58 protein-coding genes and 1 tRNA gene (2 of these 59 running past the window's edge) are annotated in these 52,585 nt (G+C 66.4%); 28 read left to right on the top strand and 31 right to left on the bottom strand.

Translation table 11 applies throughout. From position 1 onward, the window contains the following. On the bottom strand, positions 1 to 1,671 hold the 5' portion of the coding sequence (locus Q8M85_RS05995; protein ID WP_305541593.1) for an AMP-binding protein. It extends 765 nt beyond the left edge of the window; the window shows 1,671 of its 2,436 coding nt (coding positions 1–1,671); its start codon is at positions 1,669 to 1,671; its stop codon lies beyond the left edge, outside the window. Between the two features lie 133 nt (positions 1,672 to 1,804). Next, the gene (locus tag Q8M85_RS05990; protein WP_305541591.1) at positions 1,805 to 2,473 is read right to left on the bottom strand and encodes a glutathione S-transferase family protein; all 669 of its coding nucleotides are present in this window, start codon (positions 2,471 to 2,473) and stop codon (positions 1,805 to 1,807) included. 150 nt (positions 2,474 to 2,623) lie between these two features. On the opposite strand from Q8M85_RS05990, the gene ppk2 reads away from it, so the two are divergent. From ppk2 to Q8M85_RS05970, 4 genes are all read left to right on the top strand, one after another. Continuing rightward, a complete protein-coding gene (ppk2, locus tag Q8M85_RS05985; protein ID WP_305541588.1) occupies positions 2,624 to 3,544 on the top strand; it encodes a polyphosphate kinase 2 in 921 nt (306 codons plus the stop codon). A gap of 95 nt (positions 3,545 to 3,639) precedes the next feature. After that, positions 3,640 to 4,263, top strand: coding sequence for a DUF1007 family protein (locus tag Q8M85_RS05980; protein ID WP_305541585.1), 624 nt, complete (start codon positions 3,640 to 3,642; stop codon positions 4,261 to 4,263). Continuing rightward, the gene (locus Q8M85_RS05975; protein WP_305541584.1) at positions 4,248 to 5,189 is read left to right on the top strand and encodes a nickel/cobalt transporter; all 942 of its coding nucleotides are present in this window, start codon (positions 4,248 to 4,250) and stop codon (positions 5,187 to 5,189) included. The genes Q8M85_RS05980 and Q8M85_RS05975 overlap by 16 nt, the downstream gene beginning before the upstream one ends. A gap of 73 nt (positions 5,190 to 5,262) precedes the next feature. Continuing rightward, complete coding sequence (locus tag Q8M85_RS05970; RefSeq protein WP_305541581.1) at positions 5,263 to 6,597, top strand: MATE family efflux transporter; 1,335 nt, start codon at positions 5,263 to 5,265, stop codon at positions 6,595 to 6,597. Between the two features lie 73 nt (positions 6,598 to 6,670). Here the strand turns inward: Q8M85_RS05970 and Q8M85_RS05965 are convergent, their stop codons facing one another. From Q8M85_RS05965 to Q8M85_RS05955, 3 genes are all read right to left on the bottom strand, one after another. Continuing rightward, a complete protein-coding gene (locus Q8M85_RS05965; RefSeq protein ID WP_305541579.1) occupies positions 6,671 to 8,695 on the bottom strand; it encodes a capsular polysaccharide biosynthesis protein in 2,025 nt (674 codons plus the stop codon). Between the two features lie 7 nt (positions 8,696 to 8,702). Continuing rightward, positions 8,703 to 9,833: a polysaccharide biosynthesis/export family protein gene (locus tag Q8M85_RS05960; RefSeq protein ID WP_305541576.1), complete on the bottom strand. Its 1,131-nt coding sequence runs from the start codon at positions 9,831 to 9,833 to the stop codon at positions 8,703 to 8,705. A 98-nt stretch (positions 9,834 to 9,931) separates the two neighbouring features. Continuing rightward, positions 9,932 to 11,212 carry a capsule biosynthesis protein gene (locus Q8M85_RS05955; RefSeq protein WP_305541573.1) on the bottom strand — a complete coding sequence of 427 codons (1,281 nt, stop codon included), beginning with the start codon at positions 11,210 to 11,212 and terminating at the stop codon, positions 9,932 to 9,934. A gap of 117 nt (positions 11,213 to 11,329) precedes the next feature. On the opposite strand from Q8M85_RS05955, the gene Q8M85_RS05950 reads away from it, so the two are divergent. The 3 genes from Q8M85_RS05950 (at position 11,330) to Q8M85_RS05940 (ending at position 12,986) form a co-directional block, all read left to right on the top strand. After that, positions 11,330 to 11,926, top strand: a complete 597-nt coding sequence (locus tag Q8M85_RS05950; protein ID WP_305541571.1) for a riboflavin synthase — start codon at positions 11,330 to 11,332, stop codon at positions 11,924 to 11,926. Between the two features lie 105 nt (positions 11,927 to 12,031). Next, positions 12,032 to 12,580, top strand: a complete 549-nt coding sequence (locus Q8M85_RS05945) for a hypothetical protein (protein ID WP_305541568.1) — start codon at positions 12,032 to 12,034, stop codon at positions 12,578 to 12,580. A 25-nt stretch (positions 12,581 to 12,605) separates the two neighbouring features. Further along, entirely contained in the window at positions 12,606 to 12,986 is a 381-nt protein-coding gene (locus Q8M85_RS05940) for an ankyrin repeat domain-containing protein (protein ID WP_305541565.1), read from the top strand. A 48-nt stretch (positions 12,987 to 13,034) separates the two neighbouring features. Here the strand turns inward: Q8M85_RS05940 and Q8M85_RS05935 are convergent, their stop codons facing one another. From Q8M85_RS05935 to Q8M85_RS05915, 5 genes are all read right to left on the bottom strand, one after another. Continuing rightward, the gene (locus Q8M85_RS05935; RefSeq protein WP_305541562.1) at positions 13,035 to 13,547 is read right to left on the bottom strand and encodes a CarD family transcriptional regulator; all 513 of its coding nucleotides are present in this window, start codon (positions 13,545 to 13,547) and stop codon (positions 13,035 to 13,037) included. A gap of 285 nt (positions 13,548 to 13,832) precedes the next feature. Beyond that, a complete protein-coding gene (gene fdxA / locus Q8M85_RS05930) occupies positions 13,833 to 14,171 on the bottom strand; it encodes a ferredoxin FdxA (RefSeq protein WP_305541560.1) in 339 nt (112 codons plus the stop codon). A gap of 52 nt (positions 14,172 to 14,223) precedes the next feature. Next, entirely contained in the window at positions 14,224 to 14,547 is a 324-nt protein-coding gene (locus Q8M85_RS05925; protein ID WP_305541557.1) for an RNA-binding S4 domain-containing protein, read from the bottom strand. Next, on the bottom strand, positions 14,548 to 17,430 hold the full coding sequence (locus Q8M85_RS05920; RefSeq protein ID WP_305541555.1) for a helicase-related protein: 2,883 nt from the start codon (positions 17,428 to 17,430) through the stop codon (positions 14,548 to 14,550). 3 nt (positions 17,431 to 17,433) lie between these two features. Further along, positions 17,434 to 17,997 carry a tetratricopeptide repeat protein gene (locus Q8M85_RS05915; RefSeq protein ID WP_305541551.1) on the bottom strand — a complete coding sequence of 188 codons (564 nt, stop codon included), beginning with the start codon at positions 17,995 to 17,997 and terminating at the stop codon, positions 17,434 to 17,436. A 66-nt stretch (positions 17,998 to 18,063) separates the two neighbouring features. On the opposite strand from Q8M85_RS05915, the gene Q8M85_RS05910 reads away from it, so the two are divergent. Together Q8M85_RS05910 and Q8M85_RS05905 are read left to right on the top strand one after the other, a co-directional pair. Next, positions 18,064 to 18,351: an SCP2 sterol-binding domain-containing protein gene (locus Q8M85_RS05910; protein ID WP_305541548.1), complete on the top strand. Its 288-nt coding sequence runs from the start codon at positions 18,064 to 18,066 to the stop codon at positions 18,349 to 18,351. Next, positions 18,348 to 19,295, top strand: a complete 948-nt coding sequence (locus Q8M85_RS05905) for an alpha/beta fold hydrolase (RefSeq protein ID WP_305541545.1) — start codon at positions 18,348 to 18,350, stop codon at positions 19,293 to 19,295. The genes Q8M85_RS05910 and Q8M85_RS05905 overlap by 4 nt, the downstream gene beginning before the upstream one ends. A gap of 87 nt (positions 19,296 to 19,382) precedes the next feature. On the opposite strand, the gene Q8M85_RS05900 is transcribed toward Q8M85_RS05905, so the two are convergent. Then, positions 19,383 to 20,153 carry an ion transporter gene (locus Q8M85_RS05900; RefSeq protein ID WP_305541541.1) on the bottom strand — a complete coding sequence of 257 codons (771 nt, stop codon included), beginning with the start codon at positions 20,151 to 20,153 and terminating at the stop codon, positions 19,383 to 19,385. A 306-nt stretch (positions 20,154 to 20,459) separates the two neighbouring features. On the opposite strand from Q8M85_RS05900, the gene Q8M85_RS05895 reads away from it, so the two are divergent. After that, complete coding sequence (locus Q8M85_RS05895) at positions 20,460 to 20,969, top strand: imm11 family protein (protein ID WP_371135207.1); 510 nt, start codon at positions 20,460 to 20,462, stop codon at positions 20,967 to 20,969. Here Q8M85_RS05895 and Q8M85_RS05890 read toward each other — a convergent pair. From Q8M85_RS05890 to Q8M85_RS05870, 5 genes are all read right to left on the bottom strand, one after another. Beyond that, a complete protein-coding gene (locus Q8M85_RS05890; protein ID WP_305541536.1) occupies positions 20,966 to 21,388 on the bottom strand; it encodes an META domain-containing protein in 423 nt (140 codons plus the stop codon). The genes Q8M85_RS05895 and Q8M85_RS05890 overlap by 4 nt on opposite strands. A 41-nt stretch (positions 21,389 to 21,429) precedes the next feature. After that, positions 21,430 to 21,900, bottom strand: coding sequence for a transcription antitermination factor NusB (nusB, locus tag Q8M85_RS05885; RefSeq protein ID WP_305541533.1), 471 nt, complete (start codon positions 21,898 to 21,900; stop codon positions 21,430 to 21,432). Continuing rightward, the gene (locus Q8M85_RS05880) at positions 21,897 to 22,397 is read right to left on the bottom strand and encodes a 6,7-dimethyl-8-ribityllumazine synthase (protein WP_305541530.1); all 501 of its coding nucleotides are present in this window, start codon (positions 22,395 to 22,397) and stop codon (positions 21,897 to 21,899) included. The genes nusB and Q8M85_RS05880 overlap by 4 nt, the downstream gene beginning before the upstream one ends. Positions 22,398 to 22,400: 3 nt before the next feature. Beyond that, positions 22,401 to 23,483: a 3,4-dihydroxy-2-butanone-4-phosphate synthase gene (gene ribB, locus Q8M85_RS05875; RefSeq protein WP_305541527.1), complete on the bottom strand. Its 1,083-nt coding sequence runs from the start codon at positions 23,481 to 23,483 to the stop codon at positions 22,401 to 22,403. Between the two features lie 82 nt (positions 23,484 to 23,565). Continuing rightward, complete coding sequence (locus Q8M85_RS05870; protein ID WP_371135216.1) at positions 23,566 to 24,330, bottom strand: adenosylcobinamide-GDP ribazoletransferase; 765 nt, start codon at positions 24,328 to 24,330, stop codon at positions 23,566 to 23,568. 86 nt (positions 24,331 to 24,416) lie between these two features. Here Q8M85_RS05870 and cobT point away from each other — a divergent pair, with 86 nt between their 5' ends. Then, entirely contained in the window at positions 24,417 to 25,421 is a 1,005-nt protein-coding gene (gene cobT / locus Q8M85_RS05865; RefSeq protein ID WP_305541521.1) for a nicotinate-nucleotide--dimethylbenzimidazole phosphoribosyltransferase, read from the top strand. Positions 25,422 to 25,568: 147 nt separating this feature from the next. Here the strand turns inward: cobT and Q8M85_RS05860 are convergent, their stop codons facing one another. After that, positions 25,569 to 28,493: a hypothetical protein gene (locus Q8M85_RS05860; protein WP_305541518.1), complete on the bottom strand. Its 2,925-nt coding sequence runs from the start codon at positions 28,491 to 28,493 to the stop codon at positions 25,569 to 25,571. A gap of 160 nt (positions 28,494 to 28,653) precedes the next feature. On the opposite strand from Q8M85_RS05860, the gene Q8M85_RS05855 reads away from it, so the two are divergent. From Q8M85_RS05855 to Q8M85_RS05845, 3 genes are all read left to right on the top strand, one after another. After that, entirely contained in the window at positions 28,654 to 29,346 is a 693-nt protein-coding gene (locus Q8M85_RS05855) for an SIMPL domain-containing protein (protein WP_305541515.1), read from the top strand. 110 nt (positions 29,347 to 29,456) lie between these two features. Then, positions 29,457 to 30,602 (top strand): hypothetical protein, encoded by a 1,146-nt coding sequence (locus Q8M85_RS05850; protein WP_305541512.1) that lies wholly within the window; start codon positions 29,457 to 29,459, stop codon positions 30,600 to 30,602. Continuing rightward, positions 30,602 to 31,378, top strand: coding sequence for a hypothetical protein (locus Q8M85_RS05845; RefSeq protein ID WP_305541509.1), 777 nt, complete (start codon positions 30,602 to 30,604; stop codon positions 31,376 to 31,378). The genes Q8M85_RS05850 and Q8M85_RS05845 overlap by 1 nt, the downstream gene beginning before the upstream one ends. Before the next feature lie 23 nt (positions 31,379 to 31,401). Here the strand turns inward: Q8M85_RS05845 and Q8M85_RS05840 are convergent, their stop codons facing one another. Then, positions 31,402 to 32,691 carry an O-acetylhomoserine aminocarboxypropyltransferase/cysteine synthase family protein gene (locus tag Q8M85_RS05840; protein ID WP_305541505.1) on the bottom strand — a complete coding sequence of 430 codons (1,290 nt, stop codon included), beginning with the start codon at positions 32,689 to 32,691 and terminating at the stop codon, positions 31,402 to 31,404. A 226-nt stretch (positions 32,692 to 32,917) separates the two neighbouring features. Between Q8M85_RS05840 and Q8M85_RS05835 the strand changes: the two genes are divergently transcribed. Together Q8M85_RS05835 and Q8M85_RS05830 are read left to right on the top strand one after the other, a co-directional pair. Further along, positions 32,918 to 33,331, top strand: a complete 414-nt coding sequence (locus Q8M85_RS05835; protein WP_305541503.1) for a VOC family protein — start codon at positions 32,918 to 32,920, stop codon at positions 33,329 to 33,331. 109 nt (positions 33,332 to 33,440) lie between these two features. After that, positions 33,441 to 35,201 carry a monovalent cation:proton antiporter-2 (CPA2) family protein gene (locus Q8M85_RS05830; RefSeq protein WP_305541501.1) on the top strand — a complete coding sequence of 587 codons (1,761 nt, stop codon included), beginning with the start codon at positions 33,441 to 33,443 and terminating at the stop codon, positions 35,199 to 35,201. Here Q8M85_RS05830 and Q8M85_RS05825 read toward each other — a convergent pair. Together Q8M85_RS05825 and Q8M85_RS05820 are read right to left on the bottom strand one after the other, a co-directional pair. After that, positions 35,198 to 35,674: a thioesterase family protein gene (locus Q8M85_RS05825; protein WP_305541498.1), complete on the bottom strand. Its 477-nt coding sequence runs from the start codon at positions 35,672 to 35,674 to the stop codon at positions 35,198 to 35,200. The genes Q8M85_RS05830 and Q8M85_RS05825 overlap by 4 nt on opposite strands. A gap of 45 nt (positions 35,675 to 35,719) precedes the next feature. Beyond that, positions 35,720 to 36,193, bottom strand: a complete 474-nt coding sequence (locus Q8M85_RS05820; protein WP_305541495.1) for an Lrp/AsnC family transcriptional regulator — start codon at positions 36,191 to 36,193, stop codon at positions 35,720 to 35,722. 24 nt (positions 36,194 to 36,217) lie between these two features. Here Q8M85_RS05820 and phhA point away from each other — a divergent pair, with 24 nt between their 5' ends. Both phhA and Q8M85_RS05810 read left to right on the top strand, forming a co-directional pair. Next, complete coding sequence (gene phhA, locus Q8M85_RS05815) at positions 36,218 to 37,102, top strand: phenylalanine 4-monooxygenase (RefSeq protein WP_305541492.1); 885 nt, start codon at positions 36,218 to 36,220, stop codon at positions 37,100 to 37,102. After that, positions 37,102 to 37,392 carry a 4a-hydroxytetrahydrobiopterin dehydratase gene (locus tag Q8M85_RS05810; protein ID WP_305541489.1) on the top strand — a complete coding sequence of 97 codons (291 nt, stop codon included), beginning with the start codon at positions 37,102 to 37,104 and terminating at the stop codon, positions 37,390 to 37,392. The genes phhA and Q8M85_RS05810 overlap by 1 nt, the downstream gene beginning before the upstream one ends. Here the strand turns inward: Q8M85_RS05810 and Q8M85_RS05805 are convergent. Next, positions 37,389 to 37,841 carry an Lrp/AsnC family transcriptional regulator gene (locus Q8M85_RS05805; protein ID WP_305541486.1) on the bottom strand — a complete coding sequence of 151 codons (453 nt, stop codon included), beginning with the start codon at positions 37,839 to 37,841 and terminating at the stop codon, positions 37,389 to 37,391. The genes Q8M85_RS05810 and Q8M85_RS05805 overlap by 4 nt on opposite strands. 72 nt (positions 37,842 to 37,913) lie before the next feature. On the opposite strand from Q8M85_RS05805, the gene Q8M85_RS05800 reads away from it, so the two are divergent. Beyond that, on the top strand, positions 37,914 to 38,513 hold the full coding sequence (locus Q8M85_RS05800) for a LysE family translocator (protein WP_305541483.1): 600 nt from the start codon (positions 37,914 to 37,916) through the stop codon (positions 38,511 to 38,513). 36 nt (positions 38,514 to 38,549) lie between these two features. Here Q8M85_RS05800 and Q8M85_RS05795 read toward each other — a convergent pair whose 3' ends face one another. Continuing rightward, positions 38,550 to 39,524, bottom strand: coding sequence for a hypothetical protein (locus Q8M85_RS05795; protein ID WP_305541480.1), 975 nt, complete (start codon positions 39,522 to 39,524; stop codon positions 38,550 to 38,552). After that, positions 39,521 to 40,312 carry a dimethylarginine dimethylaminohydrolase family protein gene (locus Q8M85_RS05790; protein WP_305541477.1) on the bottom strand — a complete coding sequence of 264 codons (792 nt, stop codon included), beginning with the start codon at positions 40,310 to 40,312 and terminating at the stop codon, positions 39,521 to 39,523. Before Q8M85_RS05790 ends, Q8M85_RS05795 begins: the two co-directional genes overlap by 4 nt. A 114-nt stretch (positions 40,313 to 40,426) precedes the next feature. Here Q8M85_RS05790 and map point away from each other — a divergent pair, with 114 nt between their 5' ends. Further along, the gene (gene map, locus Q8M85_RS05785) at positions 40,427 to 41,173 is read left to right on the top strand and encodes a type I methionyl aminopeptidase (RefSeq protein WP_305541474.1); all 747 of its coding nucleotides are present in this window, start codon (positions 40,427 to 40,429) and stop codon (positions 41,171 to 41,173) included. 96 nt (positions 41,174 to 41,269) lie between these two features. Here map and Q8M85_RS05780 read toward each other — a convergent pair whose 3' ends face one another. The 3 genes from Q8M85_RS05780 to Q8M85_RS05770 all read right to left on the bottom strand — a co-directional run bounded on the left by Q8M85_RS05780 (position 41,270) and on the right by Q8M85_RS05770 (position 43,848). Further along, positions 41,270 to 42,274, bottom strand: coding sequence for a hypothetical protein (locus Q8M85_RS05780; protein WP_305541471.1), 1,005 nt, complete (start codon positions 42,272 to 42,274; stop codon positions 41,270 to 41,272). A gap of 5 nt (positions 42,275 to 42,279) precedes the next feature. Next, complete coding sequence (locus Q8M85_RS05775) at positions 42,280 to 43,425, bottom strand: hypothetical protein (protein ID WP_305541468.1); 1,146 nt, start codon at positions 43,423 to 43,425, stop codon at positions 42,280 to 42,282. Positions 43,426 to 43,764: 339 nt separating this feature from the next. Continuing rightward, positions 43,765 to 43,848: transfer RNA gene (locus Q8M85_RS05770), tRNA-Tyr, on the bottom strand. A gap of 131 nt (positions 43,849 to 43,979) precedes the next feature. Here Q8M85_RS05770 and rlmB point away from each other — a divergent pair. The 3 genes from rlmB to Q8M85_RS05755 all read left to right on the top strand — a co-directional run bounded on the left by rlmB (position 43,980) and on the right by Q8M85_RS05755 (position 45,940). Beyond that, positions 43,980 to 44,774: a 23S rRNA (guanosine(2251)-2'-O)-methyltransferase RlmB gene (rlmB, locus tag Q8M85_RS05765; protein WP_305541465.1), complete on the top strand. Its 795-nt coding sequence runs from the start codon at positions 43,980 to 43,982 to the stop codon at positions 44,772 to 44,774. A gap of 156 nt (positions 44,775 to 44,930) precedes the next feature. Continuing rightward, positions 44,931 to 45,338, top strand: coding sequence for a CoA-binding protein (locus Q8M85_RS05760; protein ID WP_305541463.1), 408 nt, complete (start codon positions 44,931 to 44,933; stop codon positions 45,336 to 45,338). A gap of 128 nt (positions 45,339 to 45,466) precedes the next feature. After that, positions 45,467 to 45,940, top strand: coding sequence for a peptidoglycan recognition family protein (locus tag Q8M85_RS05755; RefSeq protein ID WP_305541460.1), 474 nt, complete (start codon positions 45,467 to 45,469; stop codon positions 45,938 to 45,940). Positions 45,941 to 46,044: 104 nt separating this feature from the next. On the opposite strand, the gene Q8M85_RS05750 is transcribed toward Q8M85_RS05755, so the two are convergent. The 3 genes from Q8M85_RS05750 to Q8M85_RS05740 all read right to left on the bottom strand — a co-directional run bounded on the left by Q8M85_RS05750 (position 46,045) and on the right by Q8M85_RS05740 (position 48,120). Next, on the bottom strand, positions 46,045 to 46,350 hold the full coding sequence (locus Q8M85_RS05750) for a phosphoribosyl-ATP diphosphatase (RefSeq protein WP_305541457.1): 306 nt from the start codon (positions 46,348 to 46,350) through the stop codon (positions 46,045 to 46,047). Continuing rightward, positions 46,347 to 47,108 carry an imidazole glycerol phosphate synthase subunit HisF gene (gene hisF / locus Q8M85_RS05745; protein ID WP_305541454.1) on the bottom strand — a complete coding sequence of 254 codons (762 nt, stop codon included), beginning with the start codon at positions 47,106 to 47,108 and terminating at the stop codon, positions 46,347 to 46,349. Before hisF ends, Q8M85_RS05750 begins: the two co-directional genes overlap by 4 nt. Positions 47,109 to 47,463: 355 nt before the next feature. Then, positions 47,464 to 48,120, bottom strand: coding sequence for a TetR/AcrR family transcriptional regulator (locus tag Q8M85_RS05740; protein WP_305541451.1), 657 nt, complete (start codon positions 48,118 to 48,120; stop codon positions 47,464 to 47,466). A gap of 91 nt (positions 48,121 to 48,211) precedes the next feature. Between Q8M85_RS05740 and Q8M85_RS05735 the strand changes: the two genes are divergently transcribed. Both Q8M85_RS05735 and Q8M85_RS05730 read left to right on the top strand, forming a co-directional pair. Beyond that, positions 48,212 to 48,979 carry a MipA/OmpV family protein gene (locus Q8M85_RS05735; RefSeq protein WP_305541447.1) on the top strand — a complete coding sequence of 256 codons (768 nt, stop codon included), beginning with the start codon at positions 48,212 to 48,214 and terminating at the stop codon, positions 48,977 to 48,979. 99 nt (positions 48,980 to 49,078) lie between these two features. Beyond that, positions 49,079 to 49,693: a DUF2306 domain-containing protein gene (locus Q8M85_RS05730; RefSeq protein ID WP_305541444.1), complete on the top strand. Its 615-nt coding sequence runs from the start codon at positions 49,079 to 49,081 to the stop codon at positions 49,691 to 49,693. Positions 49,694 to 49,710: 17 nt separating this feature from the next. Here Q8M85_RS05730 and hisA read toward each other — a convergent pair whose 3' ends face one another. Then, complete coding sequence (hisA, locus tag Q8M85_RS05725; protein WP_305541441.1) at positions 49,711 to 50,436, bottom strand: 1-(5-phosphoribosyl)-5-[(5-phosphoribosylamino)methylideneamino]imidazole-4-carboxamide isomerase; 726 nt, start codon at positions 50,434 to 50,436, stop codon at positions 49,711 to 49,713. 144 nt (positions 50,437 to 50,580) lie between these two features. Here hisA and Q8M85_RS05720 point away from each other — a divergent pair, with 144 nt between their 5' ends. The 3 genes from Q8M85_RS05720 to Q8M85_RS05710 are packed head-to-tail and all read left to right on the top strand — an operon-like array spanning position 50,581 to position 52,335. Beyond that, entirely contained in the window at positions 50,581 to 50,970 is a 390-nt protein-coding gene (locus tag Q8M85_RS05720) for a DUF2147 domain-containing protein (protein ID WP_305541439.1), read from the top strand. 49 nt (positions 50,971 to 51,019) lie between these two features. Beyond that, positions 51,020 to 51,895 carry a DMT family transporter gene (locus Q8M85_RS05715; protein WP_305541436.1) on the top strand — a complete coding sequence of 292 codons (876 nt, stop codon included), beginning with the start codon at positions 51,020 to 51,022 and terminating at the stop codon, positions 51,893 to 51,895. Between the two features lie 32 nt (positions 51,896 to 51,927). After that, positions 51,928 to 52,335 carry a VOC family protein gene (locus Q8M85_RS05710; RefSeq protein WP_305541433.1) on the top strand — a complete coding sequence of 136 codons (408 nt, stop codon included), beginning with the start codon at positions 51,928 to 51,930 and terminating at the stop codon, positions 52,333 to 52,335. On the opposite strand, the gene Q8M85_RS05705 is transcribed toward Q8M85_RS05710, so the two are convergent. Further along, a protein-coding gene (locus Q8M85_RS05705; RefSeq protein ID WP_305541431.1) for a glutaminase crosses the window boundary here: on the bottom strand, positions 52,332 to 52,585 show its 3' end. The gene runs 583 nt beyond the window's last position; 254 of the gene's 837 nt are visible here — the last part of the coding sequence; its start codon lies off the right edge, out of view; its stop codon occupies positions 52,332 to 52,334. The two genes, Q8M85_RS05710 and Q8M85_RS05705, sit on opposite strands and share 4 nt — an antisense overlap.

Below are 52,585 nucleotides of genomic sequence, written 5' to 3'. Positions count from 1 at the left end.
TACGCTGCCCGAGCGGATGATCTCGGGCATCTGGAAGCGGGCGACCGAGTATCCCGCAAGGATCAGCAGGAAATAGGCCGCGCCCCAGTTCTGGCTGTAGACGAATGCATCGGCATGAAGGCCGATGATGCAGATCATGAAGAAGGCCCGCGTCAGGGTGACTGTCTCCAGCTGGCGCCAGGTCGACTTGTCGCTGTTCTGAACGTGGCGCTGCAAGTCGGTTGTGCTCAGCCTCTCCCATTCGTCGGGCAGCGCACCGAAGTGCCTCTCGAAGGACAGTGAGAACTGGATGTAGTGAAGGGAATCGCCACCCAGCGATTCGAACGAATCTTCGGGCCGCACGTCTTGCCCCGGAAACTCGAACCGAAAGAGCGAGATGACGTCGGTGATCTTGTCCGGGCCAATGGTCGCCTGAACGGGCGCCGTCGCCTGGCGTTCTTCAAACATCTGGGCAAGCTTGCGGCGTTGGACTTTGCCGGTGCCGGTGACCGGCAGGGCATCAACGGTCATGACATGAAGCGCGCTACCGGCGGCAATACCCATGTCCTGAAGGGCTGCCGCCGCAGCGGCCTTCACCTTTTCGGTCGTGATTGCCTGACCGACTGTCGCGACCAGAACCCCTTCACCGCGCTGGGCATCGGGGACCTTGGCGACAGCAATCTGTGCTGTTTCGGTGAGGCGGGCGCGAATTCGTTCTTCCAACTGGTCGGGAACGATCTTCTGGCCGCCGCAGTTGATCAGGTCGTCGGCGCGGCCGTCGAAGAAGAGATAGCCGTCCTGCAAATGACCAAGGTCATTGGCCTGCAGCCAGCCGTCGGCATCGGTCAGGTCATGCAGTCCGTCCGCGTCGATTCGAGACCTTGCGACATGAGCGCCGCGGATGCGGATGCGGCCGTCAGGCTCCAGGGCAATTTCGCCCGTGCCAACGGGATGGCCGACCGAGTCCAGCAGGTGATCGGGCACCTCCGAGATCTGCAGGAAGGTGCTGCGCGAAGCTTCGGTAAGGCCATAGTGCTGCACGATCAGGGCGTTCGGGAACATCTCGCGGATGCGGCGCTTTTCGTCAGCGGTCATGTGCTGCGAGCCGATTTCCATCCAGCGCAGGGCCTTGCCCGCCACGCCGACAAGCGCGGGGTCGGCCAGAAGCAGGCGCAGAAGGGTCGGAACGGCAGACAGCGCGTTGACCTCGCCCGCGGACAACATGCGGGCCAGTTCCAGCGGATCGAAGCCACGCGGCGGAAGATAGGCCTTGCCGCCCACCGCGCTGACGGCCCGGTAGCGGGCCATGCCGAAGCTGAAGGTCGCAGGCACGCCGACGTATTCGCGGATCTCGGAGGTCATCCGCATCACGTCGATGATGCGTTCGGTCGTGTCGCCAAGGTTGCGGTAGGTCAGAAGGATGCCCTTCGGTACGCCTTCGGTGCCCGAGGTGTAACTGATCTGGGCGGGCGTGTCGTCCCGGATTACCGCATGCTTTGCGGTGAACCAGCCGGTCTTCTCGACCGGGTCGATGCAGCGGTCGATCGTCAGGCCGTGTAGTTGGCCGACCTGGCTGGCGTCCGTGACCAGGACCAGCGGCCGATGCTGGTCGTAAAGCGCGAACATTTCTTCGACGAAGCCAAGGGAATTCTTGCGCACAATCGCAGTGGCCTGAAGCCCGTCAGTAGACATCTTGTTCGCCTTCCTGGACTGGGCATGATGAACGCCCGGCGCCGAGCAGTAATCCCGGTTCGTGACCAAAGATTGTCCTAATCTGGAATTGATTTCGCACATGGGCGCTCTGGCGCGCCCTGCGCTTCACGGGTCAGGTCGGGTTTACGGGCTCGGCCATCCTTGCGGCCCACATCCTCTGGAACGCCTCGCGCGACTGGCAGCGGTCAAGCCAGGCCTTCACGGCCGGGAATTCGGCCAAGAGGGTCGGGTGGCCCTGGGCGTAGCGCAGGCACTCGGCCAGGTTCAGGTCGGCGACGGTGAAGCGGTCGCCCAGGAGGTAGCCATGCGCGGACAGGTGTTCCTCCAGCCGGGCCAGGGGGCGGCGGAGTTTCGCGGCGCAGATCGAGATCGCGGCCTGGCCCTCGGCGGTCTTGTCGCCGCCCTGGCCGGTGATGGTCTGGATCTCAAGCGCCGGGCCTTCGATCGAAGTGACGGCGAGGAGCGTCCACTGGTCCAGATGTGCGGCCTCGGCCGGGGTCTGTGGGGCCAGCGCGCCGCCGCGGGTGCGGGCGATGTGGTTGGTGATGGCAAGGCTTTCGGTCAGCACCAGATCGCCGTCGACGTAAGCCGGTATCTGACCGATGGGGTTGACCTTCAGGAAGCCCGGCGAAGCGGTGTTGAATGGTGCGTCGGTGGCGCGTGCGTCCTTCAGCCGGTAGGCCTGGATTACCGGGACGTGCTCGAAGGCTGCGTCCAGTTCGTACAGAAGCCAGATCGGACGCGAAGCGCGGCTGCGGAAGACGCCGTAGAGGGTGGGCATGGGGGACTCCATCGCTATCGTGTCAACCTATGCCGGGCGCCGGGGAAGCAAAAGGGGCTACCGTTGGCACGCGGTCTTGATCGGGATCAAGGCAAAATGCCGCAGTCCATGCCAAGGGTTGAGCGATCACGGTGACTTGGAGGTGCCCCGATGGACGACAGCGCGAAGACCCTGAACCCCGAGGCTGCCGAAGCGGTGCCCGGCCCCAGGACCTTTCCGGTCGCAGACAGCCCGCTGCATCAGGCCTTCGAGTCCGGCCGTTATCCCTATGCCCGCCTGTTGGGCCGCGTCGCCTACGAAGCCGAGAAGGCGAAATTTCAGGCCGAGCTTCTGAAGGTCCAGATCTGGGCGCAGGAGACCGGCCAGAAGTTCGTGATCCTGATGGAGGGGCGCGATGCGGCCGGCAAGGGTGGCACGATCAAGCGGTTCATGGAGCATCTGAACCCGCGCTACGCCCGGGTCTGCGCGCTGACCAAGCCCTCGGATGTCGAGAAGGGCCAGTGGTTCTTCCAGCGCTACATCGCGCATCTGCCGACGGCGGGGGAAATGGTGTTCTACGACCGCAGCTGGTACAACCGGGCGGGGGTGGAGCGGGTGATGGGGTTCTGCTCACCCACCGAGTACCTGGAGTTCATGCGCCAGGCGCCGGAACTGGAGCGGATGCTGGTCCGGTCCGGCATCCGGCTGTACAAGTACTGGTTCAGCGTGACGCGCGAAGAGCAGCGGGCGCGCTTCATGGCGCGCGAGACCGACCCCTTGAAGATGTGGAAACTGTCGCCCATCGACAAGGCGTCTCTGGACCGTTGGGACGATTACACCGAGGCGAAAGAGGCGATGTTCTTCTACACCGATACCGCCGACGCGCCCTGGGTGATCGTCAAGTCGAACGACAAGAAGCGCGCGCGGCTGAACTGCATGCGGCATTTCCTGTCCACGATCGACTACCCGAACAAGGATCATGCCGTGGTGGGCACCACCGACCCGCTGATCGTCGGGCGGGCGCAGCAGGTCCTGGGGATGGGGCCGGACATCTATGATGCGGCGACTCATCCGGCGATGCAGCGCGGCTGATTGGTGCCGGGGGTGGGCCGCAGCCCTTGGCGTTCGGCCCGCGGACCATTACCTTGCGCGGCATGTGGCGAACGACATTCCCTTCTGTCCTTTCCGTGTGTCTTGCGGCTGGACCGGCCCTGGCCCATCCACATGTCTTCATCGACACCAGGATCGAGATCCTGCTGAACGACCGGAACGAGGCGACGGGCCTGCGGGTCAGCTGGACTTATGACGACCTCTATTCGCTGTACATCGTCGGCGACATGGGGCTGGACCCGGACTGGGACGGCAAGCTGACCCCCGATGAGGTGGCCCGGCTTTCCGGTTTCGACATGGACTGGATCGACGGCTTCGAGGGCGACACCTTCGCGCTGATGGCGGGTGCGCCTTTGGGCCTGTCGGGGCCGCGCGACTGGACGGCGGGCTATGCCGACGGCAAGATCACCTCGACCCATGTCCGCGACTTTGCCGCCCCGGTGGCGGTCGCGGCCGAGCCTCTGGTCGTGCAGGTCTATGATCCAGGCTATTACGTGGCCTATGCGATCCCCTTCGATCCGGTGGTGACGGGTGGCACGGGGTGCACGGCGCAGGTCTTTGTCCCGGATCTGGACGCTGCGTCCGAGGCGTTGCAGGCCGCGCTGGCGGAATATACCCCCGATGTGGACCTTGAAGCCGAGTTCCCCGCCGTGGGCGCCAACTTCGCCGAGGAGGTTCGCCTGACATGCGCCGCGCCCTGACCTATGCCGGTCTGGCGCTTGTGGTATTGGGGGCGGTGCTTTGGCTGACCGGCGCGCTGGGGCCGGCGGCCGACGCGTTGCAGGCGGCGCAGCGCGCGGCGCAAGAGCGCCTGGCGGGCGCGATCCGCGCCATGCGGGGCGGCGAGCCGGGCGCCTTGGCGGCCTTCTGGGCCGTGTGCTTCGGCTATGGCGTGCTGCATGCGGCAGGGCCGGGGCATGGCAAACTGGTGATCGGAGGCTATGGCGTGGCGCGGCGGGTGCCGGTGGGGCGGCTGGCGGCGCTTGCGTTGGCATCCAGCCTGGCGCAGGCGGCGGTGGCTGTAGGACTTGTCTATGTGGCGCTGGCGGTTCTGGGGCTGACGCGGACGGCGGTGGAGGGCACGGCAGAACGCTGGATGACCCCCGTCGGCCACGCGATGATCGCGGGGCTGGGGCTGTGGCTGGTGTGGCGGGGGCTGCGCAGTCTGCGGCGGCAGCAGCAAGAGGAGGAGCACCTTCAGCCCGCCGACGGGCATCCCCACGACGAGCATCCCCACGACGGGCATCGCCATGACCACATCCACGGGCCGCACTGCAAACATGCGCATGGGCCAAGCGTCGAGGACGTCGAACGCATCGGCGGTTGGCGGGACGGGCTGGCGCTGGTCGCGGGGATCGCGCTGCGGCCCTGTTCGGGGGCGCTGTTCGTGCTGGTCCTGACCTGGCAGTTGGGGATCGCGCTGGCGGGGGTGGCCGGGGCTTTCGTCATGGGCCTGGGCACCGCTATCGTGACCGTGGCCGCGGCGCTGCTGGCGGTCTGGGCGCGGGAGGGGGCCTTTGCCGGCCTTGGCTCCTCCGGGGTCGCGCGGGCGATGCCGCTGGTTCAGCTTGCCGTGGGCGCGGTGATCGCGGTGGCGGCGGGGGGGCTTCTGATCGCCAGTCTCTGACGCCGCGATGCGGCGGAGAGGGTGGGTTGTGCCCCGCCGGACGCGGCGGTAAGTCAGCGCCATGACTGTACAAATGTCCAAGTCGGCCCACGCGAGGGAGACCCTCGTGCTGGGCCTGCCACTCATCGGATCGCATCTGGCCCAGATGGCGCTGCATGTGACCGATACGGTCATGGTCGGCTGGTATGGCGTCGTGTCGCTGGCTGCCGTGGTGCTGGGTGCCTCGTCCTTCTTCATCGTCTTTGTCGTCGGCTCGGGCTTTGCCAAGGCCGTCATGCCGATGGTCGCCTCGGCGCTGGGCCGGGACGACGAAACCCAGGTCCGCCGCGACACGCGGATGGGGATCTGGCTGTCCATCCTGTATGGCCTTGTCGTCTATCCGCTCTTCTGGTGGTCCGAGCCGATCCTTCTGGCGCTGGCCCAGGACCCGGAGGTCGCTGCGCTGGCGCAGGACTACATGCGGATCGCTGGCCTTGGCATGGTTCCTGCCCTGATCGTCACGGTGCTGCAAAGCTACCTCTCGGCGCTGCACCGGACGCAGGTTGTCCTCTGGGTCACGCTGGCTGCGGTCGCGGTGAACATCGGCGTCAACTGGGCGCTGATCTTCGGAAATGCCGGCTTCCCCGAGATGGGCGTGCGTGGCGCGGCCGTCGCAACCGTGGTGGTGCAGGTCCTGTCGCTGGCAATCCTGGGGCTATACGCCCATCTTCTGCCGGAGCTGCGGCGATTCCACCTGTTCCAGCGGTTCTGGCGGCCGGACTGGCACGCGATGCGCCAGGTGTTCCGGTTGGGCCTGCCCATCGGACTGACCGGACTTGCCGAGGGCGGGATGTTCCAGGCCTCGGCCCTGATGATGGGCTCGATCGGGACGGTCCAGCTTGCGGCGCACGGCATCGCGCTGGAAGTCGCCGCGCTGACCTTCATGCTGCATGTGGGCCTCTCCAGCGCCGCAACCATCCGCATCGCGCGGTTCGACGGGCAGGGCGACCGGGTGGCGTTACGGCAGGCGGCGCAGGTGGCTGTAGTGATCTCGCTTGGGGTGGCCCTTGCCTCGGTGGTGCTTCTCTTGCTGACGCCGGGACCCATTGTGGCGCTTTTTCTGGACCTGTCGAAGGCGGAGAGCGCGGCGATCCTGGCCTATGGCACGGTGCTACTGGGGGTGGCGGCGCTGTTCCAGCTGGCCGACGGGACGCAAGTGATGGCGCTGGGTCTGTTGCGCGGGGTGCAGGATACGCGAGTGCCGCTGATCCTGGCGGCGGTCAGCTACTGGCTGATCGGCATCCCGTGCAGTTATCTGCTGGCCTTCCCGCTGGGCTACGGTGGCGTCGGGTTGTGGTTCGGTCTGGTCATCGGCCTCTTTTGCGCCGCGGGCAGCCTGATGTGGCGGTTCTGGCGGCTGGTGCGCTAGGATGGCGCGTCGATGACGTCGTCGCTCCTCGCGCTGGCCATCCGCGACGAGAAGACGAAGTCGCACGAGGAGCCTAGCGCCAGAGATGCGCGTAGCTTGCCAGGCGGCCCTGCAACTTTGACAGCAGGCGGTTCAGCCCCCCCGGAGGCGGGATCTCGTCCCCTGCCAGCCGTTCCAGCGCGACCTCGACCGGGCAGGGGCGTCCGCTGACCGGGTCCCAGTAGCGCGGGTAGGCGATCAGCGCGGCATGGACCAGTTGCACAAGGTCGGGCCGGGCGGCCCGGCGGTCGGGTACGGGGCCAAGGTCGCGGGTGAGGCCCCAGCCGGCATAGAACGGCGCGCCAAGGCAGGTGACCGGCACGCCCCTGACCAGCGCCTCGAAGCCCAGAAGCGAGGTCATGGTCCAGACCTCCTGCACCTCGGTCAGCAAGGCTGCCGCGTCGCTGCGGGACAGGATCATGTCGGCAAGGCCCGTCGTGTCCATCGCACCGGGGCGCAGGCCCGCTTCGACGTCAGGATGCGGCTTGTACAGGATCAGCGCATCGGGGTTGGCCGTCCGCACGGCTTGCAGAAGGCCCCGGTTCGTCCGCGCCGCGCCCGCTCCCAGCCGGATCGAGGCGTCGTCCTCGACCTGGCCTGGCACCAGGATTCGGTGGCCCTGCGGCAGGGCGGGGGCAGCGCCGGGCAGGTTGTACTTCGTCAGCCTCTCGGCCCGCAGCCGGTCGATCAGCGCCTCGGCCCTGTGTCGCTGGTGGCGGGTCAGGGGCGAGGCGATCAGCGACTCCAGCCGTGAGGGGCGGGTCGGGTCGTAGTAGATGCCAAGGTCGTCGGTCACCAGCGACAGCGGCGGGACCAGTTCAGCCCCCAGCCCGCGCGAGCGCAGGAAGCCGTCCTCGACCCGCAGGCAGGGGGCTTGGGGCGCGAAACCCTCGGGCTCTTTCCCCGCCCAGAGGAGAAGGCTGCGCCCCGTGCGCCGGGCCAGTCGATCGGCGGCTTTCGGTGCGTCGCGGAAGCGCAGGGGTTTCGTGCCGCCGAACACTTCTTGCAGCCGTCCGCGTTTCCACAACCGCATCCCGGCGGCCACATGGCCCCGGCCATCGTCGCGCCAGGCGCGGACCTCTGCCTGCAACTGGTGGATCACCTGGTCCAGCCCGCACAGCCGGTCGCGACAGGGGTCATACCAGAGAGGCGCCAGCAGCATGGCCCCGGCAAAGAGTTCTTCTTTGGTCAGCGTCCGCATGCGCCGGGGCAGGGGGTGTTCGTCCTGACTAAGGCCCCAGCCGGCATAGAAGGGTCGACCGAACACATGCGGGCGGTGGCCGTGCAGGATCGCCTCGAACCCCATCTGCGACGAGACGGTATAGACCTCGGCCGCTCCGGCGAGGAGAAGGTGCGGCGAAACCGGAGCCGTCAGCAGGCTGACCCGACCCCCCGCATCGCCCGATCCGTAATGGCCGGGCCGCAGCCCCGCCCGGCTTTCGGGATGGGTGCGGATGACGATCCGCCGTTCTGGATGGTTGCGCTTTGCGGCGGCGAGCATCTCGCGAAACGTCGCCATCGTCGCCCCTGAAAAGTGGATCGAGGCATCACCGACGGTCTGGTCGATCACCAGCACGTAGCCGGGGGTGGGGGCGGGTAGACTAGGGTCAAAATTATTGTATTTGGACAAGCCGACCCCAAGAAGACAGTCACTTAGGCGTCGCGCCTCATCCAGAATGTTCGAATCGTACAAGCTTGCATCCAGCAGGATCTCTTCGATCCGCGACGGACGGTCGCCGATGAAGTGCAGGCCGACAGGGTCGAACAGCAGGCCAAGCGGGGCTTCCCCCAGCGCCCGCCCCGGATGGACCGAGCGCAGGAAGGCGTCCTCGACCCGGACCAGCTGCACCTTGCGCTGCTTGGCAATCCGCTCGCCGCGCCAGGCGGTCGGGCTGGCGCCCCAGACCAGGACACCATCCTCGCGCCCCGGAAGGCCGAAGTGCAAATCGTGCCCGGCAAGCTTAAGCACCCGGTGCAGGCGGTGGTTGCGCAGGAAGGACAGGTTCTGGTGGTAAAGCCGCCGCGGCACCCCGCTCAGCGCACCGGACCCCTGAGGCACGGCGGTCTCAGTTCCCGGAATTGGCGGTGTTGGCCAGGTTCGACGCTACGGCGGTCGAGCCGGTGATCGCGCCCAGGGTCTTCTGCCACTGCACGTACGGCGCTTCGGTCACGTAAAGCGTGTCGCCGTCGCGGATCTGGAAATCCCGCGCCTCGAAGAGGCCGGTGGGCTCGGTCAGGTCCAGGACATAGACAATGCGCTGCTCGCCGATCAGGTCGGACCGTCCCAGGACCGCGCGGGCGATCCCTTCGCTTTCGTCGCGCAGGATGAAGACGCCCTTGGGGTCCGCTGCCATCGTCGACAAGCCGCCCACCGTGGCAATCGCCTCCAGCGCCGAGAGCGTCGGCGATTCGAACGGCACCGTACTTTGCGTGCCCGTGGCCCCCAGCGCGATGAACTTGCGGCTGTCTTCCTCGATCATGATCTTGTCGCCGGGGCGCAGCGCGATATCCAGCTTGGGGTTCTCGTACAGGTCCTGCAGCCAGATCCTGCCGGTATGGGCGCCCCGCGTGACCCGCACGATGGCAACGGCCGGATCCACGGTGACGCCGCCCGACTTGGCCAGCATCGACGCCAGCGTCCGGGTCGAGGATTCGATCGGGTAGACCCCGTTCGACGCAGCCTGGCCCGAAATCGACACGGTCGACCCGCCGCCCGCATTGCGTGAGACGCTGATCTGCGGGTCGGGGGTCTGGTCTTCCAGTTTGCGGGTGATCGCCTGGCGCAAGCCCTCGGGCGTCTGGCCCGCCGCTTTGATCCGCCCGGCATAGGGAATGTAGATGTAGCCCTGGCCATCGACCTGCAGTTCGGACAGGCCCGAGACACGTTGCCCGGTGTTGCCCAGAAGCGGCTCGTCCTTGACGTTTTCATAGACCGTGACGCTGATCGTGTCGCCGATCGCGATCGTGTCAGACCCAACCAGACCTGCGTTGCGGAAGCTGGCGCTGAACCCGAAGCTTGGCTGCACCGCTGTTGCGGCCGAGACCGCCGGAGTGACCGGGACGATGTAAGCGTCGCCCTTGGCCTCGACCGATCCGGCGAGAACCTGGCGCTTGGTCGGACCGGACCGTGGCAAACCACAGGAAGCTACAAGCGACAGGGCCGTCAACAGGACGACCGCCTTGACTGTGTACGACATACGGAAGGTCACCGCCCTTAGCCCCTGCGTTCTGCGTCAGGATATTGCCGGGAACTCTAGCGAAACGCCCCAGGGTTGACCAGTCCGGCAATCGCAAATCATCGGACGAGGCGCAACTGTTGCCGCGGTGCCGCTTTGCCGGATGTCAGCGCCTGATAGGGGTCCTCGGGCGCCAGCATCAGGTCGACCACCTGGCGCAGCAGGCGCCTGCGCCCCCGCGCGGAATAAAAGCCGCCGACCAGTTGCGATGTCTCCAGCAGGAACTGCCGGTAGTCGCGGTAGGCGCGGGTGTCGGGGCGCTGTGGCGTTGCGAAGAAATCCTCTAAGGGCTGCGAGGAGACGAACTCGGGCTTGGCATAGACGGCGTCGCCGAAGGTGCGCAGCGGCAGGCCCCGCCAGAGCGCCTGCTGCCCGGCTGTCGAATTCACTGTCACTGCCGAGCGCGCATCGTTCAGAAGCTGCGCCAGCTTGCCGCCGCGGACGAAATGCACGCGGTCGGCCAGGCCCCGTTCGGCGGCCAGGCGGCGGATCGCGGGCAGGATCGGGATGCGCCCGTCCTCAAGCGGGTGGGCCTTGAAGACCAGGTGATGATGCGTCGGCGCGCCCCTGTCGAAACCGTCGATCACCACCGCCAGGAAGTCGGTCATGCTGGCAAAGGGCGAATGGTCTTTGAAGCTGGCGTCATGTTCCAGTTGCAAGATCGCAAGGTGATAGGGAAAGCCGCCCCGCCGGATGCGGAAGGTGGCAAGCCGACGCTCCAGCCGGTGTAGGGGCATCAGAAGGAAGCGCCAGAGGTGAAGCTGGAACTCCTGCCAGACGGTCAGCGCCCGGTGCGGTCGGAAATTGCGGTAGGCGCGGCCCCCCAGCGCGACGAAGCCGTGGTAGATCGCGCCCCAGAACATATGCTCGCGCATGTCGCCCCAGGTTGCGGGGACGTCGGGCAGGTCGGGATCGACCCGCTCCATCGCGGCGCGCATCTGGGGGACATCAAGCTGCATAAGCTGGGAATGTCCATTCGACCCACCGCGTTCGTAAGTCACCCAGTAGGGGCGAAGGTAGCCTTCCTCGAAGACATGGACGGTGATGCCCCGGTCGCGGGCCAGACGGATCGCCTGGGCGTGGATCGGCCGGGTATCGCCGTAGACGACAAGGTCGGTGATCTGGTGCTGGTCAAGAAGGGTCGCGCAGCGGTCCGGCCAGCGGTCATGGCTGTCCTTGAACGCGATGTAGTCCGGTCCCGGCCAGAACGCCCGGTCGCCGAGGTTGAAGCCCACGCGCCAGACCTTGGCCCCCGTGGTGCGCAACAGGTCGGCCAGCCGATGAAACCAGGGTCCATGCGGGCCTTGCAGGAACAGGAAGCGGCGGACGGGGCAGGTCACGTTGGGAAGTGTGCCTTGGATCGGTTGCAAAAGAATGAATCGATAAGGCCCGAAGCGCCGCAGGCTTGCAAGCACGGCGGGGGGGCTTTACCTCAAACGGATCAGCAGGAGGCGCGCATGTTCACCGGAATTGTCACCGATGTCGGTCGGATCGTCGAGACGAAGGTCACCGGCGACCTGCGGGCGCGGATTGCCACGCGCTATGACGTGGACGGCATCGACATCGGGGCGTCGATCGCCTGCGACGGGGTCTGCCTGACGGTGGTGGCCCTGGGCTCGGAGCCGGAGAACTGGTTCGATGTCGAGATCTCGGCCGAGACGGTGTCGAAGACCAATCTCGACGACTGGGTTCCCGGCAAACGGGTGAACCTTGAACGCGCGCTGAAGGTGGGCGACGAGCTTGGGGGCCACATCGTATCCGGCCACGTGGACGGGCTGGCCGAGGTGGTGGCAGTTCGGCCCGAGGGCGGGTCGGTCCGGGTGACCTTCCGCGCGCCAGAGGCCCTGGCCCGGTTCATCGCTCCCAAGGGGTCCGTCGCACTGAACGGCACCTCGCTGACGGTGAACGAGGTTGCGGGGGCGGAGTTCGGAGTGAACTTCATTCCGCATACGCAGTCGGTGACGACATGGGGCGAGGTGGCCGTGGGGGACCGGGTGAACCTGGAGGTCGACACGATGGCCCGCTACGTGGCGCGGCTGCGGGAGTATGACTGAGGTCGCGCCTTTGGCCGGCCCCCGGGGGTTTTGCACCCCCGGACCCCCGCAGGATATTTGCGCAAAGATGAATGAAACTTTGAGTCAAATGCCGCGGAGCGGGTGATGGGCGAGATCGGGCACAATGGCGGGCCGTCGTTGGAAGGCGGGGTCAGCTGGCGGCGGCATTGCTGGTCCTCGGCGCGGGAGCGGTTGTTGCCGGTGCTGCCCGTGGAAGTGGTGCGGCTGCGGGTGAAGCGGGCCAAGGCGCTGGGGCTGGATTACAGGACCTATGCCGGGGTGCGGGCAGCCACGGGGCATGATGTGGTGGCGTTTCTGTTTTCATCCAATGCCTTGCGGGTGTCGCTGCTTCGGCCTGCGATGCCGGAGGATCGGGCTGGGAAGCTGGCCGTGGTGCAATGCGGGCGGTTGGCTTTGGCGGTGGCGCCGCTGACTCCGGGGATGGTGGAGGCGGCCAATCCGGTGCTGGATGGGGCTTGGCCCGCACCCTATGCGCTGGCGGGGTTTGGCGAGATGCGGGACCGGCTTCGTGCGGCGCTGGGGAAGGTGCCGTCGGACCAGGTCATCCTGGTGGGCGACTTGGGGCTGGAGCGCGACTGGTGCGCGGCGGGGCGGTTGGCGGGGTATTTGCCGGCGGAGCGGTATTTCGGGTGAGGCGGACAATGCCCGGGGACAGCAAATGAAGCCTGCTGGTCGCAGGACATTGGAAGAGATCCTCGCGTCTTGCTCTGACAGCCTTTTCCCTGCCGGGATGGGCAGTGCTCCTGTGCATCTGCACTCGGTCGATTGCGATGGCGATACGCCACTTCATGTCATGCTGTGGCGCAACGATACCGGCGCGGCGCTTGCGCTGATTGAAGCAGGGGCAAGGGTGAATGCAGCTGGCGACATGTCGGAAACTCCGCTGCATATCGCTGTCCGGCAACAGAACCTGCAAGCTGTAGACGCACTTCTGAAGGCGGGGGCTGACCCTGACGCGATCTCGGAATTCGGTGAGTCGCCGCGGAAGATGGCAATGGAACGCGCGCCTCAGTTGCGAAAGCTGCTCGCGTCCAAATGAAAACGGCGGCCGCGAAGGGCCGCCGTTTCAATTCACCAAAAGGAACGGTCAGGCCGCGACGCGACCCACGAGGACGCTGTCGACCTGCTTGGCAGCCCCAGCCTCATCCACACCGGACACGGCTGCCACTTCGCGGGTCAGGCGTTCGAGGGCGGCTTCGTAAAGCTGACGCTCGGAGTAGGACTGTTCACGCTGGTCGTCGGTGCGGTGCAGGTCGCGGACGACTTCGGCGATGGACAGCAGGTCGCCCGAGTTGATTTTCTGTTCGTATTCCTGGGCGCGGCGCGACCACATCGCGCGCTTGACCTTGGCCTTGCCCTTCAGCGTGTCGAGCGCCTTGGTGATCACGTCGGGTGCCGACAGCGCGCGCATGCCGATTTCCACCGCCTTGTGGGTGGGGACACGCAGGGTCATCTTGTCCTTTTCGAAGGAGATGACGAAAAGCTCCAGCTGAATCCCGGCGATCTGCTGCTCCTCGATCGAGATGATCTTGCCGACGCCGTGCGCCGGGTAGACCACAAAATCGTTCGGACGGAATTCAGGCTTCTTCGACTTGGTCATTCAGCTTTCCCCAAAAAGAGGCCCCCTCCGCGACAAAGGCCCCGCGCGCCCTGAACCAAAGTTCAGGCGAGTGGAGCTGGATTGTCACAAAAGATTTGGGCCTAGGCGATATGCGCTAAGCCGGTTCAGGCTTCCATGCTTGCTTTGTAAACGAACAATAACACAAAAACGCACTGATTCCAACTGCCGCGAAACCGGGCAGTTCATGCGTAACGCATTGAAATTTATAAACTTCGCCCGCCGTAACCGATTCGTGGCCACACTTGCGCCCGAATCGGACCGCGGTCAGCCGCCGGCGCCGGGCGCTTCCGAGAAGTACTTCTGCAGCTTGCCGGTTTCGCCGTCACGCTCTTCATAGTCGGGCAGCGGGTCCTTCTTGGTCACGATCACCGGCCACTGCACAGCATATTTCCGGTTGAAGGAAACCCATTCCTCCATGTCCGGTTCCGTGTCGGGGCGGATGGCGTCGGCGGGGCACTCGGGTTCGCAGACGCCGCAGTCGATGCATTCATCCGGGTGGATGACGAGCATGTTCTCGCCCTCATAGAAGCAGTCGACCGGGCAGACCTCGACGCAGTCGGTGTATTTGCAGGCGATGCAGTTGTCGATGACGACGTAGGTCATGGGCGTGGCCTTGGTGCGAAACGTTTGCGTCTAGCTAGAGCAGGCAGGCGGATCATTCAAGCGGGTCCGGGTCAGATGTTCCCGGATCAAGGTCAAGATAGAGCTCCTGCGCCTCGGTCGCCGGGCCGCGCCTGACCCCGGGCGCCAGGACGCGGATCACGCGGATGCGGTTGCCTTGCGGGAAGGTCAGCGTGTCGCCTGCGCCCACATCCCGGCCGGGTCGGCTGATGCGGGTGCCGTTCACGCGGACATGGCCGTCGGCAATGACCTCGGCGGCGGTGCTGCGCGACTTGAAGAAGCGGGCCTGCCAGAGCCATTTATCCAGCCGCAACCGTTGGGCGGCGGCTGGATCAGGTTTGCCCGAAGGCCCCGCCAATCAGATCTTGCCCTTAAGCGCAAGAAGAGCGGCGAAGGGGTTGTCGGGATCGATGGGCTTTTCCTGCCGGGGCGGACGGGCCTCGAACGATTTCTGGCGGTCGTCGCGCTGCGGTTTGCCGCCTTTGTAGTCGCCCTTCGGCCGGTCGCCCTTCGGACGGTCGCCTTTGGGGCGGTCGCCGCGCGGACGGTCTCCCTGCGGACGGTCTCCTTTGGGACGGTCGCCTTGCGGATGGTCGCCTTGCGGGCGGTCGCCACGCGGGGCACGGGGCGCTTCGCCTTCCTTGCGCTCGGGGCGGGGGGCGCGTTCGGGGCGTGGACGGGGCTTCGGCGCCCAGGTGAAGGTGTAGAACGCCTCCATCTCGGGTGCCGCAGGTTCGGCCTCTGGTTCCGGCGGCGGGGCCAGGATCGAGACTTCTTCGGGGATCGGCACGCCCGCCGCAATGGCTGCGGCGGCTTCCTCAGAGATCTCGGGGGCCTTCGGCGTCTCGGCTTTGACCTTCGGGCGCTCGGCCTTTTCACCCTTGTAGCCCAGGCCCGCCATCAGGTCGGCGAACTGGTCTAGGGTCATGCCGGTGATCGACAGCATGTCGGGGGTCGCCTCGAACCCGGCGCGGCTGTCCTTCTGGCGCAGGATGTCGGCCAGGCGTTCCAGCATGTCGATGCGGATCGCGCGGGTTCCGGCGGGATGGTAGCCGGCCAGCGTGTAGTGCTGCGTCGGCACTTCCTGGACGTTGGGGATCGTCACCAGACCGGGGGGCGGAGATTCGGGGAATTCCTGCAGCCCGTTCCACAGCGACCACAGCACCAGACGCAGACGCGTGGGGGCTGGTTTCAGAAGGGCGGGCAGGAAGATGGTGAACTGGCCGAAACGCACACCGTGCTTGCGCAGGGCACCACGGGCCTCTTGATCCAGTTCCTTCACTTCGTTGGCGACGGCATCGCGCGGCAGGACGCCCATCGCCTCGCTTAGACGGAATGCGAAACCGCGGGCGAGGCCGGTCAGCGTCTCGTCGCGGGACATGTTGAGGAGCGGCTCGAACTGCGCGGCAACCTTGCGGTCGATGAAGTGCTGCAGGCGGCGGCGGACCTTTTCCACCACCTCGGGGCCGGCTTCTTCGTCCACGAAGGCCTCGACTGCGGGTTTTGCGGGCTCGGCGCCCTTGACCAGCTTGCCCACCGCGTTGGTGCCCCACATGAGGCCACCCTGTTCGGTGAAATCAAGCTCGGTGTCCGGCGCGTTGTAGAAGCGGTCGGCGCGCAGGTGGAATTCCGGCTTCAGGGCCTGGATCGCGGCCTGGGCCAGCGTCCGTGCGGCATCGGGCGTCGCACTGGCATCCTGCTTGAAGCGGAAGCCTTCCAGTTTCCCGGCGAATTCGCCTTCGACCGTCACTTCGCCCTTGTCATTCACTTCGGCCACGAGAGCCTCCTTCTGCTTCAACCGGCGGAGGAGAACGGATGTCCGCCGGTCGACAAATCGTTGCGTCAGCGCCGCATGCAGCGCATCCGACAGGCGGTCTTCTACAGCGCGCGTTTCCTCGCGCCAATGGGTTTCGTCTTCGACCCAGTTTTTCCGCTGGGTGACGTAGGTCCAGGTGCGGATATACGCCAAACGGCGCGATAATGTGTCGATGTCGCCGTCGGTCTTGTCGATCCGCTTGATCGCAGTTGCCAGCCAGTCGCTTGGGATACGGCCTCCGCCCAGGCCGCGACCCACCAGAAACTCGAAGATGCGCGTCAGCAGTGTCGTGTGTTCGGGTCCTGATGAGGAGCGGAAATCGGGGATGCGGCAGACATCCCACAGAAGCTGCACGCGCTTCGGTTCGGTCAGCTTGTCCTGCACCTCGGGCAGGGCGGAGAGCGCCTTCAGCGCCAGAACGTCGTCGGCATCCCGGGCGCGGGTCAGCCATTCGTTGAAGGTTGGGGCCTCCAGGCTGCGGACCAGGCGGTCAGCCGACCCGAAATCCATCGATTCGTTACGCCAGTGCAGCTTCTTGACCGGGGCAAAGCGGTGGGTCTCGATGGCATCGACCACATCCTCGTCGAAGGGCCGCGCCTCGCCGGTGACGCCGAAGGTCCCGTCCTCGGTATGGCGGCCCGCCCGGCCTGCGATCTGCGCCAGTTCCTGCGGGTACAGCGCGCGCATCCGGCGACCGTCGAATTTGGCGGTCGAAGAGAAGGCGACGTGGCTGATGTCGAGGTTGAGGCCCATGCCGATGGCGTCGGTCGCCACGAGGTAGTCCACGTCGCCGTTCTGATACAGCGCCACCTGGGCGTTACGGGTGCGGGGGCTGAGGGCGCCCATGACAACGGCGCAGCCACCCTTCTGGCGCCGGATCAGTTCCGCAATCGCATAGACGTTCTCGACCGAGAACCCCACGATGGCCGACCGTGCGGGCATCCGGCTGATCTTCTTCGACCCGGCATATTTCAGCGTCGACATCCGGTCGCGTTTCAGGAACGTCACATGCGGCACCAGTCCCGCAATGGCCCCCCGCATGGTGTCGGAGCCCAGGAACAGCGTCTCGTTCAGCCCCCGGGCGCGGAGGAGGCGGTCGGTGAAGACGTGGCCCCGGTCGGCATCGGCGCAAAGCTGGATCTCGTCCACAGCGACGAAATCGGCCCCGATCTCTAGCGGCATCGCCTCGGTCGTGCAGACCCAGTATTGCGTTCGGTCGGGAACGATCCGTTCCTCACCCGTGACAAGTGCCACGACGGACGGACCGACCTTGGCCACGATGCGGTCATAGACCTCGCGCGCCAGAAGCCGCAAGGGCAGGCCGATGACGCCCGTCCGGTGCGACAGCATCCGCTCGATCGCATGATGGGTCTTGCCAGTGTTCGTCGGCCCTAGGACCGCCGTCACCCGCCGCGGGGCGTCCATGACTTAAAGCTCCTGACCCTCGGCCTCGATCTGCAGACGCTCGACCGCTTCGGTCGCGCCCTGCAGATGGGGATGGATGGCGAGGGCTGCCTTGTAAACCTCCAACGCGCGTTCGGACTTGCCGGTTTCTTCCAGAATCATCGCAAGTCCCGACAAGGCCCCGAAATGCCGCGGATTCAGTGTCAGGACCTTGGCGATGTCGGCAACCGAAGGTCCGAACTCGCCCGCCATGTAATAGGCGGTGGCCCGCGCGTTCCAGGCTTCGGCAAAATCGGGGGAATGGTCGATGACGGCGGTGAAATGTTCGATGGCCTGACCCGCGTCGCCCAGGTTCATCGCGTCCTTGCCACGCTGAAGCAGCAGGTCCATCGCCGGCGACCCGGATTTGGACCATTCGATCCAGATTTCCGTCTCGATCCGGCCTGCCTCGGCCGCTTCGGCAGACTTGAGCCGGTCGAACAGGCCATCCAGCTTGGCGGTGTCTTCAGCAAACGCGACAGCACAAGTCAGGAAAAACGGCAAAAGTGCCGCAACGAGACGATTGAGAATGGCGGCCTGGAGACCCATAACATGAAAGTAACCGATCCGCGCCAGATTGCCAGAGGTGCCAGGGTCACGAACCGGAGACTTGTGATGAGCGAAATGATCGATGCCGCCGTGAAGGCGCTAACTGCGAAATTGTCGGCCGGGTTTGACGGCGTCGCCAAGTTCGTGATCCCCGGCGAAGGGGCGATCATGCTGGACCCCGCAGGCGTGCGCGCTGGCGACGACGAGGCCGATGTGACCCTGACCGCCGAGGCCGACGTCTTCCGCGCAATCCTTGACGGCGAGATGAACCCGACGATGGCGTTCATGACCGGCAAGCTTTCGGTCGACGGCAACATGGGGCTGGCGATGAAGCTGGGCTCGGTGCTGGGGTGAAGGACAGCGCGGTCTCCGAGGCTCCGTTCCACGCAGACCTGGCCGAAGGGCCGCCCGGGGCGGTTTGCCTCTGGCTGCAGGCTGGTGCAGCGCGGATTCGCGTGGCCTGGTGGAAGGCGGGGAACAAGGGAACGGTGCTTCTCTTTCCCGGCCGCACCGAATGTGTCGAGAAATACGGGCGCGCTGCGGGCGATCTGGTGGCACGCGGCTTTTCGGTGATCACGATAGACTGGCGCGGGCAGGGACTGGCGGACCGGGCGCTCCCGGACCGGATGACCGGCCATGTCGGGGATTTCGATGAATACCAGCAGGACGTTGATGCGATGCTGGCCGAAGCCGGTCGCGCGGGACTGCCGGAACCCTTCTTCTTGGTCGCACATTCGATGGGCGGTTGCATCGGACTGCGCAGCTTGATGCGCGGCCTTCCGATCCGCGCGGCGGTCTTCTCGGCCCCGATGTGGGGGATTGCAATGGCCGCCTGGCTGCGCCCTGTCGCCACGGTCGTGGGGGCGCTGGCCGGACCACTTGGCTATGCCCATCGCTATGCGCCGACGACGGGGGGGCAGGCCTACCTGTCCAGCCAGCCCTTCGAGGGCAACGTGCTGACCACTGACCGCGAGATGTGGGATTACATGCGCCGTCAGGTTGTCGAGGTGCCCGAGCTTGCGCTTGGCGGCCCCTCGATCGGCTGGCTGCAGGCCGGGCTGCGGGAATGTGCCGCGCTGTCCGCACTTGCGGCACCAAGAGTGCCGGTGATCTGCGGCCTCGGGACGGCCGAGAAGGTGGTGGACGTGCCGCCGATCCACCTGAGGATGGCGGGTTGGGGCACCGGGCAGCTTGATCTCTACCCCGGGGCCGAGCACGAGATCATGATGGAAGGCCCCGCAGCACGGGCCCGGTTCTTCGACCGCGCGGCGGCCTTGTTCGACGCGAATCGGGGATAGGGGCGGCTCATCCCTCCCTGACGGTCGGTCTTCGCCGGGCAGCCGCGAAGAGCGACCGAAGGGACGCGATGGGCCCGTTGCCGGGATCTACCTTGCGTCCAGCTTGCGCTCGATCTCGGCCAGTCGCGCCAGGACCTTTTCCTCGAAGGCATGGGTCTCCTCGCGGGTTTCCTCGCTTGCCGCCTCCTGCATCGAGTTCACGATCAGGCCGACGATCAGGTTCATCACCGCAAAGGTCGTCATCAGGATGAAGGGCAGGAAGAAGGCCCAGGCGTAGGGATAGACCTCCATCACCGGGCGGACGATGCCCATCGACCAGCTTTCCAGCGTCATGATCTGGAAGAGCGAATAGGCGCTGGCACCGAGGTTGCCGAACCAGTCGGGGAAACTGGCGGCAAAAAGCTTGGTCGCGATCACGGCGGCGATGTAGTAGATCAGCAGGATCAGCAGGAAGACCGAGCCCATCCCCGGCAGCGCGCGGCCCAGCCCGTCGACCACCCGCCGCAAGGATGGCACCGCCGAGACCACGCGCAGCACCCGCAGGATGCGCAACGCCCGCAAGACCGAAAGCCCGCCCGCCGCTGGCAGAAGCGAGATGGTGACGATGGCGAAGTCGAAGAGGTTCCACCCCGACCGGAAGAACCGCAGCCCCGTCGCGTAGAGCCGCAACCCCAGTTCGACCACGAAGATTCCCAGGCACAGCCGGTCAATGGCGACCAGCAGGGTCCCGGCCCGGGCCATGACGGCAGGGAAGGTCTCCAGCCCCAGGGTGACGGCATTGACCAGGATGACCGCGATCAGAAAGCGCGCGACCGTCGGGCGGTCGAGAAAGGCGGCAACGGTGGCGCGGCTGGTCATTTTGGCCTTCGGTCTGAAGCGGGTTCCGCCGGGATATGGAGCGTGCGGGGCGCCGCGTCCAGCCCCGGCCGACGCGCGGATGGTTTCAGGCGGCAAGGTCCTGCAACCGGCGGGGAATTTACAGGCCTATTGCCTGCCTAAGCAGGGTGCTGCCAGTCGCAATGCGGTTGCCCTGCGGCGTTGTGCGGTTGTGCGTTCGGCCCGTGACGGAAGGAAATCCAGATCAGCTGCAGGATCGCATCTGGCCACTACGCCTCGAAATCCCTTGCGGCCCGGCCCTACACCAAGGCCCTCGACGGTGACGTCATGCTTCAGCTCATCGACCCGACGCCGGATGGCGGGCGTATCAGTTCGGGGCGGCCAATACTGCCGGACAACGTGCCGACCCGGGCACAAAGAAGGGGTGGCAGCCTCATGACATTTCCGCATCTAGAGTTCGACCAGCTCAATTCTCTGCCCTTCGTGTCCGACGGGGTGCGCGATATGATCGAGGCGCTGGAACCCGCTGTGCACCAGTTCCTTCCTGTCGAGGTCACCGGCCGGGACTATGTCGCGCGCCGGCATATCCTGATCGTGTGCAATCGGCTGGACACTTTGCATCCGACGCTGACCTTCCCGCGCAACGAGCGCGGCTTCTACGATGGCGTCATCGGCAAGCCCCATGCGATCGTCCACAGGGCCAATGCGATTGCCGGGTATCACCTCTGGCACGAGAAATACGCGCAGGGTCTGTTTGCCTCGGACGAACTGGTAGGCCGGATGCTTGTCACAGAGACCAGCGGTCTTTTCGTGAGTGACCGGCACGAAGCCGTCTAGCCCTTCGGCGGGCAGGTGGTGCAGCGGGTCAGGGTGCTCATCAACTCGCGCGCGAATTCCATGCTGCGGCCGTCCGGCCCGGTCAGGACCAGGGTGCGGTCGCCCACCCGCTCCAGCCGGGTCATGGCGGCAAGGGCGGCGAAGTAGACCTGTTCGTCCTGCAGCCTGTCGCAGGCCATCCGGGTCGCGGCCACCCCGCCCAGCATGAGGTCAGGCAGGTGGGCCTGGTTGCGGCCCGTGTAACGGTTGCAGGGTGCCTTGCCCGAGAGCGTGCCCTCGGCATCGACCGTCAGCGTGGCGGGGATGTCGACGACCTGGCCGTCGATGGCCAGAAGCTCCCATTCGACGCCGGTCGGATCCTGGGCCTCGGCGGTGCAGGCGGTCATGGCAAGGACGGCAAGGACAGGCAGAAGGCGCATGGATCGGGCTCCGTCATGAGGTCATATGGTCCTTTGACGCGTCAGAAGGCCTCGGGCTTGGCTTCGCGCGCCATGTGATCAAGGACGGCGTTGACGAACTTCGGTTCCTTCCCTTCGGGGAAGAAGGCCTTGGCCACGTCGACATATTCGGTGATCGCCACCTTGGGGGGCGTGACCATGTCGACAAGCTCGGCCCCCGCCGCACGGAACAGAGCGCGCAGCACCGGATCGATCCGGTCGATCGGCCAGGCCGCGACCAGCGCGCGGTCGGTCAGCTGGTCGATCTTCGCCTGCCAGTTCACCGCAGCCGCCACCACGGCGCGGAAATGGTCGACGTCGCCCTCGGCAAACTCGCCCTCGTCATAGGTCGCGCCAAAACGGTGCGTCTCGAACTCGCGGGTGACGGCTTCCACCGTCTGGCCCGAACTTTCCATCTGGAACAGCGCCTGCACGGCATAAAGCCGGCTTGCGGATTTCATCTGGCGCTTTTCGTCACGCTTGGCGGTCGTCATGCCCGGAAACCGATCCCCTTGGTCTTGCCGGCCCATTTGCGCGACAAGGCGACCAGATGCAAGGCCGCCGCTGCGGCACCGCCACCCTTGTTCTGCCCCGCCGGGTCCGCCCGAACTTCGGCCTGAGCGCGGTTTTCCACCGTCAGGATGCCGTTGCCGATGCAGACGCCCTGCAGGCCCAGAAGGCTGATCGCGCGGGAGCTGTCATTGCAGACCGTGTCGTAATGTGTCGTCTCGCCCCGGATCACGCAGCCCAGGGCCACGAAGCAGTCATACTCCGCCAGCCGCTGCGCCATCGCGATGGCCGAGGGGATCTCCAGCGCGCCCGGCACTTCGACCAGGTCCACCTCGGCCCCGCAGGCAGTTCCCACGGACCGCGCGCCCGCGACCAGGTTGTCGGCGATGTCCTTGTAGTAGGGTGCGACGACGATCAGAAGCTTCACCGGCTTGTCGAAGCTGGGCAGGGGCAGCGTGTAATGCGTCTCGGCGGTGGCCATGACTTACTCCTTGATCGCGCGGGTGCCCGCGATGGTCAGGCCATAGGCGTCCAGGCCGACGAACCGTGGTGCGGCAGAGTTCGTCACCAGGGTGATCGCCGACAGGCCCAGCGTCGACAGGATCTGCGCGCCAAGACCGTACTGGCGCAGAGTCTGCGGCGAATGTTCGCCCGGAGCGACCATCTTCATCGTCGTGTCGCGCAACAGGACGACAACGCCGCGCCCTTCGGCCGCGATAAGCCGCATGGCCTGGGGCAACTCGCCGCCGCCACCGACGCCCAGCACATCCTCCAACGGGTTCAGCGCGTGGACCCGAACCAGCACCGGGCCGGGGGCCGCCAGATCGCCCTTCGACAGGACGATATGCTCGTCACCGTGGGTCTCGTCGGCGAAGACCCGCATCAGCCAGTCGCCGCCATGAACGGACTGCACCGCCTTGACCGCCTTTTCGGTGATCAGGTTGTCGTGGCGGCGGCGGTAGGCGATCAGGTCGCTGATCGTGCCGATCTTCAGGCCGTGCTTTTGCGCGAAGGAAATCAGGTCGGGCAGGCGGGCCATCGTGCCGTCGTCATTCATGATCTCGCAGATCACGCCCGAGGGGTTCAGCCCCGCCAGGCGGCTGACGTCCACCGCCGCTTCGGTATGCCCGGCGCGGACCAGAACGCCGCCGTCCCGCGCCTTCAACGGGAAGATATGCCCGGGAGTCGCAATGTCCGCCCCGCCCTTCGTCGGGTCGATGGCCACCGACACCGTCCGCGCCCGATCGGCCGCCGAAATCCCGGTCGTCACCCCTTCGCGCGCCTCGATCGACAGCGTGAAGGCGGTTTCATGACGGCTGGAGTTCTTCGGGCTCATCAAGGGCAGCCCCAGCGCGTCGATCCGCGCACCCGGCAGCGCCAGGCAGATCAGCCCGCGCCCGTGCGTTGCCATGAAGTTGATCGCCGAAGGCGTGCACATCTGCGCCGGGATCACCAGGTCGCCTTCGTTCTCGCGGTCCTCATGATCCACGAGGATGAACATCCGCCCGTTGCGGGCGTCTTCGATGATCTCTTCGGTCGAGGAGATGGCGTCGGAAAAGTCGGACATTGGGTGCCTCGCAAGCTCTGCGCGCCCATGTATCGCGGGCGGGGCGCAAAGGCCAGAGGTTCAGCGGTGCGCCGGTGCAGGCCTAGCCCGCGCGGGCGGACAGAACCGCGAGGCAGGCCACCTCGGCCAGTTGCTGCGAGGCGCCAAGGATGTCGCCGGTCTGCCCGCCGATCTTCCTCAGGGCAATGAACGCCAGAAGGATCGCCGCGCCCAAGGCTGCGAAGCCCAGCGAAACCGCCGTCCAGCCGGTCAGGGCCACGGCAATCGCCAGGGCGATCAGCAGCGCCGCCAGTGCGGTCGCGGCACTTGGCCGCCCGGTGGCATGGCTCAAACCCTCGCCACGGGCATTGGGCAACAGCGCCATCACCAGCGCCATCGGCGCGCGGGACAGGGCACCCGTGGCAATCAGCGCGGCCCAGAGCCCGCCCCCGTTCTGGCCGTAGACCAGCACTGCTGTCAGGGCCGACCAGCGGGCCAGCGTGACCAGGACCAGCGCCAGCACTCCGTAACTTCCGACCCGGCTGTCCTTCATGATCTCCAGCCGACGCGCCTTGGTCCAGCCGCCGTAAAGCCCGTCCGCCGTGTCGGAAAGCCCGTCCTCGTGCAGGCCGCCGGTCAGCATTGCGGACAGCGCCAGTACCAGCGCCGCCGTAACCCCCGGCGTCACCCCCAGCCACAACGCCGCGCTGGCCAGGGCCGCCCCAAGCGCCCCCAGCACTGCGCCGACCAGGGGCCAGGCCCAGGCCGAGGCGGCCCCGGTGCCGTGGTGGTTCGGCAACGGCAGCCGCGACAGCAGCGCAAAGGCCGACAAAAGGTCGCTGGGCAGCCGAATGGCGATGTCGCGGATTGGGGTCAAAGCGGCTTATCCCGGCTGGCGTTCATGTGGACCTTGGGGTAGCCCCAGATGCGATAAGGTGCAATCCGGAGAAGACGATGCCGTTCCAGACCCTTGCCGATGTCCGTGCGATGCTGGCGAAGCTTCCGGCACCCGACGCCGTGGCCATCTCGGCGGCCGAGGCGCGGAACGGACAGCTGACCAAACCGCCGGGCGCGCTGGGGCGGCTGGAGAAGGTGGCGATCTGGATGGGCGGCTGGCAGGGGACTGCAAAGCCCACCGCCGAAAGGCCTCAGATCGTGATCTTTGCGGGCAATCATGGGGTTACGGCCAAGGGCGTCTCGGCGTTCCCGGCCGAAGTCACCGCGCAGATGGTGGCGAACTTCGCCCACGGCGGGGCGGCGATCAACCAGCTGGCGCATGCGTTCGGGGCCAAGCTGGATGTCCATCCGCTTGATCTGGACACCCCGACCGCCGATTTCACCGAGGCCCCCGCGATGACCGAGGATGAGGTCATCGACGCCATGCGCAAGGGCTATGAGGCGGTGAACCTTGAGGCCGACCTTTTCATCGCGGGCGAGATGGGCATCGGCAACACCACCGCCGCCGCCGCCATTGCCACCGCGCTTTATGGCGGCGTCGGCTGGGCGGGGCGCGGGACAGGCGTGGACGATGACGGCCTGCGCCGCAAGGAAGCTGCCGTTGCGGCGGGGCTCGAACGGCACAAGGCGCTCTTGGGTGATCCGCTTCAGGTCCTGCGCTGCCTTGGCGGGCGCGAGATCGCGGCGATGACCGGGGCCTACCTTGGCGCGCGGATGGGCCAGGTGCCGGTGATCCTGGACGGCTTCATCTCCTGCGCCGCTGCCGCCGTGCTGGAGAAGGCCGCGCCGGGGGCCTTGGACCACTGCATCGCGGGCCACCAAAGCGCCGAGGGTGCCCATGCCCGCCTGCTGGAGAAGCTGGGGAAGGAACCACTTTTGTCGCTGGGCCTGCGGCTGGGTGAAGGGTCCGGTGCGGCGCTGGCAATCGGTGTGGTGCAGGGGGCCGTCGCCTGCCATTCCGGGATGCTGACCTTCGCCGAGGCCGGGGTGGCTGCCGGCTGAGGAAAGCTCCTCGTGCGACTTCGTCTTCTCGTCGCTATCCGGGCGCGAGGAGACAAGCAGGCGCGAAACACGTTGCCAGAGGGTTAAGGTCCACAGTCAAGTCTTTGATCTTGCAGGGACCGTCAACCCTGACCCGCGTGGACAGGGTCAGGCCTTCGGCATCTTCAGGCTGATCAGCCGCCCACCCTTCTGGTAGCGGACCTCGGTCTCGGTGATCGCCTTGATGGTGCCGCCGTCGATCTTGTCGCCAACCTTCACCTTCTTGTATTTCCCGTTCGACTGCCGGACCAGAGCGTAGCGACGCGAGTCGGTGCCATAGGTGCCGATCAGGTTGATCTTCGACAGATTGATCGCGTTCGCGAAGGTCGCCTGTTTTGCGACGCTGGCCTTGGTCGGGATCGAGGGCGCAGCGCGCGCTGGCTCGGGCTCGTCCAACTCGTCCAGCTCTTCGGGCTTGGCCTCCACCGCTGGCGCGGCGGCGGCAAGCTCGACCTCGGGTTGGGGGGCAGGCTCGCGCACGGCAGCGGCCACGGCGGCCTCGACAGCGCCGGAGAAGTCGTTCGGACGCGAGGCGGGCCGCATCGAGATGGCGACGATCGACGGGTTCTGGGCCTCCAGCGCGGCGGCCTCGGCCAGCTTTGCTTCGGCTTGGGCAGTCAACGAGGCAGCCTGTGCGCCGAGGTCAGGTGTCTGGGTCGAGGCGGCGGCCGCAGCTGCGGCCGCAACGTTGGCGGGGCGCGGCAGGGGGCGAAGGGTCGCAAATTCGGTTGCGCTCACCGGCGTCAGGGCGGCATCGTCGGGCGCGTCCGGGGCCAGACCCTCGGGCCTTGGGCGCGGGCGGAAGCCAGCCATCGCAGGGTCGGCGGGCGGAAGCTCGACCGCCGGGTCGGCTTCACCGGCAGTGACCAGCGAGGCATCGGAGGGCGACGTGGGAGCAGGCGCGGCGTCGGGAGACGCCTCGGGTGCCGCAACAACGGGTGCGGCCGCCAGGGCGGCGGCCGTTGCTGCGTCGCTGCGGGCGGGCGGGAGCAGGGGCGGTTTCCCGGCGATCAGGAACACGCCTTCCGGGCTCATGATCCCGTCGGGCGTCGCTTTCAACAGGCCGTTCGCGTCGAACTGGTAGACGGTCCCCGGTGCCGGCGGTGGCATGACGGGATCGGGCAGCACATCCCGGGCCACGGCCAGCGCCGGCAGGGCCAACGCGTCCAGGGCCGGGGGCGGTGCATCCATCGCGGACAGGAAGATCTCGTCCTGATCCTCGACCGGGGCAGATGCGGCGGAGACGTCGGTGGCCACCACCGTTGCCGGAGCCGGTTCGGGTGCAGGCGCGGCGGCAACCTCGGCAATCTGCTCTTCGGTTTCGGCGACGGGCTCAGTCGTCGGGTCTTGGACAGCAGCCGCCGAAGCCAGGTCTTCGGCTGCTGCGTCCACCGGCCCGACCCCGGCGAGGTCAGCGCTGGTGTCTTCGCCGCCGATGTTCACTGGCAGGCTTTCCGTTGCAAGCTCTTCGACACTGGCTGCGGCGACGCCTTCCGCCTCGGGGATGGGATCGGTCATCCCTTCGGGGTCCTGCATGTCGGCCAGCATCTCGTCGTCGACGCCCGGCACAACCTGGGTCGTGGCGGTGGTCTCTTCGGTCGGGGCTCCGTTTCCGCCGACGAAATACGAGGCCCAGGCAGCAACAAGGGCGAGGAACAGCAGGAGAAGCGCAACCATCACCATGAAGACGGTCCCGGTCCGCTTCTTTGCGGGAGCGACCGTGCCGAAAGTCCCGCCGGGACGGGCGGGCGACTTTACGGTGGTGGGGCCGCCGATTGCGGGGCGCGGGATGTCGCTGCCCTTGAGTTTTGGCTTGGCGCGGGTGCCGGGAATCGACGGGGCGGTGACAAGCCCCGAGAAGGCCTTGCCGGTGGACGGTCGTGCCGCCGGCGCGGGTTTCGCCGTGCCGGCCGCGGTGACACTGCGCGTCACCCCGTCCATGGGCCGAACGGCGCTGTCGGCGGCGGCGCCACGGCGGCTGGCGAAGGCCACCATCGCGGCCGAGGGCGGAGCGGGAGGAATGTCGTCCTCGATGTGATCGACCGCCATCTTCCGCGCAGCTGCGGGCAAGCCGTCACCTTCCGGGAAAGCGGAGGTGTCGGTCACATGGGCGAAGGGTGCCTCTTCGACCTCGATCACGGGCTGTGCTGCCACAGGGGCTATGGGCGCAGGGGCTGACGCGGGCGCGGCAGGTTCTGGGTCCCGGGCGGCGGCGACCGGTTCGGTTGCGGCTTCGCGGGACAGTGTCGCCTCGGGTTCAAGAGCGGACGCTTCGTCGATCAGGTCCTCGACCGGATCAAGGGAAGGCGGGGTCGCAGGCGGGTTGGCCGGTGCAGCGATCGGGGTCGTGACCTCTTCCGGCAGGTCGGAGTTCAGGGCATCGGCAAGACCGGGGAGATCGTCGTCGGCCGGGGCGGCCACAACGGCGGGCGCAGGCTCGGGCTTGTCGACGGACGCAGCCACAGCGGGTTCGGCCTTGGGGAGTTCGCGGTGCAGGATCGAGACCGGCTCGCGGTCGCGGTCGACCGTCTCATCCTCGGCCAGGATCGAGGTCGCCGCGGCGGTGGGGCCGAACCAGGGCTCGCCGACGAAAGCGCCATCTTCCGGGATTGCGACAAAGGAGACCGGGTTCAGCCGATGCTCAACGGCAAAGCCCTCGGCCTGTTCCAGGGTCTCCCTGGCGATCACGGCGACCTTGACGGTCGCGCCCTTGCCGGACCAGTCGAAGACCAGATCCTCGACGGCATAGGGCGTGCGGCCCTCCAGAGCGGTGGCGATCTGGCGGCGCTTGTCCTCGCGGCTGGGGCCGGGGGCTGTGACGTCGGTGTAGAGAATCTGGCTGTTCGGCAGGATCAGCTTGGTCGCAACACCCAGGGGCGAAAGGCCAAGCGCGGTCTTGCGCAGGTAGTCCATCGCTTCGGGCAGATCGGGTGCGTCGAACGCAACCTCGCCGATCGACAGCCAGCCTTTTGGCGTCCGGTGCAAGAGACCGATGGTCTCGCGCGTCAGGTCAAGTGCAAATGTGGGTTTCATGTCGCGGGTCTAGCACGGTTTCTAAAGGTGCTGGAACGTGCCCCAGCTGTTGCGCGCAGGTTTAAAGCAGCTTTTCGCCGAAGGGAAGGAAAAGGGCCAAGGAAGTCGTTGCGGCGCGCGTCACAACTGCGAAATGTCACGTAAACCGAAGGAGACCCTCATGCGTGTTCTGTCTGCCCTGATCCTGTCCACCGCGCTTGCCCTGCCGCTGGCCGCCCCTGTCCTGGCCGAGGACCTGTCGCGCACCATCAGCGTGACCGGCACTGGCACCGTCGAGGCCGCGCCCGACATGGCGACGCTGATGATCGGCGTGACCACCCAAGGCGCCACCGCCGCCGAAGCCCTGGCCGAGAATTCCAAGGCCACCGATGCGGTGATCGCACGCCTGACCGCTTCCGGCGTCGAGGCCCGGGACATGCAGACCTCGAACCTGTCGATCAACCCGAACTGGACGGGCTATGACAGTTCGACCCCGACGATCTCGGGCTATGTCGCGTCGAACATGCTGACCGTGCGGGTCCGCGCGCTGGACACGACGGGGGCGGTCCTGGATGCGGCCGTCGCCGACGGGGCCAACACGCTGAACGGCATGACCTTCGGCCTGGCCGACCCTGACCCTGCCTACAAAGAGGCCAGGAAGGAGGCGGTGGCCGATGCCCGCGACAAGGCCGAACTCCTGGCTTCCGCTGCCGGAGTAAAGTTGGGGCAGGTGGTGTCGATCAGCGATGCGGGCGCGATGACCGATCCGGCGCCGATGTACCGCGATGCGGTCTCGGCCTCGCCGGTGCCGGTGGTGGGGGGCGAGCTGGGACTGATCGCGAATGTGTCAGTGACCTGGGAAATCGCCGATTAAGTTAAGCGGCAACCGGCGGGATTCGCAAGGATTCCGCCGGATTCCGTCATGATTTGGCCCAAGTCGCCGGGCAGATTGGCGCCAAGAGAAGAAGGCAGGAGCAGTTCCCCATGATCCGCGGACCGATCAGTTTGTTGATCGTCGGTGCCGTCATGCTTGGCGCCACGCTGCTGGTCACGCTTGGCCCTCGCGCGTTCGAGGGGATTCTTCCGGCCGCAGTGCTGGATGCCATGGACGGCACCACGATCGGCGAGTTCACCAGCCGACGCACCGGGTCGGGCGAGACTCCCGCCGACTTCCTGAGCGATGGTCCCGACGGTCTGGAAGTCACGGGCCCGATCGCGGCGGCAGCGGGCAACCGGCCGGTCTTCATCAGGGATGTCATCGACAATTACACCACACGGGTCGGCTCGGGCGCTCCGGCGGAACTGATGACGATCCGCCCGATTTCCGGCTGCCGGTTGACGCCTCCGCTTGAGGGGACCACCGTGGGCCATGTCACCGCCGGACGAACCGGACTGGACCTGCCCATCCTGGCCTACAACGACAGCGACCTTGCTGCGGCGGTGCAGGTTTTCGTCAACCGCTATCGCAAAGCGGGCGCAGTCGATGTCAGGCCGTCGGCGGAACTGGCCTACGAGGTCTACGATGTCGCCGTGACCGAGACGCGGGCACCAGTCTACCTGGTGCTGGAAAGCTTCGTGCGAAACCGGATATGGAACATCCACCTTGCGCCCGGCGCCCGGATCGAGCGGGTGGTCCTCTTGGGCGGGACGCATGCCGGGGTCGCAAACCTGGACCCTGTCGTTCCGGTCGAGGTCCTGCCCGCAGCGGCGCTGACGGCCTGCGGCATCCAGCCCGCCTATGCCTTGAACCCCGGACACAGGTTCTTCGAGGTGCTGTCGGACGGTCCTGCGTCGTACAAGGCCGAGGCGGAAGTGAAGTTTGTCGCCATGCAGGACAGCATCGCTGCCTACAACACCTGGTTCCGCGACAGTTTCGGGGTCATGGCCGATGTCTCACGGGCAGGCTTCGGGGGCACGATATCGGTCGTCGGGCCGCAGCCGGGCGCAGCGGAGCCAAAGGCCGTCTATGCGTCGATCCAGGGCGCGCGCATCCGCATGACGCAGGACACTTATGTCGAGATCGAGGGCCAGGTCGCCGAGGGCGAGGATTTCGCAGCGCGGGTCCGGGCCATCGCGACGAGCTTTGCGTTCGGCGATCTTGCGAACCTTCGTCAAGGGGTGCAGTTCTGATGCTGCGGCTGCTGATCGGAACCGGCGTCCTCTTGATGGCCGTGGGCTTTGGCGCGGCGGGCTGGCAGTATTGGCAGTCGCTGCCCAATTCGGCGACGGTCGAACCCGTTGCCGCTGCCGACGCCGGCCCTGCGCCCGTGCGGCAGAACTGGCTTATCTCGCCGACCGGGGGACTGGTCCGTCAGGACGAAGTGCGGGCCTATCTTGCGCAAGACCGTTTCGCGCCCGACCGCGTGGTCCGCATGCAGCGCCAGGCGAACCTGGCCGACCTACTGGCCGAGGGCGAAAAGCTGCCCGAGCCGGCTTTCCTGCAAGTCCTGGCCGACATCCGTGCGCCGAAAGTGGCCGAAAAGCTGTGCCCGGTACTGCAGAAGACGTTGGTCCAGGACTGTGCTGTGCAATCGGCCCGGGTGGTCGAGGGCAGCGTCGACCTTGTGCAGGGCACTGCGCTGTTCCAGATCGAGCTGGTCTTCCGGCTGAAGGATGAGGGGGCCGAACTTCCCGACCTGGCCGCGCATGTCCTTCGGTCGGACACCGTGCGCCTGGATCTCGAAGCCGGGGCCGAGGGCACGGCCAGCCCCGAAGCTGCTCTTCTGGCCATGCTGGCGACGGTGGCCGAGGCCTGCGCCTCGGACGCGGTGGGCAAGATCTGCCGTCCGATGCAGCTTAGCCTGGACTGGAAACCGGGCGAGCCGGTTTCCGCGCGGGCCGGAATTGCCTGGCTCGACCCGCTGCCGAAGGGAATGTTCGTGGCCCCGCCGCTTGGCGCCCCGTAGGACGGACAGGCGGCGGGTCCGACTCAGGCTGTCGCCTTGGCCAGCGCCTGATCAAGATCGGCGATGATGTCCCGCACATCCTCGATCCCGATCGAGACGCGGACCGAATCCGGCGCCGCACCCGCCTTGACCTGGGCATCTTCGGTCAACTGCCGGTGTGTGGTCGAGGCCGGATGAATGATCAGCGACCGCGTATCGCCCAGGTTCGCGACGTGGGAAAACAGCTTGACGTTGTCGATCAGCTTGACGCAGGCCTCATAGCCGCCCTTGACGCTGAAAGTGAAAAGCGCGCCGGGACCCTTGGGTGTGATCATCTTCGCCATGTTGTGATAGGGCGAGGACTTGAGGCCGGGGTAGGTGACCTTGCTGATCCGGGGGTCCTGCTCCAGCCAGTCGGCGACGATCTGAGCGTTCTGCACGTGCCGCTCCATCCGCAGCGCCAGCGTCTCGATCCCCATCAGCGTGTAGTGGGCGCCTTGTGGGTTCATGGTCATCCCCAGGTCGCGCAGGCCAATGGCGATGGAGTGGAAGGTGAAGGCCATGTTGCCGAGCGTCGGGTGGAAGACAAGGCCGTGGTAGGCGGGCTCGGGCTGGGAAAGCGAGGGGAACTTGTCGTCCTTCGACCAGTCGAACTTGCCCGAGTCGACCACGATCCCGCCGGTCACGGTGCCGTTGCCGGTCAGGTACTTGGTGGCCGAGTGGACGACGAGGGTCGCGCCATGCTCGATCGGGCGGCAGAGGTAGGGGCTGGCGGTCGTGTTGTCGACGATCAGCGGGATATGCGCCTGGTTTGCGACGCGGGCGATGGCAGGCAGGTCGGAGAGCGCGCCGCCGGGGTTGCAGATCGTTTCGCAGAATAGCGCCCGGGTGTCGGCGTCGATGGCGGCCTCGATGGCCTTCGGGTCGTCGAAGTCGACGAACTTGGCCGACCAGCCGAACTTGCGGATCGTGTTGGAAAACTGCTGGATCGTGCCGCCGTAAAGCCGCGTGGACGCGACAACATTTCGCCCCGGCTGCATCAGCGGAAAGAGCGCCATGATCTGCGCGGCGTGGCCCGAGGAACAGGCGATGCCGCCCGCCCCGCCTTCCAGCGCCACGACACGGTTCGCCAGCGCCGAGACGGTCGGGTTCGTCAGGCGGGAATAGATGTAGCCCACCTCTTGCAGGTTGAAGAGCTTGGCGGCGTGGTCGGCGTCGCGGAAGACGTAGGCGGTGGTCTGGTAGATCGGGACCTGCCGGGCCCCGGTCGCGGGGTCGGGGTCGGCGCCGGCGTGGATGGCAAGCGTCTCGAAGCCGAGGGGTCTGTCTGTCATGGGTCGTCCTCCCTTGTTTTGGGGGAAGGGTAGGGGGGAACGGACCGGCTGGCAACGGGGGGATGTCCACGGTGGTCAGGCTTGGCCGAGATAAGGAAAACAATGGCTTGGTCGCGGACATTTACGGAATTTTCATCCTTGCCAGCCGCATGCAGGGGAAGGATTGTTGCGGTTTCCGGGCTTTCCGTGCTTGGATCGCCCCTGCCTGACCCCGGAGCGTGCCGCGATGCTGACCCCTTTCCACCTGGCCTATCACGTCACCAGCCTGGACGAGGCCCGCGCCTTCTATGGCGGGGTTCTGGGTTGCCGCGAAGGGCGCAGCACGGAGACCTGGGTCGATTTCGATTTCTTTGGCCACCAGATCAGCCTGCATCTTGGGACACCGTTTGCCACGACGGACACGGGCAAGGTCGGCGACCACATGGTCCCGATGCCGCATCTGGGACTGGTGCTGCATCTGCCCGACTGGCAGGCGCTGGCCGACCGGCTGACGGCGGCCGGTGTAGCGTTCGTCCTGCCGCCGCAGGTCCGGTTCCAGGGCCAGCCGGGGGAACAGTGGACGATGTTCTTTCGGGACCCGTCCAGCAACCCCATCGAAGTGAAGGGGTTCGCGGACCTGGCGAACGTTTTCGCGGGCTGAGAGGCCGGGTGCAGGGGGCGTCGGGCTGAAGCCCGACCTACGGCGGTTTTACCGGTTGCGCCCGGTTGCGGGGCGGGTGAGCGTGTGACTTCGGCACGGAGGGGACGGTATGGCGGCAGAATCGGCGGGCGTTGATCTGGTCTCGGTCGTGACGCTTCTGGGTGCGGCGGTCGTCGCGGTGCCGGTGTTCAAGCGGATCGGCCTTGGGTCGGTGCTGGGATATCTGGCCGCCGGGCTGGCCATCGGGCCTTTCGGTCTGGGGCTGTTCGCGGACCCCATGGCAATCCTGCATGTGGCCGAACTTGGCGTCGTCATGTTCCTGTTCATCATCGGGCTGGAGATGGAGCCGTCAAAGCTTTGGGCGATGCGGCGCGACATCTTCGGGCTGGGGCTGACGCAGGTACTGGTCTGCATCGCGGTGCTGAGCCTGGTGGGCTTTGCCTTGGGCTATCCCTATGCCGGGTCGCTGATCGCGGGCGCGGGGTTCACGCTGACCTCGACCGCCATCGTGATGCAGATGTTGCAGGAGAGGGGGGACATCAGCGCGCCCAAGGGGCAGCGGATCGTGTCGATCCTGCTTCTGGAAGACCTGGCCATCGTGCCCTTGCTGGCGCTGGTCGCGTTTCTGGCCCCGGGGGGCGAGGATGTGACGCTGGCCGACCGGCTGATGGGCGTGGGGATCGGGCTGGGGGCCATCGTCGCGCTGGTGGTGGCGGGGCTTTATCTTTTGAACCCGATGTTCCGTCTGCTGGCGGCGTCCCGCGCGCGGGAGGTGATGACGGCGGCGGCGTTGCTGGTGGTGCTGGGATCGGCTCTGTGGTTGCAGCTTGGCGGGTTGTCGGCCGCCATGGGTGCCTTCCTCGCGGGCGTCCTTCTGTCGGAATCGAGCTTTCGTCACCAGCTTGAGGCGGATGTGGAGCCGTTCCGGGGCATCCTTCTGGGCCTCTTTTTCCTGGCGGTGGGGATGGCGCTGGATCTGTCGGTGATCGCGGCGAACTGGGGGCTGGTCGCCGTTTCGGTGGCGGCGCTGATGCTGCTGAAATCGGCGATCATCTACGGGATTGCGCGGGTCTACCGGGCCAGCCATGCCGAGGCGCTGGAGCGGACCGTGCTGATGGCGCAGGGGGGTGAGTTCGCCTTTGTGCTGTATTCTGCGGCGCTGGCGGTGGGGCTTTTGTCGCTGGAGGAAAACGCGATCCTGAACGCGGTCATCATCGTCTCGATGGCGCTGACGCCGCTGATGGTGATCCTGCATGACCGGCTTCGGCCCGAGGCGGTGGTGTCGCTGGAGGGAATGGAGGCGCCGGACGGCTTGTCCGGCAGCGTGCTGATCATCGGCTTCGGGCGCTTTGGCCAGATCGCCAGCCAGCCGCTTCTGGCGCGGAAATGTTCGATCACCATCATCGACGACGACCCCGAGATGATCCGCGCGGCAGAGCGGTTCGGCTTCAAGGTCTGGTTCGGGGATGGCACGCGGCTGGACATCCTGCAGGCCGCCGGGGCGGGCACGGCGCGGGCGGTGATCATCGCCACCGACCGCAAGGAGGTGACGACGCGGATCGCCCGGCTGGTGAAGCATGAGTTCCCGAACGCGGCGGTGCTGGCGCGGGCCTTTGACCGGGCACATGCGCTGGACCTGATCAAGGAGGGCGTGGACCACCAGATGCGCGAGGTCTTCCACTCGGCCCTGGCGCTGGGCGGCGAGGTGCTGGAGGTGCTGGGCGTGGACCCCGACGAGATTGCCGAGATCGCCGACGGGGTCCGCAAGCGCGACGCGGAACGGCTGGCGCTGCAGATGACGGGCGACATCTATTCCGGCACCAGCCTGCTTCTGGGCAATGCCGAGCATACCGCGCGGGCGGCGTCCTAGTCGGGGGTGTCGCTGGTCGGCGCACCCACGGCGCGGCGGTCCGGGGTCGGGGCGGGTTCGGGCGGGGTCATCAGGCTTTCCAGCTTGGCCTTGACCGCCTCTGGCCAGGGCATCGACGTGTGCTTGTCCAGCCAGGACGCCGCAAGGACCTGTTCCACCGACCAGCGGTGTTCCTCGCCACAATGGATGGTGTGGTGCAGGCGGACCGAGGATTTGCCGACCTTCAGGATGGACAGCCGGAAGGTCAGCTTGTCGCCGAAGAACGACGGTTTCGAGAAGTCGCAGGACAGGTGGACGGTGGGCGTGCCCCAGCGTTCGTTCCAGATGATCTCATGCCAGGGCCAGCCGATATGGGCCCAGAACTCTTCGACCACGCCGTTCAGGATGTTGAGGTAGGCCGGGTAATAGGCGGTGCCCGAGATGTCGCAATCGCCGAAATGCAGCATCCGGTCGGTGGTGTAGCAGACGGTCATTCCTGTCCCCCCTTTTTCGTCAGGGTGCCGGGTTTCGACCGGTTGTCAATCCAGCGGAACCGCGGTGGTGTACTTGGTCTGGCGCAGGACGAAGTGGGTGGTGGAGGAGCGGACGACGCCAAGCGCCAGCAGGTCGTGCATCAGGAAGCGCTCCAGATCCTCGGGGTCGCGGGCCATGACCTTGATCATGTAATCGTCGGCCCCGGTGATGGTGGCGGATTCGACGATGCGGTCCTGCCTTTGGATGAAGTCGTCAAGTTTGCGGATGGTGGCTTCCGAATGGTCGATCAGGGACAGGTGGATGTAGGCGAGGACCGGCATGCCGACGCGGCGACGGTCCAGAAGGGCGACCTCGGCCCGGATGACGCCCGCATCGCGCAGGGACTTGACGCGGCGCCAGCAGGGCGAGGGGGACATGCCCGCGATCTCGGCCAGGGCCTGCACCGAGAGGGTGCTGTCGCGCTGGAGCGCCGTCAGGATGCGGCGGTCTGCGTCGTCGAGTGGGAAATCAGGTTTCATATTCGGGCGACTTCATGGAATGGCATGCCCCGATTATCGCATAGGTCACGCAAAAAGAAATGTGATTCCGGCAGGACGCGGCAAACTGGAAGGGAGGCAAGAACGAGGCCGCCCATGACAAGCTATGCCGCCAAGACGCCGGATGCGGCGGGGTTCATCGACTATACGGCGGAGGAGGATGCCGTCTGGCGGGACCTCGTCGCCCGGCAGTTGCCGATGGTGCAGCGCCATGCGGCGGAACCGTACCTGCGGGGGCTTGAGGTGCTGGACATGCCGCGGGACCGGGTGCCGCAATGCCCGGACCTGTCGCGGAAGCTGCGCGCGTTGACCGGCTGGCAGGTGGTGCCGGTTCCGGCGCTGATTTCCTTCGGGCGGTTCTTTGCGATGCTGGCAGAACGGTCTTTTCCGGCGGCAAGCTTCATCCGCAGCCGCAAGGACTTCGACTACATCGAGGAGCCGGACATCTTTCACGAGATCTTCGGGCACACGCCCCTGCTGACCGATCCACGCTTTGCCGGCTTCAGCCAGGCTATCGGTCGGGCGGGCATGGCTTGCGCGAAAGAGGATTACGCCTGGCTGATCCGGCTTTACTGGTTCTCCATCGAATTCGGGCTGACGGTGGAGGGCGGCGAGACGAAGACGCTGGGCTCGGGCCTGGCGTCTTCGCCTTCTGAACTGCTGTGGGCTGTGGGGCAGGGCGCGGGGCAGCCGGAGTTGCGGCCCTTTGACGTGATCGACATCCTGCGCACGCCCTACCGGATCGACATCCACCAGCCGGTCTATTTCGTGATCGAGCGGATGGACGACCTGTTCGCGGCGGCCGAGCGGGACCTGCTTGCCGATGTGGCAAAGGCGCGGAAGCTGGGGCTGCATGCGCCGAAATATCCACCGAAGCAGGAGACGGCGTGATGGAGCGGCTGGATGCGGACGCGTGTGGCACGCGGATGAAGGGCCTGCAGGGGGATTGGGTGCTGGATGCAGCGGCCGGGACGCTGACCCGCAGCTTTGCGTTCAAGGGCTTTGCCAAGCCGGTCCAACTGGCGAACCTGGTGGCCTGGCACGCCGAGAAGATCGGGCATCACCCGGACATCTGCCTTGGCTGGGGCTATGTCCGCGTGACGTGGACCACGCATGATGCGGGCGGGCTGACCGGGGCTGACTTTGCCGCAGCCGAGGGGCTGGACCGGCTGCTGGCCTAGGCGCGGTCGTCCTTGGGGCTGCCCATCACGACGAAGGTGGTGATCGCGCGGACCTGCGGCAGGGTGCCGAGGATCTCGGTATGCCAATGCTTGTAGGCGGCCAGGTCGGCTGTCTCGATCCGCAGCAGGTATTCGACGGTGCCGGTGATGTTGTGACACTCTCGCACTTCCGGCGCGCGAGAGACGGCGCGTTCGAAAGCCTCCTGCGCGGCCTTGGTATGGGTGCCGAGGCCCACGGTGACATAGGCGACAAAGCCGATGCCCAGCTTTTCGGGGTCAAGGACGGCGCGATAGGACCGGATGACGCCGGCCCGTTCCAGCGCCTGCACCCGGCGCAGGCAGGCCGAGGGTGACAGGCCCACCCGGTCGGCCAGCGCAAGGTTCGGCTGGCGGGCGTCGCGCGTCAGCTCACGCAATATCCGGTGGTCTATGTCGTCAAGTTTCGTCATTTGTTGCGAAACTATCGCGCGAAGGCAGGAAATTGCAATCAAAAGCCACCCGTGACGCCGCATGATTGCGCCATGACAAATGAGCTTTTCCTTGCCCTCCTGGGCTTTGCCTTCGTCACCTCGGTTACGCCGGGGCCGAACAACATGATGCTTCTGGCCAGCGGCGTGAACTTCGGCTTTCGTCGGACCGTGCCACACATGCTGGGGATCAGCCTGGGCCATGCGCTGATGGTCTTCCTGGTCGGGCTGGGGCTGGCGGGGGTGTTCAAGGCCTGGCCGCCGGCGCTGCTGGGGCTGAAGGTCGCGTCGGTGGCCTATATGCTGTGGCTGGCCTGGAAGATCGCGCAGGCGGGGGCTCCGGGTGAGGGGCGGGCGAAGGCGGCGCCGATGACGTTCCTGCAGGCGGCGGCGTTCCAATGGGTGAACCCGAAGGCCTGGGCGATGGCGCTGGGGGCGGTCTCGGCCTATGTGGTCGAGCCTTCGGCGCTGGCCTATGCGGCGGTGGCGGGGGTCTTTGCGCTGGTCAACCTGCCCTCGGTGTCGGTCTGGGCCGGGGCGGGACAGGCGGTGCGGCGCTGGCTGGACGGGCCGGGGCGGCTGCGGGCGTTCAACTGGACGATGGCGGGGCTGCTGGTGCTGTCCTTGTGGCCGGTGGTGACGCTGGAGATGTGAGGGCAAGCGTAGGGTGGGCGATATCGCCCACCCTACCTAACGCACCCAGAGGCCTTCGCGTTTCAGCGTGTTGCGGATCATCTGCTCGCGGCGGGGCAGGTTCTCGCGGTCGAACAGCGCCCTGGCCTTTGCGCCCTCGCCTTGGATCACCATCCTTTTGAAGGCCCCCCATTGGCGCAGGGCGGGGCGGAGGTCGGGGTCGGCGGCGATGTCGGTCAGCACTTCGACAGCCCGGTCGCTTTCGCGGGCGTAAAGGAGGGGCAGGGTCCGGTAGTGACAGGTGGCGCTGCCGTCGAGGGGTGTCAGTTCCGCACCGGGTCTGCCGCCGCCGTAGGAATGGATGACCAGTGGCAGGGTGATCTGGTCAAGCCAGGGGTAAAGCTCCTGGCAGACCAGTTCTTCAGGCGGGTTGGCGCGGATCTCCCTGGCCCAGGCGAGAAAGCGGTTGCCGAAGGCGCGCGGGCTTTCGTGGAAGAACCAGCCTGCGTTGAAATAGAGGAAGCGCTGCCAGTAGTCCTCGGGGTGGCTGGGATCGAGGCTGCTCTCGAAGTCGAGGTCGAAGCGGTCGTAGAGCGCCTTCCAGGTCTGGGTCGCCGTGGGGCCGTAGAGTTCGACCTTGGGCCAGGTGTTCTCGCGCCGCATCGAGGCGGAGGGTTTGGTGAAGTCGAAGGGGATGGCGCTGATCGGGCCAGTGACCAGTGTGTCGGTATCAAGGAAAAGGAAGGGCGCGTCCGGGAGCGCGGCCAGCGCCTCGATCTTGTTGCCGTGCGGGTAATCGGTGCCGAAGGCGCGGGTCTCCAAGGGCAGGATCTGTGCGCCGAGCGAGGCGAGGATCTTGCGGGTGCGTTCGGACATCCGGGGGTCGTCCTGCCACTTCGGGCCGGGCTGGGGTTCGGCGATGAAGAGGGTGCCGGAGAAGCCGGGGTCAGAGAGGCGGAGCGAAGCTGCAAGCAGGATCGCCTCGTGCTCCAGGCGGCCGGATTGCCCGACGGCGAGGAGATTGAAGGTCATGATGGCGTGAAGCGCAGGGACAGGCAGGACATGCCGCCGTCCAGCTTGGCACATTCGGAATTGCCGATCTCGCGCAGGGTGAACCCTGCCCTGGTGATCGCATCGCGGGTATGGGGGAAGCCTGCTGGCATCAGGACAAGGTCGTTGAACCGGATGGTGTTGGCGGCGGCCTCTTCGCCGTCGGGGATGTCGATGACCGTATAGCCTTCGAAGCAGCCCGAAGCGGAGAGGCGGCTGGTCGACAGGATCGTGTCAGTGTCCAGCAGCGAGCAGTCGGTCTTGAAATGGAGGACGCCGGGAGGCGTCAGGACCTCGCGGACCTTGTGGCCCCAGGGGGCAACAAGGCGGGTCAGCTCGGCGATGCCGGCGGCATTGGTGCGGGCCGAGCGGCCGACGAGGATCTCGCGTCCGGTGACGAGGATGTCGCCGCCCTCGATGAAGCTGTCCGAGCCGGTGATCGCGACGACACGGGTGTAGAGCGCCTGGAGATGCGGGGCCATCTCGGCCGCCTCGCCAAGGCGCGAGGGTGCGCCGGGACGCATGATCACTGCGCCTTGCGGCAGGCAAAGCGCGGTGTCCTCGACGAAGACCGAGTCGGGGTAGGCGTCTAGCGCGGGGAGTTCGACAACAGTGGCACCGGTTTCGCGCAGCGTGGCGATGTAGGCGGCTTGGTGGGCCTGCATCAGCGCGAGGTCGGGCGTGCCGGTGTCGACCGCTCGCAGGCCCCGGGTGATCGAGGCCGAGGGGCGGCGGGTGATTGCATGGCTGAAGTGGGTGGAAAAGGACATGGCCGACCCCGGGAGTTGCGCGTCTTGTGTCGCATCAGCGCGGGGCCGGGCGCAAGGGGGAGGCAGGGGCGGAATCTCTGTGCTAGAGATGGCAAAAGCGGAAAGGAACGCCGGATGACCATTACCAATGCCGAGGAGTTGGAAGGTCTGACGACCATCGGCCGGATCGTTGCGAACACCATGCAGGCCATGGCGCGGGCGATGGAGCCGGGGATGACCACGCAGGAGCTGGACGGGATCGGTCGGCAGTGCCTGGACGCCGCAGGAGCACGGTCGGCCCCCGAAGTGACCTACGCCTTTCCGGGCGCGACATGTATCAGCGTGGGCGAAGCGATCGCGCACGGTATTCCGGGTGACCGGATTCTGGCCGTGGGGGACCTGGTGAACATCGACGTCTCGGCCGAAAAGGGCGGGTTCTTTGCCGACACGGGCGCAACCTTCCGGCTGGGCAATGTCAGCCCGGAGCTGGACCGTCTGTGCCGGGACGGCAAGCGGGCTATGCAGGTCGGGATCGCCGAGGTGGGGCATGGCAAGCCGCTGTCAGGCATCGGCCGTGCCATTGGGCGGTTTGCCGCGAAGCGCGGCTATACGCTGATCAGCAACCTTGCGAGCCACGGGATCGGTCGCGCCCTGCACGAGGACCCGGAAGAGATCGCGACCTGGCCCAACCGGGACCGGCGCCGCATCCATCGCGGTCTGGTCCTGACCGTGGAGCCCTTCCTGTCCTTGGGCGGGCGAGTCGCGGTGGCGGGGAGTGATGGCTGGACGCTGCACGCAAGCCCGCGCGCACCGGCGGTGCAGTATGAGCATACTGTGGTCGCGACAGACCGAGGCGCACTGGTGGTGACGCGGCCGGGCTGAGGGGTGGGTCCTGTCGGGGCAGGGCGGGCAGCCCTGACGCTTTCCCTGGCGTGGAATGGGCACTGATGCTCACCACCGTGCATCCGTGGCACCGACCTATCCGGCCCAGGGCAGCGTCAGCGCCGGATGGAACAGCCAGCGCCACCAGGCGTGATCGAGGAACTGGCCAGACAGGATCAGGAAACTGAGTGCAAGGCTGATGCCCGATGCAACGCCATACCAAAGCGCGGTCATCCAGCGCGACCGGCGGCGGGCGGGTCGGGCGGCCTCGGCCGGTTGGGTCCCGTCCCAGAGGCCGGGTTTCAATCCGGCGGCGCGGGGGGCGGCCAGGGCATAGCTGCGCGCGGCCAGACTGCGCAGAAGCCAGGACGTCACGAAGGCGAGCGCGGCAAAGCCAAGGGTGATCTGCCCTTGCAGCGCGGCAAGCTGGTCGGGGGCCAGATCCTGGACCCAGGGCGCCCAATCCGTAGAGGTGGTGACAAGGCCGCGGGCCGCGGCGAAGGGCAGCGCGCAAAGCGTGGTCACAAGCATCAGCGCCGGGATGCGCCAGGTCGCCTGGGCAGTCAGACTGCGCACCCGGCGAAGCTCGAAGGCGGCAGCGAGTCGGTCCTCGGTTGCGAGATGCGCCAGCATCAGGGGCAGGGCGGGCAGGATCAGGGCGGCGAGGAGCACGCCAAGAAGGAACACCGAAGGTCCGACAAGGGCCTGTTCGTAGCCTTTGTTGAACGAGTTCTCCCACCCCGCCCACCAGGCACCAAGCCAGAGCAGCGTAAAGGGCAGCGTCCAGGCCAGAAGCGCAGTCAAAGCCATCAGGCCAGCGCGCGTGTTTGCGGCAAGGCCTCCCAGCGCGCGGACAAGCCGTCCGGTCGGGCGGCCGTTCCATTCGCGGGGACCTCGTAGCCAGCCGGGGGGGTCCTCGGCGGCCCCGAAGCGGTCCCGCGCAAGGTAGCCCTGGCGGCGGGTCAGCCAGCCGAGCGCGATCAGCGCGGTGACAGGGCCGGTGCAAAGAAGCGTGCCGATGATGCCGTTCAGAAGGAAGCGGCCAAGGCGGGCCAGGCGGCCGGGGCCATAGGCGGCGCGGCCCAACCCCGGTTCGGGCATGGGAGTCACAGGAAAGCCCCGTCGATGACACTGCCTTCGGCCCGGGTGGCGGCGAAGCCCATTGCAGCGGCGATGGTCGGGGCAATGGCGGATTGGTCGACGGGCTTGTCGATCACGCCCTTGCCGATGCCGGGTCCAAAGATCACCGCCCAGGTCTCGTGGGCGCTGCGCGAGTTGAAATGGTGCTGGAACGGCACCTCGGCCAGCGGGTTCGCATCGCGGCCGCAGTCGGGGGTGATCACGAAGATCGTATTCTCGCGGTAGAAGGGGTCGGCGTCGACGGCAGTGGTCAGGCGCTGCAAGCCTTCGTCGATGATCGCGATGGCCCGGGTGTAGTGGCTTGGGTTGCCCCAGTGGACGTAATCCGGGTCCTGATAATTGACCATCAGAAAGCGGGGTTTAAGCTCGGCCATCGCGCGGACCGACAGCTCGGTCAACAGCCGGTCGCCGCGCGGGTTCTTCAGGCCGGTATCGCCAAAGTCCTGCCGCCAGCGGGCCCAGAACGCGTTGACCTCGGGCGAGGGGTCCGGGGTCGCGCCACGCGGGTCGCGCGTCAGGAGCGTCTGACGTTCCTCTTGCACCTTCAGGACCTGATCCTCGGGAAGCGATGCCTCAGCCAGTTGCTGCGCGGTGCGGTAAAGCTTGTAGCGATGCAGCGACAGCATTTCGGAGCGGTAATCGATGCCGAAATGGTCGCCGGCGCCGAAGGTGAAGAACTCCTCTTGCGGCCGGTCCTCGCCGTTGACCAGCAGGACTTGATGCGACGGAATGTCGAAGCTGCGGCGCAGGTATTCGAAAAGCGTGGGTTCGGTCGGTTCCAGCCGGTCGCCGACTGATGACAGCTCGCGGTACGCGAGATAGCGCCCGGTCAGAAGGTTGAGCGTGCCCTCGGCGTGGCTGGTGTTCACCCCCTCCAGCCTGTCGATCCTGAGGTCGGGGATGAAGGTGCCGCGCGGGGCGAGGACGTGGCGGAGAAAGGGTGCCCAGGTCGCCGCCGCATCGATGGTTTCGGCCCGGCGGACGCCGCCGCCGAAACGCACGAGGATCACGTTAGGTCCGCGGTAGGCTGGGGTTTCGCCGTGGATCGGGCTGGGGGCTGCCAGACCGGCTGCAAGCCCCAGGCTTCCAAGGGTGAACTGTCGGCGATCCATCGGGCGACCTGTGGCTTGTTAACGATATTAACATTACACGAAGTCACGCCGGATTCGAGTGATTCGTTTGCTGGGTCGGGCCTGCGCTCTGGTGCAGATGAAGCGGTCTCGGACCCAAGGCCTGATCATGGCCCTGGTCCCATCGGGGGCAGGTATCCGGTCTGGTGACATGCCGGTCGATGGCAGGGCGTCCCGGACCGCAAGCGGACCCACCGCCGCGACCCGCCTCGCCTATGGGCTGTCGGGGGCGGGTTGACCTTATTGCGGTCGCCAACGCGCATGCCACCGAGCCTGCCTCTGGCGCGAAGCCGAGCCTGACGTTACTGCCAAAGGGAAAAATGGTGGGCGATCCTGGAATCGAACCAGGCATGAGTCGCCTCGGCGGAGTTACAGTCCGCTGCCACACCTTGTAGCATATCGCCCACTGGGCGTTCGTCTACTCAAGGCGGCAGGGGGCGTCAAGGGCAGTCGGCGGGGGATCGGGGAAGTTTTCGGCTTGCATCCCGGGCCGGGTCCAAGCCAAGGTCCGCACTGGTTTTGGAAGGGTTCAGGACATGGCAGCGGGCGGAAAGAAACCGGCCTGGGTGGTGGAAAAAGAGCGTGGTGAGCGGCGCGAGGCGCGGGAAACCGTCTGGCTTTTCGGCCTCCACGCCGTGCGCGATGCGCTGGTGAACCCCCGGCGCGAGAAGCTGCGTCTGGTCCTGACCAAGAACGCGCTGGACAAGCTGGAAGAAGCCGTTGCGACTTCGGGGCTGGCCCCCGAAGTGGTGGAGCCGCGAAACTTCGACGTGCCGATCGATGAGGGATCGGTGCATCAGGGCGCGGCGGTCGAGGTCAGGCCCTTGAACTGGGGCAAGTTCACCGACGTCTGCGCGGCGGGTGACGGTCTGCCGCTGGTCGTCCTTCTGGACCGGGTGACCGATCCGCACAACGTAGGTGCCATCCTGCGCTCGGCCGAAGTCTTCGGGGCACGGGCGGTGATCGCGCCAAAGCACCACTCGGCCCCCGAGACCGGCGCCCTTGCGAAGACCGCCAGCGGCGCACTGGAGCGGCAGCCCTATCTGAAGGTGACAAACCTGTCCGAGGCGATGGAGGCCCTGAAGGACATGGGCTTCACGCTGATCGGACTGGAAGGCGAGGCCCCGGTCGCGCTGGACAAGGCGGTGGCGGATGTGAACGGCAGACCCATCGCTCTGGTGCTGGGGGCGGAAGGTCCGGGCCTGCGGGAAAAGACAAGGCTGACCTGCGATGTCTTGGCCCGTATCCCCTTTGCCGGGGCCTTTGGCAGCCTGAACGTCTCGAACGCCGCTGCCGTGTCGCTTTATGCGGCGACGCGAGGTGCCGCGTGATCACGTCTTTGAGACGGGTCTTCAATCCCGGCGCTTGCTTCCTAAATGAATGTGTAGAGGCACGGGTCCGGAACCCCGTACTCTCTTCACTGTCCCTCGTTCCGCTACTTGGCGCCTGAGGTTATCCTTGGGCGCCATTTTCTTTTCGGAGGTCTCATGCCAAGCGACAGTGAAATCCGTGACATCCTGACCAGCGTCAAGACGATCGCCCTGGTGGGCTGGTCGCCGAAGCCCGACCGTCCAAGTCACCGGGTGGCGGATTATCTGAAACGCAAGGGCTATCGGGTGATCCCGGTCAATCCGGGGCAAGCCGGGCAGAAGGCGCTGGGCGAGACGGTGGTGGCGACGCTGGCCGAAGCCGGCCCGGTCGACATGGTCGACATCTTCCGCCGCAGCGAGGAAGCCGGAGCCGTGGCGGACGAGGCGGTCCGGCTGGGCGCGAAGGTGGTCTGGATGCAGCTTGGCGTGATCGACGAGGCGGCAGCGTCGCGGGCGCGGCAGGCGGGGCTGCAGGTGGTGATGAACCGCTGCCCGGCGATCGAGATCCCGCGACTGGGGCTTTAGGGCGGCGGCACCTCTGCGCGTGACTTTTGCTGCGATTTGGGGTATCTTCACGACAATTGGACTATTGCCTGCCCATTGACTCTTCCTGCCAGAATTTAACCCGCCCCTTCCTGCTACGGAGCATTTTCATGGCTTTTTCAACGGTTACCGTCACCCCGCAGCTGACGACTTCGGTCTGGGCCGCACCCCCCACCGCCATTGTCCTGCATGCCACTGCCGGCTCTACTGCCCGATCAAGTATCGACCATCTCCGGTCGGTCGGCCTTGGCTACCACGTCATCATCGCTCGCGACGGGCGCGACACGGCCAAGACCATCAATGCCGACGGGTCCGATCCGATCGTCTATTTCTGCACGCCGTTTGCAAACCGCGCGGCGCATGTCGGGTCGAATGTGCCGATTGAGGGCGGTGGCGGCCGGATCGCCAACCGCTGCGCTATCGGGATTTCGCTGGCCAACCGGCAAAACGGTGAGGCCTATACGGCGAAGCAGATTGCTGTCCTGTCCGAGATCATCGAACATGTTAAGGTGAAATCCAGCCGTGGAACCGCGCCGATCCGCTGCAGATCAACGGCAAGGCGCTGGCCGAGAAACACGGGCTGAAGTGGTTCCAGCCGACCGCGGCCGTGATCGCGCAGTTCACGCCAAAGAAGCAGGGCAAGAAGTAGGCCGCCGGATCGGGTCAGCCCGCCGGTCGCGGGCTTGATCTAGCGTCCGGCCTTTTCGGCGATGCCGGACGTGCCTTCGCGGCGGTCGAGTTCCGCCAGGACCTCTTCCAGCGTCACGTCCCGCGCGGCGAGCATCACCAGGAGGTGGTAGAGGACATCAGCCGCTTCCGAGGTCAGCCGGGCGCGGTCGCCCTTGACCGCCTCGATGATCGCCTCGACGGCCTCTTCCCCGAACTTCTCGGCGCATTTCTCCGGCCCCTTGGACAGCAGCTTGGCGGTCCAGGAGGTTTCGGGGTCGGCCCCCTTGCGGGCGGCGATGGTGGCGGCGAGGCGTTCGAGGGTCATGACAGCCTCACGGGGATGCCGGCGGCGGCCATGTGGGCCTTGGCCTGGCCGATGGTGAAGGTGCCGAAGTGGAAGATAGAGGCGGCGAGGACGGCGGAGGCGTGGCCTTGCGCGATGCCCTCGACGAGGTGGTCCAGCGTGCCGACCCCTCCGCTGGCGATGACGGGGATGTCGACGGCATCGGCGATGGCGCGGGTGAGGGGGATGTTGAAGCCCTGCTTCGTGCCGTCGCGGTCCATCGAGGTCAGGAGGATCTCTCCCGCGCCTTTCGCGGCGACGGTGCGGGCGAAGGCGACCGCGTCGATGCCGGTGGCGCGGCGACCGCCGTGGGTGAAGATTTCCCAGCGGCCCGGCGCGACCGTCTTGGCGTCGATGGCGACGACGATGCACTGGCTGCCGAAGCGGTCGGCGGCTTCGGCGACGACGTCGGGGCGGGCCACGGCGGCGGAGTTGAAGCTGACCTTGTCGGCCCCGGCCAGGAGGAGGGTCCGCACATCCTCGGGCGTGCGGACGCCGCCGCCGACGGTGAGGGGCATGAAGCACTGTTCGGCGGTGCGGGTGACGAGGTCGTACATCGTGGCCCGGTTGTCTTCGGTCGCCATGATGTCGAGGAAGCAAAGCTCATCCGCGCCGGCGGCATCGTAGGCTTTCGCGGCCTCGACCGGGTCGCCGGCGTCGATCAGGTCGACGAAATTGACGCCCTTCACCACGCGACCGTCGGCCACGTCGAGGCAGGGGATGATGCGGGTCTTGAGCATGGGGGCAGAAATGGCCCGAGAGGGTCGGAAAAGCAAGCGGGATTGGCAGCGGACGTGTCCACGGTGGACATTTTCCGAAAATATATAACTATCAATGGTTTGAGCGCGGTCATTAAGGATTTGGAAACCCAATGGTTAATGCAATGTAGCCATCCGCGCCACCGCCCTGCGCGCGATCAGTTTGCGGGAGGGCAGACCCAGGCACCGACAGACCTGGAACCAGACATTGTGCTGGGGAACCCAGGTTGACTCGCAGGTGCGGCCCGCCCGTCGGATCAGGCTGATGCGCAAGTTCAGGTGACGGTCGTTGGTGCCGGGGATGATCTGTCGCGGGAAAGGGCCGAAAGCGCGCTGATCATCCCCGGCGTTGCGCTTCAAGCGCCTCCAACAGCAGGTCCAGCCCGAACGCCATATGGTTCACCCCGTCATAGGACCCATCGGCCACCATCTGGCCCAAGGCGCAAAAGTGTGGATAGCGATCCGCATCGATCGCGGGCAGATAGGTGTTTGCGGCGTCGGCGTAGTTCTCGGGTTCCACGGGCATGCTGCGTTCAAGCAGGTGGAAGCCGTAGATCAGACTGTCGAGAGCGATCATCGCGTGATCGGCCTGGACGTAGCTGAACCCAGCCGCGCGCAGGCAGCCCAGCGTGGCGTCCATGAGCGCCAGCGCGTTGGGGCCCACATTGATCCGGCCCACGATCAGCGGAGGGGCCCAGGGGTGGGCTAGAAACACCGTTCGCATCGAATGTGCGCGTGCCCGAAGCTCGTCCTGCCAGTTGCTGCCTGCGCTTGGCAAGGCGATGCGGCCTACCACAGCGTCGACCACCGAGCCCAGGAGGTCATCCTTGTTGCGGATGTGGTTGTAGAGCGACATCGCCTCGACCCCCAGTTCCTTGGCCAGAGCGCGCATGCTCAGGCTGTCCACGCCGCGCGCGTCGGCCAGCGTCAGCGCAGCTTGGGTAATCAGGTCCCGGGTGAGGCCGGGTCGGCGGGGTGGGTCAATGGTTGTCATGGTGCGAAGTCCACGATGCGGGTTGACATACTTACAGTGTAAGTTATAGCGGTCGCGCGTCAACTTACAAAGTAAGTATAAGGAAGAACGAATGCATCCGTCCAGACAACACACACCCTTTGGTCCGGGGCTGGCCCTTCTTGTCGCCCTTGGCTTTTTTTCGCCGCCGGGCAGCGCGCAGGCCGAGGGCCTGCGCTATACGGTCGGCCTTATTGCGGGGGCCGGGCAGTCACCGTTCGAAAAGGATGGAACCGAGTCCGGCCTGATCCCCGATTTCCTGATCGAAGGGGATCGTTTGAGTTTCGGCACCTCTGGCTTGACCTACAAGGCCATTGACTCGGGGGTCTTCACGCTTTCGGCACGGCTGGCACCGCGCTGGTTTGTCGCGGACCCGACGGAGGTCGCCGGTCTTGAGCAGCTTGAACGGGATATCGCCATCGAAGCCGGCCTGTCCGCGCGCTTTGCCTTTGGCAACGTCCAGGCAGAGATCGAGATGCTTCAAGACGTTTCGGACACGCATGGCGGAATGGCCGTGACTGCCGCGCTTTCGACCGGGTTCAGCGTTTCCGATCGCTTCATGATCGGTGCAAGGATGGGTGCCACCTGGATGGACGCGGACCTTGCCACATACAGTTATGGGGTCCTGCCCGCCGAAGCGAGCGGGTCGCTTGCGGCGTATCGGGTGCGGGACTCGGTCATTCCTTCAATCGGCATCAACGCAAGTTATGCCTTTGCCGACCATGTCTCGCTGACGGGCGGGGTGGAAACCAGTTTCCTGCCGGACAGCGTCACGAACAGTCCCATCGTCAAGCGCGATACCCTGACGTCTGTTGTAGTGGGGCTGCGCTATGCGTTCTAGGCCGGTGGTGGAAGCCGCAGACCCCAACCGGCGCGGGGACGCGGGCTTGCCGAGGCCAGAGGAAGGCGCGGGCCGCTGCGTCACGGAAGGACTGCCAGGATGACGCTTCGTCTTGTCAGCCCTGGTGGCGTGACGGCCGCCTTGTACTTTGGGACTTTCCTCACGATCCTGTTGGCGTTGGTGCAAGTGGTTCAGATCCCGCTGAGTGCCCTGCCCGAGGACAGCCAGCGGCTGACCGCCGCCCCGGTCTGGCATTTCATCCATGTGCTTGGCGGCGCCACGTTTGGTATTCTTGGACCAATCCAGTTTGGTCGCGCCCTGGTGCCGAAGTACGGGCGTTTGCACAAGATTGTGGGGCGGGTGTTTGTGGCGGCGGGGGCGATGATCTCGCTAAGTTCGCTGGGCCTTCTAGTGCGCTTTCCCGACGCCTATTCGGTGGCCATCAGCAGCGGGCGGTTGGTGTTCGGGATCGGGCTCGGTGTGGCCTTGGCCGTTGCGATGCAGGCGATCTACACGCGAGATTTCAGCCGTCACCGCAACTGGATGATCCGCGCCTATGCAATCGGCATCGGGGCCACGGCCGTGACGATGGTGTTTTTCCCGATTTACCTGATCACTGGAGCGCCCCCGATGGGCATAGCCGCTGATATCGCCTTTCTGGGGGCCTGGACGGCCTGCGTTGTCTTTGCGGAAGTCCTGGTGCGCCGGATCTGACCGCTACGGGCATCGTGTCAGCTGATCGACGCGAGCGCCTTCAGGGCAGCCGCCAGATCAATCGCTCCATCATATAGCGCGCGGCCCGAGATGGCCCCGGCGATGATGTTGGTGTCGCGCAGCGCGATCAGGTCTTCCATGCGGGAGACGCCGCCCGAGGCGATGACGGGGATGGTGACGGCGCGGGCGAGGGCTTCGGTGGCCTCGATGTTGGGCCCCTGCATCGCGCCGTCGCGGTCGATGTCGGTGTAGATGATCGCGGCGACGCCGGCGTCTTCGAAGGAACGGGCAAGGTCGGTGGCCATCACGTCGGTTTCCGTGGCCCAGCCCTTTGTCGCCACGCGGCCCTTGCGGGCGTCGATGCCGACGGCGACCTTGCCGGGGAAGGCCTTTGCGGCCTCGCGCACCAACGCGGGGTTTTCGACGGCGACAGTGCCGAGGATGACGCGGGCGAGGCCCTTTTCCAGCCACGCAGCGATGGTGGCCATGTCGCGGATACCGCCGCCAAGCTGGGTGGGGACGCTGACCGCCTTGAGGATGGCCTCGACAGCGGCGGCGTTCACCGGTTGGCCGGCGAAGGCGCCGTTCAGGTCGACGAGGTGCAGCCAGTCGCACCCCGCGTCCTGGAACTTCAGCGCCTGGGCGGCGGGGTCGTCGCCGAAGACCGTGGCCTCTGACATCTCTCCGCGCAGAAGCCGGACGCACTGGCCGTCTTTCAGGTCGATGGCTGGGTAAAGGATCATGTCTGCCCCCGTTCCGGTCGCGCCGGTCTTTGGCATGGGGCGGCGCGAAAGAAAAGGCGACAAAAGCGACCCCACGTCACGCTTGATCGGTTTGCAGACGGGCGCAAAGTCGCGCGAGAGGGATATTGCGGAGGAGGACGCAAGATGAAGGTTATCGCATTTGCCGCGGGCTTTGCGGTCATGGCCGGGATGGCGGGCGCCGATCCGGCCGAGGGGATCTGGCAGACCCGGAAGGACGACAACGGCAACTTCGGCCATGTCCAGATCAAGCCCTGCGGTCCGGCCGTCTGCGGCACGCTGATCAAGGCGTTCAACGGCGAGGGCAAGGAGATCGACAGCCCCAATGTCGGCAAGCGGATCGTCTGGGACATGGTGCCCTATGCGAACGGGCTGTACGATGACGGCAAGATCTGGTCGCCCGACCGCGACAAGACCTACAACGGCGACATGACACTGGCCGGGGACAGCCTGTCGGTGCGGGGTTGCGTGCTGGGCATCTGCCGCGATGGCGGGACCTGGAAGCGGGTGAAGTAGCCCCAAGCTTCGGGTCGCCTTTCGCTGCCGCATCGGGCATCAGGGGCGGATGAAGCCGATCGACTGGATACTGTTGTGGACCCTCTCCCTTCTGTGGGGCGGGTCCTTTCTGTTCAACGAGCTTGCGCTGGCGGGCCTGCCCGCGATCAGCATCGTCTGGGGCCGGGTGGCGCTGGCGGCGCTGCTCTTGGCGTTCGTCCTGCGGCTTTCGGGGCAGGGGATGCCGCCGAGGCGGATCTGGCCGGCGCTGGCGGTGATGGGGGTCTTGAACAACCTGGTGCCCTTCACCCTGTTCGTGCTGGCGCAGGGGCAGATCACCGGGGCGCTGGCGAGTGTGCTGAACGCCACGACCCCCCTGTTCACCGTGCTGGTGGCGCATGTGGCCACGGTGGATGAACGGCTGACACCGCTGAAGGCGACCGGGATCGGGCTGGGGTTCGGCGGGGTGCTGGCGATGATGGCGGGCGAGGATCTGCGGGGCGAGGGGCTGGCGATGCTGGCCTGCCTGGGGGCGGCGCTGTCCTATGGCTTCGCCGGGGTCTGGGGGCGCAGGTTCAAGGCAGCGGGAGTGACGCCGCTGCAGACGTCGGCGGGGGTGGTGACGTGCAGCGCGGGACTGCTGACGCCGGTCTGGCTGGCGGTGGACCGGCCCTGGGCGCTGGACTGGCCGGGGGTGGTGCCGGTGGCGGCGGTGGTGGCGCTGGCCGCCCTGTCCACGGCGCTGGCCTACCTGATCTTCTTCCGCATCCTTGGCCGCGCGGGGGCGACGGCGATCTCGCTGGTGACGTTCCTGATTCCGTTCAGCGCGGCGGGGCTGGGCTGGCTGGTCCTGGGCGAGCGGCTGGAGATGCGGCATGTCCTGGGTCTGGGGCTGATCCTGGGCGGGCTGGCGCTGATCGAGCGGACGCGCGTCGCGGGGCGTTGACCCCGGGCCGCGAAGGCCGCAGGATTTTCGGCATGACACCCTTTGCGATCCTGGAATCGGCGGTCTATGCGGCCGACCTGACCGCAGCGGAAGCCTTTTACTGCGGGCTTCTGCGCCTGCCGGTGATTGCCCGGGTCGACGGGAGGCACGTGTTCTTCCGGGTGGGCGCGGGGGTGCTGCTGGTCTTCAACCCGGATGCGACCGAGGTGGCTTCGGGCAACCCGGACTTGCCCGTCCCGGTGCATGGTGCGCGGGGGGCGGGGCATGTGTGCTTTGCGGCAAGCCGGGAGGAGATCGGCGACTGGCGGCAGCGGTTCATGGCAGCGGGCGTCGAGGTCGAGGCCGAGTTCGACTGGCCGAACGGCGCGCGGTCGCTGTATGTCCGCGATCCGGGCGGCAACTCGGTGGAGTTCGCTGAACCCCGGCTTTGGGAGGCCTAGCCGAAGATCGACCAGCCGGTGCGGCGTGCGAGCATGTCCAGCGCCTCGGTGCCAAGCCGGGAGTTGCCTTGCGTGTTGAGGCCGGGCGACCAGACGGCGATGGACGCGCGGCCGGGCGCGATGGCAAGGATGCCGCCGCCCACCCCGGATTTGCCGGGCAGGCCGACGCGGAAGGCGAATTCTCCCGAGCCGTCGTAATGGCCGCAGGTCAGCATCAGGGCGTTGATCCGGCGCACGCGTTCCGGCGAGA

The sequence above is a fragment of the Tabrizicola sp. genome, from assembly GCF_030694085.1.
Taxonomy (GTDB): domain Bacteria; phylum Pseudomonadota; class Alphaproteobacteria; order Rhodobacterales; family Rhodobacteraceae; genus Tabrizicola.
The sequence above is the reverse complement of the archived record's forward strand: the minus strand, read 5'-3'. Positions and strand labels throughout refer to the sequence as shown.

What these genes read in the sequence shown, in the direction of transcription:
- Q8M85_RS05960 (WP_305541576.1), bottom strand. Translation starts at nt 9,833, where the DNA reads ATGTCGTACACAGTCAAGGCGGTCGTCCTGTTGACGGCCCTGTCGCTT.
- Q8M85_RS05970 (WP_305541581.1), top strand. Translation starts at nt 5,263, where the DNA reads ATGTCCAAGTCGGCCCACGCGAGGGAGACCCTCGTGCTGGGCCTGCCA.
- Q8M85_RS05790 (WP_305541477.1), bottom strand. Translation starts at nt 40,312, where the DNA reads ATGTCCTTTTCCACCCACTTCAGCCATGCAATCACCCGCCGCCCCTCG.
- Q8M85_RS05795 (WP_305541480.1), bottom strand. Translation starts at nt 39,524, where the DNA reads ATGACCTTCAATCTCCTCGCCGTCGGGCAATCCGGCCGCCTGGAGCAC.
- Q8M85_RS05820 (WP_305541495.1), bottom strand. Translation starts at nt 36,193, where the DNA reads ATGAAACCTGATTTCCCACTCGACGACGCAGACCGCCGCATCCTGACG.
- Q8M85_RS05715 (WP_305541436.1), top strand. Translation starts at nt 51,020, where the DNA reads ATGAAGCCGATCGACTGGATACTGTTGTGGACCCTCTCCCTTCTGTGG.
- cobT (WP_305541521.1), top strand. Translation starts at nt 24,417, where the DNA reads ATGCCGTTCCAGACCCTTGCCGATGTCCGTGCGATGCTGGCGAAGCTT.
- Q8M85_RS05835 (WP_305541503.1), top strand. Translation starts at nt 32,918, where the DNA reads ATGCTGACCCCTTTCCACCTGGCCTATCACGTCACCAGCCTGGACGAG.
- Q8M85_RS05775 (WP_305541468.1), bottom strand. Translation starts at nt 43,425, where the DNA reads ATGGATCGCCGACAGTTCACCCTTGGAAGCCTGGGGCTTGCAGCCGGT.
- Q8M85_RS05940 (WP_305541565.1), top strand. Translation starts at nt 12,606, where the DNA reads ATGAAGCCTGCTGGTCGCAGGACATTGGAAGAGATCCTCGCGTCTTGC.
- Q8M85_RS05890 (WP_305541536.1), bottom strand. Translation starts at nt 21,388, where the DNA reads ATGCGCCTTCTGCCTGTCCTTGCCGTCCTTGCCATGACCGCCTGCACC.
- Q8M85_RS05720 (WP_305541439.1), top strand. Translation starts at nt 50,581, where the DNA reads ATGAAGGTTATCGCATTTGCCGCGGGCTTTGCGGTCATGGCCGGGATG.
- Q8M85_RS05825 (WP_305541498.1), bottom strand. Translation starts at nt 35,674, where the DNA reads ATGACCGTCTGCTACACCACCGACCGGATGCTGCATTTCGGCGATTGC.
- ribB (WP_305541527.1), bottom strand. Translation starts at nt 23,483, where the DNA reads ATGTCCGACTTTTCCGACGCCATCTCCTCGACCGAAGAGATCATCGAA.
- Q8M85_RS05935 (WP_305541562.1), bottom strand. Translation starts at nt 13,547, where the DNA reads ATGACCAAGTCGAAGAAGCCTGAATTCCGTCCGAACGATTTTGTGGTC.
- Q8M85_RS05850 (WP_305541512.1), top strand. Translation starts at nt 29,457, where the DNA reads ATGATCCGCGGACCGATCAGTTTGTTGATCGTCGGTGCCGTCATGCTT.
- Q8M85_RS05805 (WP_305541486.1), bottom strand. Translation starts at nt 37,841, where the DNA reads ATGACGAAACTTGACGACATAGACCACCGGATATTGCGTGAGCTGACG.
- Q8M85_RS05755 (WP_305541460.1), top strand. Translation starts at nt 45,467, where the DNA reads ATGGCTTTTTCAACGGTTACCGTCACCCCGCAGCTGACGACTTCGGTC.
- phhA (WP_305541492.1), top strand. Translation starts at nt 36,218, where the DNA reads ATGCCCCGATTATCGCATAGGTCACGCAAAAAGAAATGTGATTCCGGC.
- Q8M85_RS05915 (WP_305541551.1), bottom strand. Translation starts at nt 17,997, where the DNA reads ATGGGTCTCCAGGCCGCCATTCTCAATCGTCTCGTTGCGGCACTTTTG.
- fdxA (WP_305541560.1), bottom strand. Translation starts at nt 14,171, where the DNA reads ATGACCTACGTCGTCATCGACAACTGCATCGCCTGCAAATACACCGAC.
- Q8M85_RS05975 (WP_305541584.1), top strand. Translation starts at nt 4,248, where the DNA reads ATGCGCCGCGCCCTGACCTATGCCGGTCTGGCGCTTGTGGTATTGGGG.
- hisF (WP_305541454.1), bottom strand. Translation starts at nt 47,108, where the DNA reads ATGCTCAAGACCCGCATCATCCCCTGCCTCGACGTGGCCGACGGTCGC.
- ppk2 (WP_305541588.1), top strand. Translation starts at nt 2,624, where the DNA reads ATGGACGACAGCGCGAAGACCCTGAACCCCGAGGCTGCCGAAGCGGTG.
- Q8M85_RS05750 (WP_305541457.1), bottom strand. Translation starts at nt 46,350, where the DNA reads ATGACCCTCGAACGCCTCGCCGCCACCATCGCCGCCCGCAAGGGGGCC.
- Q8M85_RS05710 (WP_305541433.1), top strand. Translation starts at nt 51,928, where the DNA reads ATGACACCCTTTGCGATCCTGGAATCGGCGGTCTATGCGGCCGACCTG.
- Q8M85_RS05810 (WP_305541489.1), top strand. Translation starts at nt 37,102, where the DNA reads ATGGAGCGGCTGGATGCGGACGCGTGTGGCACGCGGATGAAGGGCCTG.
- Q8M85_RS05920 (WP_305541555.1), bottom strand. Translation starts at nt 17,430, where the DNA reads ATGGACGCCCCGCGGCGGGTGACGGCGGTCCTAGGGCCGACGAACACT.
- Q8M85_RS05845 (WP_305541509.1), top strand. Translation starts at nt 30,602, where the DNA reads ATGCTGCGGCTGCTGATCGGAACCGGCGTCCTCTTGATGGCCGTGGGC.
- Q8M85_RS05855 (WP_305541515.1), top strand. Translation starts at nt 28,654, where the DNA reads ATGCGTGTTCTGTCTGCCCTGATCCTGTCCACCGCGCTTGCCCTGCCG.
- Q8M85_RS05900 (WP_305541541.1), bottom strand. Translation starts at nt 20,153, where the DNA reads ATGACCAGCCGCGCCACCGTTGCCGCCTTTCTCGACCGCCCGACGGTC.
- Q8M85_RS05800 (WP_305541483.1), top strand. Translation starts at nt 37,914, where the DNA reads ATGACAAATGAGCTTTTCCTTGCCCTCCTGGGCTTTGCCTTCGTCACC.
- rlmB (WP_305541465.1), top strand. Translation starts at nt 43,980, where the DNA reads ATGGCAGCGGGCGGAAAGAAACCGGCCTGGGTGGTGGAAAAAGAGCGT.
- map (WP_305541474.1), top strand. Translation starts at nt 40,427, where the DNA reads ATGACCATTACCAATGCCGAGGAGTTGGAAGGTCTGACGACCATCGGC.
- Q8M85_RS05945 (WP_305541568.1), top strand. Translation starts at nt 12,032, where the DNA reads ATGGGCGAGATCGGGCACAATGGCGGGCCGTCGTTGGAAGGCGGGGTC.
- hisA (WP_305541441.1), bottom strand. Translation starts at nt 50,436, where the DNA reads ATGATCCTTTACCCAGCCATCGACCTGAAAGACGGCCAGTGCGTCCGG.
- Q8M85_RS05950 (WP_305541571.1), top strand. Translation starts at nt 11,330, where the DNA reads ATGTTCACCGGAATTGTCACCGATGTCGGTCGGATCGTCGAGACGAAG.
- Q8M85_RS05990 (WP_305541591.1), bottom strand. Translation starts at nt 2,473, where the DNA reads ATGCCCACCCTCTACGGCGTCTTCCGCAGCCGCGCTTCGCGTCCGATC.
- Q8M85_RS05895 (WP_371135207.1), top strand. Translation starts at nt 20,460, where the DNA reads ATGCTTCAGCTCATCGACCCGACGCCGGATGGCGGGCGTATCAGTTCG.
- Q8M85_RS05830 (WP_305541501.1), top strand. Translation starts at nt 33,441, where the DNA reads ATGGCGGCAGAATCGGCGGGCGTTGATCTGGTCTCGGTCGTGACGCTT.
- Q8M85_RS05760 (WP_305541463.1), top strand. Translation starts at nt 44,931, where the DNA reads ATGCCAAGCGACAGTGAAATCCGTGACATCCTGACCAGCGTCAAGACG.
- Q8M85_RS05740 (WP_305541451.1), bottom strand. Translation starts at nt 48,120, where the DNA reads ATGACAACCATTGACCCACCCCGCCGACCCGGCCTCACCCGGGACCTG.
- nusB (WP_305541533.1), bottom strand. Translation starts at nt 21,900, where the DNA reads ATGACGACCGCCAAGCGTGACGAAAAGCGCCAGATGAAATCCGCAAGC.
- Q8M85_RS05780 (WP_305541471.1), bottom strand. Translation starts at nt 42,274, where the DNA reads ATGCCCGAACCGGGGTTGGGCCGCGCCGCCTATGGCCCCGGCCGCCTG.
- Q8M85_RS05860 (WP_305541518.1), bottom strand. Translation starts at nt 28,493, where the DNA reads ATGAAACCCACATTTGCACTTGACCTGACGCGCGAGACCATCGGTCTC.
- Q8M85_RS05730 (WP_305541444.1), top strand. Translation starts at nt 49,079, where the DNA reads ATGACGCTTCGTCTTGTCAGCCCTGGTGGCGTGACGGCCGCCTTGTAC.
- Q8M85_RS05910 (WP_305541548.1), top strand. Translation starts at nt 18,064, where the DNA reads ATGAGCGAAATGATCGATGCCGCCGTGAAGGCGCTAACTGCGAAATTG.
- Q8M85_RS05735 (WP_305541447.1), top strand. Translation starts at nt 48,212, where the DNA reads ATGCATCCGTCCAGACAACACACACCCTTTGGTCCGGGGCTGGCCCTT.
- Q8M85_RS05880 (WP_305541530.1), bottom strand. Translation starts at nt 22,397, where the DNA reads ATGGCCACCGCCGAGACGCATTACACGCTGCCCCTGCCCAGCTTCGAC.
- Q8M85_RS05840 (WP_305541505.1), bottom strand. Translation starts at nt 32,691, where the DNA reads ATGACAGACAGACCCCTCGGCTTCGAGACGCTTGCCATCCACGCCGGC.